Origin of the sequence: Streptomyces sp. NPDC048337, from assembly GCF_043201175.1 — a bacterium.
GTDB lineage: Bacteria > Actinomycetota > Actinomycetes > Streptomycetales > Streptomycetaceae > Streptomyces.
The window spans coordinates 356393-411922 of the sequence record NZ_JBICYR010000003.1 but is presented as its reverse complement, the minus strand read 5'-3'; the positions used below and the strand labels follow the sequence as shown (position 1 = coordinate 411922).

49 protein-coding genes and 2 pseudogenes (1 of these 51 running past the window's edge) are annotated in these 55530 nt (G+C 73.4%); 26 read left to right on the top strand and 25 right to left on the bottom strand.

The features are described 5' to 3' along the window. From ACGFYU_RS07555 to ACGFYU_RS07540, 4 genes are all read right to left on the bottom strand, one after another. Positions 1-315, bottom strand: partial view of a MerR family transcriptional regulator gene (locus ACGFYU_RS07555; protein WP_393826326.1) — the beginning only. 768 nt of this gene lie to the left of the window's left edge; the window shows 315 of its 1083 coding nt (coding positions 1-315); its start codon is at positions 313-315; its stop codon lies off the left edge, out of view. Positions 316-359: 44 nt separating this feature from the next. Continuing rightward, positions 360-824, bottom strand: a complete 465-nt coding sequence (locus ACGFYU_RS07550) for a hypothetical protein (RefSeq protein ID WP_393826325.1) — start codon at positions 822-824, stop codon at positions 360-362. A gap of 442 nt (positions 825-1266) precedes the next feature. Beyond that, positions 1267-1650: a VOC family protein gene (locus ACGFYU_RS07545; protein WP_393826324.1), complete on the bottom strand. Its 384-nt coding sequence runs from the start codon at positions 1648-1650 to the stop codon at positions 1267-1269. Between the two features lie 46 nt (positions 1651-1696). Further along, entirely contained in the window at positions 1697-3610 is a 1914-nt protein-coding gene (locus ACGFYU_RS07540) for an ABC transporter ATP-binding protein (protein WP_393826323.1), read from the bottom strand. A 140-nt stretch (positions 3611-3750) separates the two neighbouring features. Between ACGFYU_RS07540 and ACGFYU_RS07535 the strand changes: the two genes are divergently transcribed. Beyond that, positions 3751-5769, top strand: coding sequence for an AMP-binding protein (locus ACGFYU_RS07535; protein WP_393826322.1), 2019 nt, complete (start codon positions 3751-3753; stop codon positions 5767-5769). Here the strand turns inward: ACGFYU_RS07535 and ACGFYU_RS07530 are convergent. After that, positions 5766-7520 carry a GNAT family N-acetyltransferase gene (locus tag ACGFYU_RS07530; RefSeq protein WP_393826321.1) on the bottom strand — a complete coding sequence of 585 codons (1755 nt, stop codon included), beginning with the start codon at positions 7518-7520 and terminating at the stop codon, positions 5766-5768. The genes ACGFYU_RS07535 and ACGFYU_RS07530 overlap by 4 nt on opposite strands. 95 nt (positions 7521-7615) lie before the next feature. Here ACGFYU_RS07530 and ACGFYU_RS07525 point away from each other — a divergent pair, with 95 nt between their 5' ends. Further along, positions 7616-8038, top strand: a complete 423-nt coding sequence (locus ACGFYU_RS07525) for a DUF350 domain-containing protein (RefSeq protein WP_393826320.1) — start codon at positions 7616-7618, stop codon at positions 8036-8038. Between the two features lie 16 nt (positions 8039-8054). Here ACGFYU_RS07525 and ACGFYU_RS07520 read toward each other — a convergent pair whose 3' ends face one another. The 4 genes from ACGFYU_RS07520 to ACGFYU_RS07505 all read right to left on the bottom strand — a co-directional run bounded on the left by ACGFYU_RS07520 (position 8055) and on the right by ACGFYU_RS07505 (position 12479). Further along, entirely contained in the window at positions 8055-9266 is a 1212-nt protein-coding gene (locus ACGFYU_RS07520) for an acyltransferase (protein WP_393826319.1), read from the bottom strand. Beyond that, on the bottom strand, positions 9263-10306 hold the full coding sequence (locus tag ACGFYU_RS07515; protein WP_393826318.1) for an alpha/beta hydrolase: 1044 nt from the start codon (positions 10304-10306) through the stop codon (positions 9263-9265). Before ACGFYU_RS07515 ends, ACGFYU_RS07520 begins: the two co-directional genes overlap by 4 nt. Before the next feature lie 140 nt (positions 10307-10446). Then, positions 10447-11127 carry a response regulator gene (locus tag ACGFYU_RS07510; protein WP_393826317.1) on the bottom strand — a complete coding sequence of 227 codons (681 nt, stop codon included), beginning with the start codon at positions 11125-11127 and terminating at the stop codon, positions 10447-10449. Next, entirely contained in the window at positions 11124-12479 is a 1356-nt protein-coding gene (locus tag ACGFYU_RS07505) for a sensor histidine kinase (protein WP_393826316.1), read from the bottom strand. Before ACGFYU_RS07505 ends, ACGFYU_RS07510 begins: the two co-directional genes overlap by 4 nt. 83 nt (positions 12480-12562) lie before the next feature. Between ACGFYU_RS07505 and ACGFYU_RS07500 the strand changes: the two genes are divergently transcribed. Then, positions 12563-13510 carry an AEC family transporter gene (locus ACGFYU_RS07500; protein WP_393826315.1) on the top strand — a complete coding sequence of 316 codons (948 nt, stop codon included), beginning with the start codon at positions 12563-12565 and terminating at the stop codon, positions 13508-13510. 101 nt (positions 13511-13611) lie between these two features. Continuing rightward, on the top strand, positions 13612-14007 hold the full coding sequence (locus ACGFYU_RS07495) for a hypothetical protein (RefSeq protein ID WP_393826314.1): 396 nt from the start codon (positions 13612-13614) through the stop codon (positions 14005-14007). Here ACGFYU_RS07495 and ACGFYU_RS07490 read toward each other — a convergent pair. Together ACGFYU_RS07490 and ACGFYU_RS07485 are read right to left on the bottom strand one after the other, a co-directional pair. Beyond that, positions 13961-15298, bottom strand: coding sequence for a hypothetical protein (locus ACGFYU_RS07490; protein WP_393826313.1), 1338 nt, complete (start codon positions 15296-15298; stop codon positions 13961-13963). The genes ACGFYU_RS07495 and ACGFYU_RS07490 overlap by 47 nt on opposite strands. Positions 15299-15307: 9 nt before the next feature. Next, positions 15308-16822, bottom strand: coding sequence for an FAD-binding oxidoreductase (locus ACGFYU_RS07485; protein ID WP_393826312.1), 1515 nt, complete (start codon positions 16820-16822; stop codon positions 15308-15310). Between the two features lie 146 nt (positions 16823-16968). On the opposite strand from ACGFYU_RS07485, the gene ACGFYU_RS07480 reads away from it, so the two are divergent. After that, positions 16969-18153 carry a cytochrome P450 gene (locus tag ACGFYU_RS07480; protein WP_393826311.1) on the top strand — a complete coding sequence of 395 codons (1185 nt, stop codon included), beginning with the start codon at positions 16969-16971 and terminating at the stop codon, positions 18151-18153. A 7-nt stretch (positions 18154-18160) separates the two neighbouring features. Here the strand turns inward: ACGFYU_RS07480 and ACGFYU_RS07475 are convergent, their stop codons facing one another. Genes ACGFYU_RS07475 through ACGFYU_RS07465 form a run of 3 tightly spaced genes read right to left on the bottom strand, consistent with a single transcriptional unit; the run spans position 18161 to position 20931 of the window. Beyond that, entirely contained in the window at positions 18161-18637 is a 477-nt protein-coding gene (locus tag ACGFYU_RS07475) for a DUF6924 domain-containing protein (protein WP_393826310.1), read from the bottom strand. A gap of 38 nt (positions 18638-18675) precedes the next feature. After that, positions 18676-19380 (bottom strand): class I SAM-dependent methyltransferase, encoded by a 705-nt coding sequence (locus ACGFYU_RS07470; protein ID WP_393826309.1) that lies wholly within the window; start codon positions 19378-19380, stop codon positions 18676-18678. Positions 19381-19413: 33 nt separating this feature from the next. After that, positions 19414-20931, bottom strand: coding sequence for an IucA/IucC family protein (locus ACGFYU_RS07465; protein WP_393826308.1), 1518 nt, complete (start codon positions 20929-20931; stop codon positions 19414-19416). A gap of 116 nt (positions 20932-21047) precedes the next feature. On the opposite strand from ACGFYU_RS07465, the gene ACGFYU_RS07460 reads away from it, so the two are divergent. Then, on the top strand, positions 21048-22622 hold the full coding sequence (locus tag ACGFYU_RS07460) for an IucA/IucC family protein (RefSeq protein WP_393826307.1): 1575 nt from the start codon (positions 21048-21050) through the stop codon (positions 22620-22622). Between the two features lie 116 nt (positions 22623-22738). After that, the gene (locus ACGFYU_RS07455) at positions 22739-23545 is read left to right on the top strand and encodes a GntR family transcriptional regulator (RefSeq protein WP_393826306.1); all 807 of its coding nucleotides are present in this window, start codon (positions 22739-22741) and stop codon (positions 23543-23545) included. Between the two features lie 30 nt (positions 23546-23575). Here ACGFYU_RS07455 and ACGFYU_RS07450 read toward each other — a convergent pair whose 3' ends face one another. After that, positions 23576-23827 carry an AsnC family transcriptional regulator gene (locus ACGFYU_RS07450; RefSeq protein WP_393826305.1) on the bottom strand — a complete coding sequence of 84 codons (252 nt, stop codon included), beginning with the start codon at positions 23825-23827 and terminating at the stop codon, positions 23576-23578. Between the two features lie 230 nt (positions 23828-24057). On the opposite strand from ACGFYU_RS07450, the gene ACGFYU_RS07445 reads away from it, so the two are divergent. From ACGFYU_RS07445 to ACGFYU_RS07430, 4 genes are all read left to right on the top strand, one after another. Next, positions 24058-24999: a SigB/SigF/SigG family RNA polymerase sigma factor gene (locus tag ACGFYU_RS07445; protein WP_393826304.1), complete on the top strand. Its 942-nt coding sequence runs from the start codon at positions 24058-24060 to the stop codon at positions 24997-24999. 189 nt (positions 25000-25188) lie between these two features. Beyond that, positions 25189-26241, top strand: a complete 1053-nt coding sequence (locus ACGFYU_RS07440; RefSeq protein WP_393826303.1) for a glycine betaine/L-proline ABC transporter ATP-binding protein — start codon at positions 25189-25191, stop codon at positions 26239-26241. Further along, positions 26241-28043 carry an ABC transporter permease/substrate binding protein gene (locus tag ACGFYU_RS07435; protein WP_393826302.1) on the top strand — a complete coding sequence of 601 codons (1803 nt, stop codon included), beginning with the start codon at positions 26241-26243 and terminating at the stop codon, positions 28041-28043. The genes ACGFYU_RS07440 and ACGFYU_RS07435 overlap by 1 nt, the downstream gene beginning before the upstream one ends. A 185-nt stretch (positions 28044-28228) precedes the next feature. Then, positions 28229-28471 carry a hypothetical protein gene (locus ACGFYU_RS07430; RefSeq protein ID WP_393826301.1) on the top strand — a complete coding sequence of 81 codons (243 nt, stop codon included), beginning with the start codon at positions 28229-28231 and terminating at the stop codon, positions 28469-28471. On the opposite strand, the gene ligA is transcribed toward ACGFYU_RS07430, so the two are convergent. Next, entirely contained in the window at positions 28461-30521 is a 2061-nt protein-coding gene (gene ligA, locus ACGFYU_RS07425; protein WP_393826300.1) for an NAD-dependent DNA ligase LigA, read from the bottom strand. The genes ACGFYU_RS07430 and ligA overlap by 11 nt on opposite strands. A 237-nt stretch (positions 30522-30758) precedes the next feature. On the opposite strand from ligA, the gene ACGFYU_RS07420 reads away from it, so the two are divergent. The 4 genes and pseudogenes from ACGFYU_RS07420 to ACGFYU_RS07405 all read left to right on the top strand — a co-directional run bounded on the left by ACGFYU_RS07420 (position 30759) and on the right by ACGFYU_RS07405 (position 36630). Next, a complete protein-coding gene (locus tag ACGFYU_RS07420) occupies positions 30759-33995 on the top strand; it encodes a TIM-barrel domain-containing protein (RefSeq protein WP_393826299.1) in 3237 nt (1078 codons plus the stop codon). Between the two features lie 191 nt (positions 33996-34186). Further along, positions 34187-34381, top strand: a pseudogene (locus tag ACGFYU_RS07415) (LysR family transcriptional regulator); the annotation flags it as partial. 218 nt (positions 34382-34599) lie between these two features. Continuing rightward, complete coding sequence (locus ACGFYU_RS07410; RefSeq protein WP_393826298.1) at positions 34600-36354, top strand: enoyl-CoA hydratase-related protein; 1755 nt, start codon at positions 34600-34602, stop codon at positions 36352-36354. Positions 36355-36387: 33 nt separating this feature from the next. Then, positions 36388-36630: a DUF6158 family protein gene (locus tag ACGFYU_RS07405; protein WP_393826297.1), complete on the top strand. Its 243-nt coding sequence runs from the start codon at positions 36388-36390 to the stop codon at positions 36628-36630. Positions 36631-36651: 21 nt separating this feature from the next. Here ACGFYU_RS07405 and ACGFYU_RS07400 read toward each other — a convergent pair whose 3' ends face one another. Both ACGFYU_RS07400 and ACGFYU_RS07395 read right to left on the bottom strand, forming a co-directional pair. Then, positions 36652-37152, bottom strand: a complete 501-nt coding sequence (locus tag ACGFYU_RS07400; RefSeq protein ID WP_393826296.1) for a DUF6328 family protein — start codon at positions 37150-37152, stop codon at positions 36652-36654. Between the two features lie 85 nt (positions 37153-37237). After that, entirely contained in the window at positions 37238-37369 is a 132-nt protein-coding gene (locus ACGFYU_RS07395) for a DUF6126 family protein (protein ID WP_393826416.1), read from the bottom strand. 128 nt (positions 37370-37497) lie between these two features. Here ACGFYU_RS07395 and ACGFYU_RS07390 point away from each other — a divergent pair, with 128 nt between their 5' ends. Both ACGFYU_RS07390 and ACGFYU_RS07385 read left to right on the top strand, forming a co-directional pair. After that, complete coding sequence (locus ACGFYU_RS07390) at positions 37498-38079, top strand: TetR/AcrR family transcriptional regulator (protein WP_393826295.1); 582 nt, start codon at positions 37498-37500, stop codon at positions 38077-38079. A 38-nt stretch (positions 38080-38117) separates the two neighbouring features. Continuing rightward, the gene (locus ACGFYU_RS07385; protein ID WP_393826294.1) at positions 38118-39641 is read left to right on the top strand and encodes an MFS transporter; all 1524 of its coding nucleotides are present in this window, start codon (positions 38118-38120) and stop codon (positions 39639-39641) included. On the opposite strand, the gene ACGFYU_RS07380 is transcribed toward ACGFYU_RS07385, so the two are convergent. Beyond that, complete coding sequence (locus ACGFYU_RS07380; RefSeq protein WP_393826293.1) at positions 39604-40992, bottom strand: tetratricopeptide repeat protein; 1389 nt, start codon at positions 40990-40992, stop codon at positions 39604-39606. The genes ACGFYU_RS07385 and ACGFYU_RS07380 overlap by 38 nt on opposite strands. 140 nt (positions 40993-41132) lie before the next feature. On the opposite strand from ACGFYU_RS07380, the gene ACGFYU_RS07375 reads away from it, so the two are divergent. After that, on the top strand, positions 41133-42491 hold the full coding sequence (locus tag ACGFYU_RS07375; protein WP_393826292.1) for a M64 family metallopeptidase: 1359 nt from the start codon (positions 41133-41135) through the stop codon (positions 42489-42491). A 22-nt stretch (positions 42492-42513) separates the two neighbouring features. Here the strand turns inward: ACGFYU_RS07375 and ACGFYU_RS07370 are convergent, their stop codons facing one another. Further along, a complete protein-coding gene (locus ACGFYU_RS07370) occupies positions 42514-43140 on the bottom strand; it encodes a TetR/AcrR family transcriptional regulator (protein WP_393826291.1) in 627 nt (208 codons plus the stop codon). A gap of 165 nt (positions 43141-43305) precedes the next feature. Between ACGFYU_RS07370 and ACGFYU_RS07365 the strand changes: the two genes are divergently transcribed. Further along, a complete protein-coding gene (locus ACGFYU_RS07365; protein ID WP_393826290.1) occupies positions 43306-44883 on the top strand; it encodes an APC family permease in 1578 nt (525 codons plus the stop codon). Between the two features lie 124 nt (positions 44884-45007). Beyond that, positions 45008-46120 carry an agmatine deiminase family protein gene (locus tag ACGFYU_RS07360; protein ID WP_393826289.1) on the top strand — a complete coding sequence of 371 codons (1113 nt, stop codon included), beginning with the start codon at positions 45008-45010 and terminating at the stop codon, positions 46118-46120. Positions 46121-46222: 102 nt separating this feature from the next. Here ACGFYU_RS07360 and ACGFYU_RS07355 read toward each other — a convergent pair whose 3' ends face one another. Beyond that, the gene (locus tag ACGFYU_RS07355; RefSeq protein ID WP_393826288.1) at positions 46223-46411 is read right to left on the bottom strand and encodes a DUF6381 family protein; all 189 of its coding nucleotides are present in this window, start codon (positions 46409-46411) and stop codon (positions 46223-46225) included. Between the two features lie 167 nt (positions 46412-46578). Between ACGFYU_RS07355 and ACGFYU_RS07350 the strand changes: the two genes are divergently transcribed. Beyond that, positions 46579-47424 (top strand): class II glutamine amidotransferase, encoded by an 846-nt coding sequence (locus ACGFYU_RS07350; RefSeq protein ID WP_393826415.1) that lies wholly within the window; start codon positions 46579-46581, stop codon positions 47422-47424. A gap of 1 nt (position 47425) precedes the next feature. Here the strand turns inward: ACGFYU_RS07350 and ACGFYU_RS07345 are convergent, their stop codons facing one another. After that, entirely contained in the window at positions 47426-48172 is a 747-nt protein-coding gene (locus ACGFYU_RS07345) for a VOC family protein (RefSeq protein WP_393826287.1), read from the bottom strand. A gap of 192 nt (positions 48173-48364) precedes the next feature. On the opposite strand from ACGFYU_RS07345, the gene ACGFYU_RS07340 reads away from it, so the two are divergent. Next, on the top strand, positions 48365-49351 hold the full coding sequence (locus ACGFYU_RS07340) for an isopenicillin N synthase family dioxygenase (RefSeq protein ID WP_393826286.1): 987 nt from the start codon (positions 48365-48367) through the stop codon (positions 49349-49351). A gap of 82 nt (positions 49352-49433) precedes the next feature. Then, complete coding sequence (locus ACGFYU_RS07335; RefSeq protein ID WP_393826285.1) at positions 49434-50600, top strand: alpha/beta hydrolase family protein; 1167 nt, start codon at positions 49434-49436, stop codon at positions 50598-50600. Between the two features lie 8 nt (positions 50601-50608). On the opposite strand, the pseudogene ACGFYU_RS07330 reads toward ACGFYU_RS07335, so the two are convergent. Further along, a pseudogene (locus ACGFYU_RS07330) lies at positions 50609-51864 on the bottom strand (sulfite oxidase). Between the two features lie 151 nt (positions 51865-52015). Between ACGFYU_RS07330 and ACGFYU_RS07325 the strand changes: the two are divergent. The 3 genes from ACGFYU_RS07325 to ACGFYU_RS07315 all read left to right on the top strand — a co-directional run bounded on the left by ACGFYU_RS07325 (position 52016) and on the right by ACGFYU_RS07315 (position 54460). Further along, positions 52016-52549, top strand: coding sequence for a GNAT family N-acetyltransferase (locus ACGFYU_RS07325; RefSeq protein ID WP_393826284.1), 534 nt, complete (start codon positions 52016-52018; stop codon positions 52547-52549). Between the two features lie 166 nt (positions 52550-52715). Next, on the top strand, positions 52716-53342 hold the full coding sequence (locus ACGFYU_RS07320) for an ankyrin repeat domain-containing protein (protein ID WP_393826283.1): 627 nt from the start codon (positions 52716-52718) through the stop codon (positions 53340-53342). Then, positions 53339-54460 carry a hypothetical protein gene (locus ACGFYU_RS07315; RefSeq protein ID WP_393826282.1) on the top strand — a complete coding sequence of 374 codons (1122 nt, stop codon included), beginning with the start codon at positions 53339-53341 and terminating at the stop codon, positions 54458-54460. Before ACGFYU_RS07320 ends, ACGFYU_RS07315 begins: the two co-directional genes overlap by 4 nt. Before the next feature lie 7 nt (positions 54461-54467). Here the strand turns inward: ACGFYU_RS07315 and ACGFYU_RS07310 are convergent, their stop codons facing one another. Both ACGFYU_RS07310 and ACGFYU_RS07305 read right to left on the bottom strand, forming a co-directional pair. Next, positions 54468-54758, bottom strand: a complete 291-nt coding sequence (locus ACGFYU_RS07310; RefSeq protein ID WP_393826281.1) for a hypothetical protein — start codon at positions 54756-54758, stop codon at positions 54468-54470. Continuing rightward, positions 54755-55480, bottom strand: a complete 726-nt coding sequence (locus ACGFYU_RS07305) for an HNH endonuclease family protein (RefSeq protein WP_393826280.1) — start codon at positions 55478-55480, stop codon at positions 54755-54757. Before ACGFYU_RS07305 ends, ACGFYU_RS07310 begins: the two co-directional genes overlap by 4 nt. Between the last annotated feature and the right edge of the window lie 50 nt (positions 55481-55530).

Below are 55530 nucleotides of genomic sequence, written 5' to 3'. Positions count from 1 at the left end.
GGCGGCCCGGCCGCGCTCCCGGGCCGCCGCCCGGTGCCGCACCAGCACATCCCGGGCGCGCTCCGGCGGCCCGTCGAGCACGGCGACCACGTCCGCCAGGGCCAGGCCCGCCTCGCGCAGGCCGCGCAGGAGGGCGGCCCGGGCCTCCTGGGCGGGGGAGTAGAAGCGGTAGCCGGTGCTGCCGTCCACGTGCGCGGGCAGCAGTACGCGGCAGTCGTCGTAGAAGCGCAGGGCGCTCGGGGCGAGCCCGACTCGCCGGGCGAACGCGCTGATGCTCATCAGTTCCGGTTCTGGGATGCCGTTGATCTCTTCCATGCCGGTGATTGTCGACTTTCATGCCGCTTGAAGGTCAAACCGAGTCAGGCGGGCGTGACCGGTCGGCCGGAGAGGTCGCAGGGGAGGCGTACACCGGGATGGGCGGCACGCAGGTCGTGGAAGGTCTCCTGCTCGGTCTCCTGGATGGCGGTCGGGGCGATGTGGATGAACCCGGCGAAGGGGCGGTCGACGGTGTAGATCATCACGAGGGCACTGGTGAGGAGCGCGGTGATCACGGCGAGGGACGCCAGCTGCGCGCCGTTGTTCCGGTGGGGGATGGAGACGCCGAGGCCGACGACGGTGAGGGTCAGCGTGGTGAGCAGGAACCACATGATGGCCGGCGGGATGGTGGGGCTGGACTGGGCGAGGCGCTGTTGGCGCTGGGCGGAGCGGCTCTCGTCGGCCGAGACGAGCATGCCGAAGGCGGGATCGGTCCGCAGGTCCAGGACCGTCTGTCGGAAGTCGGCGCTCCAGACGCCGGGTTGAGCGGAGCTCCGGCCGCTCTCCATGGCGGGCCACTCCTTGGCCCGTACGGAGCGGGCGTAGCAGACGACACCGCTCTGCAGCCGCGTCCGCGGGCATCGGGCACGTACGCGGCCACTTCGGCGAGGTGGTCCAGGGCGTGCGCCTCGGCGCGGGCGGCGTCGTCGGCCTTGCTGTACGAGGCGGCCGAGGTCGCGAGGACGAACGCCAGGAGCAGGACGGTGAGCGTCTGCATGGGTCCGATCAGATCGCGGACGTTCATGCCCTCGTCGTCGGCGCTCACCATCTTGGGCCGCAGGAAGCGGTTGGCGGCCAACGAGGCGAGGAGCGCGACCGCGGCCACCACAATCAGGGTGCTCATCCGCCGGACCCTTCCAGGCCGGCCGCCCCGCAAGCCGCATGCGCTCCGGGTGCGGGCGGGCCGTTCGCCCGAACGTACGAGGGGACGGCCGCCCGGCGCCCGGAGGATCAGGCGGGATCCGCCGCCGTGCGCGGGGTGGTCTGCTGGACCGCCCAGCCGTTGCCGTCCGGGTCGGAGAAGTAGACGAAGGAGCCCCAGGGCATGTCCTGGATCTCGGTCACCTCGATGCCCCGGCCGCGCAGATCGGCGTACGCCTCCTCGATGTCGGCGACGACCACCTGCATGTTGTCCAGCGATCCGGGCGTCATCCGGGTGAGCCCCTTGCCCAGGGCGATCGAGCAGGCCGACCCCGGCGGGGTCAGCTGCACGAAGCGGATGTCCTCGCTGACGGTGACGTCGTGGTCCGCGGTGAAGCCGACCTTCTCGTAGAAGGCCTTGGCCCGGTCGACGTCGGTGACCGGGACGGCGACCAGCTCCAGCTTGATGTCCATCGCACGCTCCTGGGTTGCGTCTTCGATCCCTTACGCCATCACGCCATCATGCGCCGGACACCGGCGCCGCGCCCCCCGGTACGGAGTCCCCGGTCGTGTCGGCCGCCGCGAACTGCGTGCGGTACAGCTCCTCGTACCGCCCGCCCGCCGCGAGCAGCTCGGCGTGCGTACCGCGTTCCACGATCCGGCCGTCCTCGACCACCAGGATCAGGTCCGCAGCCTGTACGGTCGACAGCCGGTGCGCGATCACCACCGCGGTCCGGCCCGCCAGGGCCTCGCCCAGCGCCTCCTGCACCGCCGCCTCCGAGGTGGAGTCCAGGTGGGCGGTGGCCTCGTCGAGGATCACCACCCGCTGGCGGGCCAGCAGCAGCCGCGCGATGGTCAGCCGCTGCCGCTCCCCGCCCGACAGCCGGTAGCCGCGCTCGCCGACGACCGTGTCCAGCCCGTCCGGCAGCGAGGCGACGAGGCCGTCCAGGCGGGAGCGGCGCAGGGCCTCCCAGATCTCCTCCTCGCTCGCCTCGGGCCGGGCCAGCAGCAGGTTGGCCCGTACCGACTCGTGGAAGAGGTGCCCGTCCTGGGTGACCATGCCCAGCGTCTCGCGGATCGAGTCGGCCGTGAGGTCCCGTACGTCGACCCCGCCCAGGCGGACCGCCCCCGCGTCGGCGTCGTACAGCCGCGGCAGCAGCTGCGCGATGGTGGACTTGCCGGCGCCGGAGGAGCCGACCAGGGCGACCATCTGGCCCGGTTCGGCGCGGAAGGACACCTCGTGCAGGACCTGCGTCCCGCCCCGGGTGTCGAGGGTGGCGACGGACTCCAGGGAGGCGAGGGAGACCTTGTCGGCGGAGGGGTAGCCGAAGGAGACCCGGTCGAACTCCACGGCCACCGGCCCCTCGGGCACCCGGCGGGCATCCGGCTTCTGGGCGATGAGCGGCTTCAGGTCGAGGATCTCGAAGACCCGCTCGAAGCTCACCATCGCGCTCATCACCTCGACGCGGGCTCCGGCGAGCGCGGTCAGCGGTGCGTAGAGCCGGGTCAGGAGGAGGGCGAGGGCGACGACGGAGCCGGCGTCCAGGGTCCCGCGCAGGGCGTAGTACCCGCCGAGCCCGTAGACCAGGGCGAGGGCCAGGGCCGAGACCAGGGTGAGGGCGGTGATGAAGGCCGACTGGGCCATCGCCGTCCGGATCCCGATGTCGCGCACCCGCGCCGCCCGGGCCGCGAACTCGGCGGACTCGTCGGCGGGCCGACCGAACAGCTTGACCAGCGTCGCGCCGGGGGCGGAGAAACGCTCCGTCATCTGGGTCCCCATCGCCGCGTTCAGGGCGGAGGCCTCCCGCTGCATCGCGGCCATCCGCGCCCCCATCCGGCGGGCCGGCAGCACGAACACCGGCAGCAGCACCAGCGCCAGCAGGGTGATCTGCCAGGAGATGCTCAGCATCACGGCGAGGGTCAGCAGCAGGGTCACGGTGTTGGACACCACCCCGGACAGGGTGTTGCTGAACGCCCGCTGGGCGCCGATCACATCGTTGTTGAGCCGGCTGACCAGGGCCCCGGTCCTGGTCCGGGTGAAGAAGGCGACCGGCATCCGCTGCACGTGGTCGAAGACCGCCCTCCGCAGATCGAGGATCAGCCCCTCGCCGAGGGTGGCGGAAAGCCTGCGGGTCAGCAGCCCGAGCCCCGCCTCCGCGACCGCGATCAGCGCGATGAGGAGGGCGAGGCGGGTGACGGCGCCGCTGTCGCGGCCGGCCACGATGGCGTCGACGATCCGGCTGGCGAGCACCGGGGTGGCCACGGCCAGGAGCGCGGTGACCACGCTGAGCAGCAGGAAGAGGGTGAGCCCGCGGCGGTGCGGGCGGGCGAAGGCGGCGACCCGGCGCAGGCTCGCCCGGGAGAGCGGGCGCCGGTCCTGCTGTGCGTTGATCGCACTGTGCAGGGAGGTCCAAGCGGTGACTTCCATGTCCATGGCCGAAACGTTAAGACCTCAACCAAGCTTCAGGTCAAGGATTCGGCCGCGCACCCTTCTCCGGAGTCGCCAACTGCCGTCCGTACGAGCGAAATTCACATCCCACGTCCGTTGTCGGTGCCCGATGGCATCATCGGTCCATGACGCAGGGATCCGAGTCCGTACGCTTCGGCAAGGGCACCACCGACACCGTCCTGCACCGCTTCGAGCAGTGGGCCCGCGACACCCCAGACGGACGCGCCGTCATCGCCGGCTACGAGAGCTTCACCTACGCGCAGCTCGACACGCACGCCAACCGACTGGCGCACCACCTGCTCGCCTCCGGCCTGCCGCCCGGCGGCCTCGTCGCGATCGGCACCACCCGCCAGGCCGAACTGCTCATCGCCCTCCTCGCCGTCCTCAAGGCCGGCGGGGTCTACGCCGTCATCGACGTCGACACCCCGCGCACCGGCCGGCGGCAGCTCGCCGCCGTCGAGCCCTTCGCGCTGCTCACCCGCGCCGCCCAGGAGCCGGCTCTCGACAGCGGAAGCGGCCTGCGGGTGATCCGGCTGGAGGAGCAGGCCACCGCGATCGCGCAGCAGCCGGCCGGGCCGCCCGAGGCCCCGGCGCCCGCCGGGACCGCCGCGGTCCTGTTCACCGGGGCGGCGGAGCCGCGCGCCGTCCCCGTAGGCCACACCACATTGCTCACCGCGTACGAGGGATGGGCCGAAGTGGCCCGGCTGACCCCCGAGGACCGGCACCTGATCACGGCCGGAGCGGCTCTCACCGACTTCGCCGCGGGCTGGACCCGGGCCCTGTGCTCCGGCGGCACCCTCGTGCTCCCCGTCATCTCGCCCTGGAAGCCGGAGGACATCCAGAGGTCGGTGGAGACCGAGCGGGTCACCGTCCTGCACACCGACCCGGTGGCCGCCGACCGGCTCGTCGTGCGCGGGTCGAAGCCCGCGCCCGGGGTGCCGCGGAGCGGGCGCACGCTCCGGGCGGACGCCCGGTCGCTGCGCCTGCTCGCCCTCACCGGGGACCGGGTCTTCCTCGACGAGCTGGACGCCCTGCAGTCGCGGCTGCGGCCGGGGGTGCGGGTGCTGGCCGTCTACGGCCTCACCGAGGTGGCCGGAGTCGGCGCCCACTTCGAACTCCCGCAGCTGCGGGGCCCGATCGACGAACCGACCGGGCTCTCCCTGCTCGGCGTCCCCTTCCCCGGCTGCGGTGTCCACGTCCATGGCGGGGAGATACGGCTCACGCCGCCCGGCGGCGGCGACGCGATCCCCACCGGGGACCTCGGGCTGCTCCGCCCGGACGGCCTGCTGGAGTTCCGCGGCCGGATCCGGGACCGGATCGGCGTCCCGGGCGGCTCCCTCGACCCGTACTCCATCGAGGCCGCGATCCGCAGCCATCCCGGCGTCGGCAGGGCGATGGTGACAGCGGTCGCGGGCGACACCGGCGTCAACCGGCTCGTCGCGTACGTCGCCCCGCCGCCCGGTGACGTGATCGCCTGGGACGCCGCCGCCGCGCTGCCGGACGTCGGGGGGCTGCGTGACCACCTGGCGGGCGTGGTGCTCAAGGAGGAGACCCCGCGCAGCGTCATCAAGCTGCGCGCCCTGCCGCGCGGCCGGGCGGGCCAGGAGGACCGGACGGCCCTGCCGCTGCCCGCACGGCACGTCCCCGAAGCGGTGGCCACACCCAACAAGTTCAGCCGCGCCGCTCAGGCCGCCGCGGAACCGGGCGGCTGCGCCTTCGGCTGCGGGGCCGCGGTGCTGGGCTTCGTCGCCCTGCTGCTCACGAACGTGCTGTGGCCCGGCTCGACGGACCTCAGCGGGGTGCCGAACCCGTGGGCCTCCCTCTTCTTCCTCCTCTACGTGTGCGAGGTGCTCGCCTTCGGCGCCGGAGTGCTGTTCCTGATCAACGGGCACCGCAGGATGAAGCACCGCAACCTGGGCCGACGGCGCACCAGGGCCGCCCATCTCGCCGCGAGCTACCTGCTGCTGGCCTGGTGGCCGCAGGACAACCTCTACCGGCTGGCGGGCAAGCACGACTGGCCGCAACAGGCCCTGCTCGTCTACCTCTTCAACGTCCCGCTGATGATCGCGGGCCTGATCGTGGCCGTCTTCCTCGCCAGAAAGCCGGACGACCCCTTCCACTTCGACCCCCAGGAGGAGGCCTAAGAGGCGTCCGACGGGCCGAACATGGCGTCCACCGCCAGCACCTCGGCCCGCACCAGCGCTTCCGCCGCGTCCAGCACCTCCCTGCTGTGCGCGGCCACCAGCACACCCAGCCAGGGCACCGGGTCGAAGGCCGCGGTCGGGATCGCGGGGACGAACACCGCCCCCAGCTCGGCGCAGGCCCGCGCCAGATCGGTGCACAGCTCGTCCAACTGCGCCTCCGGCAGCCGAGCCCCCAACTCCACTCGGTCGACGATCCGTACGAGGTGACCCGCGCCCCGCAGCGCGTCGAGCCGGGCCGCCACCATGAAGGCGATGGACGGCCCGGTCAGCCGCAGATTGGTCTCGGTGGGCGCGAGCCGCCCCGCGTCATCCATCACAAAATCCACGTCGAACCAGCCCCGGTAGCCGGCGGCCGCCAGCTCCCGCCCCACGGCCGCCCCGAAGGCGGCAAGCGGCTTCTTCGCCCACGCGGGGACCACCCCGGGCCCGACGGTGGCCCCCGCGTAGCAGCCGTCCCGTACGTCCATCACGGCCCCGCCCGCCTCGTGCACGCGGCCGTCGTCGTCCACAAAGCCGTCGTAGGTGAGATCGCGCAGGCCGTGATCAGGGCCCTGGACGTACTCCTCCACCAGCAGCGGCCCGCGCGGCAGCCGCCGCAGCAGGGCGCGGGCCCCACCGGCCGCCCGGACCTGCCCGGGGGTTACCACCGTGGTACCCGAACCCCCGACACCATGCTCCGATTTCAGAACACTGCTCTCCCCGGCCTTGGCCCGGGCGGACAACAACCGCACCGCCGCCCACCTGGAGTGGGCCCGCCATTGCGCGGGCAGCACGATCCCCGGATGCCCACCCTCGGCCAGAATCCGGCCGAACAGCCCGTGCGCCGCCGACTTCGACTCGTACCGCAGCTCCCCGTCCCGAAACGGCCGCCCCGCCAGCCGCCCGAACGCCCGCGTCCGCCCCCACGGTACGAGGGGCCGCCCCGCACCCGTGATCCGCTCGACGAGCGCCGGCCGCTCCCTCACGGCATCGACCAGCCCCGCCCCCCGCTCCACCAGCCCGTCGTACACCTCCACCCCCGACCACCCCAACTGGCGGCACACCAGCTCGGCCCAGCCCCGCGGCACGGCCCTGGGCAGCACCAGCACGGCAGGCTGCGGACTGTAGAAGGCGGCCAGGCACGCGTAGTGATGGGCGGGCCACTGCTCCCGATCCAAGCTGATATCGGCGAACTGCGCATTGAACTCGGCGACGTTCCCCAGGTGCACGGCCGGCCCGCCCCCGGTCCACGCACGGGCCCACCCGACGAGCGGAACGGGAGCCACCTCGAACCGCACCAAGTCACCCGGGCCGCCCGGTACAGCGATCGCCCCCATCGCCCGATAGAACCCAACCGCGTGCGGATCGGAGTCGATCACCAGCCGCCGCACCCCCAACTCCACGGCCCGACGCAGCACATCCAGGTACAACAGCCGCCCCACACCGCACCCCATGACGGCGGGCTCGACGAACAACAGCCCGAGCACCGCCCGCGAGCCGCCCCCCTCCAGGGAAGCGACCCCCATCACCACCCCGTCCTCATCCTCGGCCACCACGATCCGGCGGTCCGCCACCTCCTCCCCCCGGATCTGCAGCTCCTCCTCACACCCGGCGAGAAACTCAGCTCCATACCCCCAATGAGCCTTGGACCGCATCACCAGCCCGGTCAGGCCCTCCGCCTCCTCCTCCCGGGCCCGCCTGACCTTTACCATTTCCTGACCTCCCCATGGTCCGCCACAGGCCGGTGCGATAGATTCGGCCAGCCCAAGGCACATCCTTTCCCACCCACCCGGAGACAGGCTTCTCAATGAGCGACATCATCAACGGACTTGGCCGCACCAGCGCCTACGGCGCCCTCGGCCTGGTCCTGCTGATCCTCGGCATCGTCCTCGTGGACGTGCTGACGCCCGGGAAGCTCCCGAAGCAGATCTGGGAAGAGCGCAACCGCAACGCCGCCATCATGCTCAGCTCGGCGCTCCTCGGCATCGGCGGCATCGTCTTCACCTCGATCTGGACCACCTACAACGACTTCGGCAAGGGCCTCCTGTCGACCGCGGCCTTCGGTGTCCTCGGCCTGATCCTGATGGCGGTGGCCTTCCTGGTGCTCGACCTGGTCACTCCGGGCAAGCTCGGCGCCATCGTGGTCGACCCCGAGCCCCACCCGGCGGTCTGGGTCACGGCCTCCTGCAACCTCGCCGTAGCCGCCATCGTCGCTGCGTCCATCGCCTGACGGCACCGCCCCCCGGCTACGCCAGCCCCAGCGCGAACACCGCGAACCCGGCGGCCAGCAGCCCCGCCACAGCGCCCCGCACCGCGGTCGCCTTGCGCCACGGCTGCTCGAACCGCCGCGCGTAACGCGCGATGACGACCAACAGGACCGCGAACACCGGCATCCAAGCGACCCGCGCCGCAATCCACCCCAGGTTGTCCGGCGCAGTGGTCAGCCCGGCCACCCCACCCACAAAAGACCCCGGCACGGCCGCCGCCAGCATCGCCGTCTGATGCCAGCACAAAATGGTCATGGCGCACAGGTTGATGATCACGACCGGCGCCCACAGAACAGGCCGGGTGAGAACCCGCGCAAGCCGCTCCCGCAACAGGATCGCCGCCCCCGACTGCGCCGCCGCCAGCGCCAGCACCAGTAGCGACGGCGGATGCGAATTGGTCCGCGCCTCACCCGGTACGCCCACCATCGACGCCGGGTAGTGGAACACCGCAAGCAGCGAAGCGAACAGCACGGCCCCACCCACCAGCAGCAGCCACCCCCCACGCCGCCCGATCCGCCCCTCGCCCCAGTCCACCCCGAGCTGGTACGCGAACAGCCAGCCCGGCAGAACATTGATCAGCGCCACCCAGGACGGCACGGAATCCGCGACCGGCCCGTACCGCAGAAAGTCCACCACCGCGACCACCCCGAGCAACGGCGCCGCCGCCCACCCCCCGAGCCTCCGGGCCGCCCGCACGCAGTACGGCGTCAGCGCGGTAACCACCACATACACCCCGACGAACCACAACGGCTGGATCACCAGCGTCGCCCCGGTCCGCAGCGTGGCCAGCGGCACCCCGGCCGCGTACAGCACCGGCGCCGCCAGCGCCCACACCGCCGTCACCCCGAGCACCGGCCGCCCCAGCCGGGCCATCCGCCCCTTCAGCCACGCCCCCGCAGATCCCTTACGGCGCCGGAAGGAGAGCGCCGAGGCGTACCCGCCGACCAGAAAGAAGATGCCGAGCATCTGAAGCACCCAGCTCGCCGGAGCCAGCCCCCCGAAGGCCGACAACGGACTGGCATTGTGCAGGCCGCCCTCCGCATCGAGCGTGAATCCGCCGAGCAGCCAGTGCCCGGTCGGCACGGCCAGCAGCGCCAGGGCCCGCAGCCCGTCGATCGCCCGGTCGCGGTGGGCGGGGGTCTGCCGCTCGATCCGGTCGGCGGTCCCCTTCAGCAGGGTCAAGAAGCTCATCGGACCTCCCCCTCCGCGATCGCGGCGAACGCCGCCAATGACTGGGTGCCGGGTGCGAAATAGCCGGTGTGCCCCCGCACGTCGGCGGCGGGCACCCGACGCGCCCCGAACGCCGCCGAGGTGGGATCGGCCCCGTGTCCCACCCCCGCGAACTCGACGTGCGGGATGTCGGCGATCCAGTCGGACGGTCCCCGAGCCGCCCACACCCGGGCACGGGTGCGCAAACCGGCCGCGCTGTCGGCGCGCATCCCCGGTGAGCCGAACGCCACGATGTCGGTGGCGTCCGTGTCCCGCGCGGCCAGCCCGCAGACCACCGAGCCGTAGCTGTGGCAGAACAGCACCGGGTCGGGGGCGCCCACCGCGTCCAGCCCCTGTGTGAACCGGGCCAGGCGTACCGCCCCCGCCTCGGCCAGCCGGCCGCCCGCCGCGTCCAGGCCCACCCCGACCGGGGTGGTGTAACCGACCCAGGCGATCACCGCGGTGGAGCCGCCGACCGCCGCCCGCAGTGCACGGGCCATCCCGGCCGGCCCGGTCGCGGGCTTGCGCACGGCGTCGTAGCCGGTGGCGTCGTTGTCGGAGCCCGGCACGATCACCGAGACGTGCTCGGCGTGCTCCAGGTCCCCGAACACCTCGGCGACCTGGCCCCGCCCGCGCGGGTCGAAGGCCAGGATGCGCCGGTCCGGCGCGGCGAGGGAGGCGTAGCGGGCCTCACCCGTCGCGGCGACGGCGATCCGGTTGGCCTCGTACCGCAGGGGGAGCGGCGCGCCGTCCAGGTTGCCCACCACCAGCGGGTGGGACCGTACGAGCTCCCGGCGCGCGCCCTCGTCCAGCCCGGCGAAGAACCGCGCCACCTCGCGCGGCGTCGCCCCCGCCGGATCGGGCAGCGCCCGACCGGAGACCGTGTCGGCCCGCCAGGCGGCGGCCCCCGGCGGCGGCCCGGTGACCGCCCGCTGGCTGTCGCCGGAGGCCCATCCCGCGGTCCCCGCGACGACGGCCACCGCCAGCGCGGCCGTGACCATCGTCCTTCCGAAGCGGCGCATGCCCCTTCTCCTCTCCTCGTGGCGAGCCGTGTGACGGGCCTCGTGACGAGGAGGAAGGTAGGAAGGAGGCATCGGCCCGTACGTCGGACCGTGGAGCCAAGTCGGATGTCATACCCCGGTAGGGGGTGGAGGAGAAGAGGTCAGCCGGAGTCGCCCGGCCGCACCAGCCCCGCCTCGTACGCGAAGATCACCGCCTGGGCGCGATCCCGCAGGTCGAGCTTGGCGAGCACCCGCCCGATGTGCGTCTTGACCGTCTGCTCGGCGACCACCAGCCGGCCGGCGATCTCCTGGTTCGAGAGCCCCCGCGCGATCAGCTCCAGTACCTCGGTCTCACGCGGGGTGAGCCCGTTCAGCCGCAGCGCCGGATCCTTGCGCGGCGCCGGCCGCTGCTGGACGAAGTCCGCGATCAGCCGCCGGGTCACCGAGGGCGCCAGCAGCGCCTCGCCCGACGCGACCACCCGTACCGCCGCGATCAGGTCCGCCGGCGGCGCGTCCTTCAGCAGGAACCCGGAGGCGCCGGCGCGCAGCGCCTCGTACACGTAGTCGTCGATGTCGAAGGTGGTCAGCATCAGCACCTTGGGCCGGTGCACCACCCCGGGCGGGGGATCGAGGAGCTCCCGGGCGGCCGACAGTCCGTCCATCTCGGGCATCCGTACGTCCATCAGCACCACGTCGGGGTGGGTGGAGCGGGAGACCTGCACACCCTGCCGCCCGTCGGGCGCCTCGCCCACCACGTCGATGTCGGCCTGCGCCGACAGCAGCGCGGCGAACCCCGCCCGCACCATGGCCTGGTCGTCGACGATGATCACGCGGATGGTCAACTTGCGTCCTCGCTCGGGGTGTTGACGGGCAGGCGGGCGGCGACGCGGAACCCTCCGTCGGGCAGCGGACCGGTGTCCAGGGTCCCGCCGGTCAACCGTACGCGCTCCCGCATCCCCACCAGACCGTGGCCCGTGCCCGAACTCTCCAGCGCCACCACGGCGTCCCGGGCCGGGCCGTTGACGACGAGCACGAGCACCTCGTCCTCGTCGACGGTCACCGAGACCCGGGTCCGCGCCCCGGGCGCGTGCCGCACCACATTGGCCAGGGCCTCCTGCACGATCCGGTACGCCGACAGGTCCACGGCGGGCGGCGCCGCCTCGGCCGCACCGGCGGCCAGGGACAACTCCACCGGCTGCCCCGCCCGTACGGTCGCCTCCACCAGCTGCTGGAGCCGGTCGATGCCCGGCTGCGGGGCCTTCTCGCTCTCGGCACGCTCCGTACCGTCCCCGCGCAGGACGGTCAGCAGCCGCCGCATCTCGCCCAGCGACTCGCGCGCACTGGCCGCGATCGCCGCGAACTCCTCCTGCACCGGCTCCGGCATGCCCGGCAGCCGGTACGGCGCCGAATCGGCCTGTACGGTGATCACCGACATGTGGTGGGCCACCACGTCGTGCAACTCCCGGGCGATCCTGGCCCGTTCCTCCAGCAGCGTCCGCCGGGCCCGCTCCGCCTCGCTGATGCTCTCCTGCTCGGCGATCCGCTGCTGCGCGTCGCCCAGCCCGCGCAGCGCCCCCGTCAGTGCCAGCATCACCCCGGAGAGCACGAACAGCAGGGCGGCCGTGTTCATGGAGCCCGTCGGCTGGGAGAAGCCCAGTACCGCCCCGACCGCGCCGGTCGCCAGCCACACCCCGACCAGGGTCCGGATGGACTCGCGCAGCCCCAGGCAGGCCATCAGCGCCAGATAGCCGACGATGGCCATCGGGGTCCACGGCCAGGCGTGCGCGGCCACCCGGTCGGCCCAGATCAGCAGCACCGCGCCGATGGTGTCCGACAGCAGGACCAGCGCCCAGGCGGCCATCGGCCGGGTCACGGCGAGCAGCAGCGGCACGGTCTGCGCCACCCCCAGCGCGCCGGACCAACCGCCGCCCAGCCCGTAGTCGTTCGTCAGCACCGCGATGGTCACCGGCAGCAGCGTCACCACGAAGACGCCGACGACCCCGAACGGCAGCCACCGCTGCCAGGCCTTGGGCGCTTGGGCGAAGAGCGGCTCGGCGGCCCGGGCGGGCGTCCTCATCACCACCGCGAGCTGCGCCAGCGCGCCCGGCACCCGGGCGGCGGGCGAGGCGTCACGGCTGCGTTCGCGGGTCCGGAGGCGCATGCGGGGACGGGTGCGGCGGGCTTTGTCGCTCATGATCGGACCAGCCTATGCTCCTCGGACGCCGATCCGCCGTACGGATAGGCTGCTCGCCGGTCGATCACGGGGAGCCGGTGTACATGGGCGGGGCAGCCGCGCTGGAAAAGCTGGTGCCGGTACTGCTGGCGTTCGGCGGCGGGGTGTTCCTGGCCCGACGCAAAATCGTTCCGGCCGAGGCCTCCAAGGCGTTCTCGGACTACGCGTTCCTCTTCGCCGTGCCCTGCTACCTCTTCGGCAACATCTACGCCGGCGACCTCGCGGCCCTCTTCGACTGGCAGGCGATCGGCGGCTACGCCGGGGCGGCCGCCCTCGCGGTGGCCGCGGTGGTCACCGCGGCGATCGCGAGCGGACTGCGGGAGCCCCGCGCCGTGGCGTTGCGCGTCATGGCGGGAGTCCAGGTGAACACCGCCTACTTCGCCGTCCCCGTCTTCATCACCGTGTTCGGGACGGCCGCCCCGATCTTCCCGATCCTGCTCTTCCAGGTGTGCGTCCTGTCGCTGGTCGTCATCGCCCTGATGGAACTCGGCCGTCCGGGGCCCGAGATCGCAGGCCCCGGGCGGCGCCTGGCCCGGGCGGTCGGCGCCTCGCTCGCCACACCGCTGGTCCTGGCCTGCAACGCGGGGATCCTGCTCAACCTGCTCTCGGTGCACGTCCCCTCGGTGGTCCTGGACGGGGCCGCCTTCGTCGGCGACAGCGCCTCGCCGGTGGCCCTGTTCGCCCTCGGCCTCCACCTGGGCGGCATCGGCCTGGACCTGCGGGGCACCACGCGCGAGGAGCTGGCACTCATAGGTTTCAAGTGCCTGGCCTTCCCGCTGCTCACCTGGGCGGTGTGCGGGGCGCTGTTCGGCGTGCGGGGGGAGTGGCTCGCGTATCTGGTCCTGATCGCGGCGATGCCGACCCCGCAGAACCTGTTCATCTTCGCTCAGCGCTACGACGTGGGCGTCGAGCTCTCCGCCTCCATAGTGATCAAGAGTTCGCTCGTGTCCCTCCTGTTGCTGCCGCTGTGGTTGCAGACCGTGGCCTCATGAGCGCATCGATATCCAGCCTCACCGGCGTTTGAGGACCGGGTCCGGGCAGCGCCGCGGCAGCGGCCTCGTACCCCCGGAGGGGACCGGCTCGTTGATGCGGCATGGAACTGCCGACCATCGCGGCGCCTGGTGTCCGGGAACGGGCCGACGCCGTGGCCGATGCCGCCTGCCACCTCTACGACACCGTCATGCCCTGGGGGACCGGGGCGGCGCCCGGCCGGTGGAGCCGGACCGCCGCCGAGGACGCCGCCGAGGCGATCGAGACCACCGCGCACGCCCTCGCCTCCATCGACCCGGGCGCCGAGCTCGTCCTCGCGCCCGTCCACGCCGCCCTCGCCGACCTGCGCCGCCGGCTCGGGCTGGCGCCCGCCGACCCGTTGACCGTCGACGGGCTCCCGGCGACCCCGCGCACGGTCGGCAACCCGCGCCGGACCCGCTGGGTCCGGGTGCTCACCCCGCCTTCGCCCCGGCAACCGCCTTCTCGTACAACTTCCTGATGTCCGTGCCGAAGTACGAGCTGTACGAGGTGTCGGCGGTGTCCCCGCCCGTCTTCCAGCCGCCGATGACCCCGACCACGTCACCGGTCCCGGTGCGCGCGTCGTAGCGGGCCAGGAAGGGGCCGCCGCTGGTCCCGCCCGGATAGCCGGTGCAGTCGATCCGCAGGAACGAGCCCGGGATCCGCGCGTCGGTGCTGGTGAACTTCGTCGTCCGGTTGACGCACAGGCGCGGGCGCGCGGCGGAGGCCGGATAGCCGATCAGCGAGATGCCCGGGTGGACGTAACCGGCCCCGGTGACCAGGCGGTTGCCGCCGACCACGTCCTCCACGGGGAAGCCGTGGGCGTCCGGCCCCACCTGGGCGAAGGCCACGTCGAGGGTGGCCGCGCGGTCGACGCCCTGGGACCGGTAGCGCGGGTCGATCCAGATCTTGGAGTGGCCGGTCGCGTCCCGCAGGACCGGGAACATCCCGTACGGCTGGGGCTTCGCGCGCGTGTACTGCGGTACGAAGGCGATCTGCCGGGTGTCGGAGCCGGTCAGGCAGTGTGCCGCGCTCAGCACCAGGTTGTGGCCGGGGGAGGCGACCACGCTCGCGGTGCAGAAGTACGCACCGCCGCCCTTGACGACGAACATCCGGCCGACGACCGGGATCCCGTCGAAGTCCTGCCCGATACCGGGGCCTGCGGCCGGCAGCCGGGCGGGGAGGGGGCGGGAGGCCGGGGTGGAGGACGGGGTCGGGCTTGGGTTCGGTGTGGTTGCCGGCGCCGGGGCCGGGGTCGACGCGGGGGCTGGAGACGGCGTCGGGGTCGCGGCAGGCTCCGGCACGGGGGTGGGGACGGGAGCCGGAACGGGCGCGGGGTTGGCGCCCGGGTCCGATACGGGCACGGGGACCGGATCCGGAACGGGCGCAGGGTGGGGGGCCTGGACCGGAACGGGTGCCGGGGCGGCGACTGGGTCAGGACGGGGCGCGGGGCTGGAGACCGGATCCGGAACGGGCGCCGGGGCGGCCACAAGGTCCGGAACCGGCGCGGGCTTGGCGACCGGGCCCGGAACGGGCGTCGGGGCGGCCACCGGGTCCGGAGCGGGCGCGGGGTTGGAGACCGGGTCCGGGCCGGGGGGCAGTGGGACGGCCGCCGCCATCCGCTCGGCGGTCCAGAACGACTCCGCATCGCGGGCGGTCCAGTGCCCCGCCGCCACCGGGGCGACGGCGCTCCCGGCCTCGGCGACGGGCAGCGGCCCTCCGGGCACCAGCAGGGCGGCGGCAGCCACGGCCATGGTCAACGTACGTCGCACGAATAGCTCCTAGAGGGCTTGGGGGAAGCGGAAGAGCCGGTCGGGGTCGTAGGTGCGCCGGACCTCCGTGAGCCGGGTGAGGTTCGGGCCGTAGTAGGCCTCGCGCCAGCCGGTCAGTTTCGGGTCCGTGTAGTTCTGGTAGGCCCGCCCGCTCGCCCAGGGGCGCAGGTCCTGCCAGAGCCCGTCGAGCCAGCCCTGGTGCCGGGCCACTTCGGCGGCGGTCGCGGAGCCGGGCCAGTAGGCGAGGTATTGGGCGAGGAAGGCGCTGTCCCGGTGGACGAAGGCGGTGTCGGTGGCCGCGACCCGGTTCACGGCGCCACCGCAGACGCCGTCGAACTGGACCACGCCGAGCCCGCCCGGCGGCGCGGCCCGCCCGTACCGTCCGACGGCGGACAGCACGGCGCGGATCGCCGCGTCCGGAAGCCCGGCGCCCGCCCAGAAGTCGGAGCGCGCGGCGTACGAGTCCCTGCCGAGCAGGCCCTGGGGGTCGCGGCCGGGCAGGGTGCCCGGCAGTCGGCACTGCTCCGGACTCCGCTCCGCGCAGCCCGACATGGCCCGTACCGTGTCCCCGTAGCCCCGTACGGTGAGCCGGCTGTCCCACACCGGCCGGCCGACCAGGTCGGACAGGCGGGTCAACTGCCGTTCCAGCGCCGGGCGTCCGTCGAGGCACACCACGCGCACCGCCGGGGGCGCGGTGGGGGAGCCGGCCTCGATCGTGAACTCGACCTGGCTCCAGAACGGGTCCGGCAGCGCGGCCAGCCAGTGCTGCCAGCCGGCCAGCACCGCCGCCGAGTCGGCGGCGGGCCAGTGGAGTTCGGCCAAGGCGCAGTCGCCCACCGGGTGCGTGCGGAAGCGGAATTCGGTGACCACCCCGAAGTTGCCGCCCCCGCCGCCGCGCAGAGCCCAGTACAGCTCCGGTTCGCTGTCGGCGGCGACCTCGCGGACGGCCCCGTCGGGGGTGACCACCCGGGCGCCGGTGAGCCGGTCGGCGGTGGTCCCGTACGCCCGCGAGGCCAGTCCCAGGCCGCCGCCCAGGGTGAGTCCGGCGATGCCGACGGAGGGGCACAGGCCGGTCGGGACGACGCGCCCCCGTTCGGCGAGAGCGGCGTTCACGTCCCCGAGCCGGGCCCCGGACCCGATCCGTACGCCGTCCCCCTCGACCGCGACGTCGGCCATGGCTCCGGCGTCGACGACCAGACCGCCGGCGCGGGTGGACCACCCGGCGTAGCTGTGCCCGCCGCCCCGCGGGACCACGGGCACGGCGGAGCGGCGGGCGAAGTCCAGGCAGACGGCCACGTCACCGGCGTGCGCCGGGTAGGCCACCGCGGCCGGCGCGACGGAGTCGTAGCGGGGCTGGAACAGCTGCCGGGCCTCGGGGTAGTCCCCGTCGCCCGGGAGCACCACCCGCCCGTCGATCGCGCGGGCGAGCGCGCCGTAGTCCGGGTCCCGGGCCGCCGTCGCCCCGAGGCAGGAGACGAGGGCCGCGGCCGCGGTTCCCAGGACCTTGCGGCGATGGAGGGTCATCCCCCCTTCCTGCCACCGCGGGAGCCGATCTCCGCGAAGGCGGGCCCACGGACACCGGCTTCACCCCCGAACGGCGCACAGGGGGAACGATTCGGCTGGTCATATTTACGGTTCGGCCGGTGGGGTGGGGGTCGTACCCTTCCCCCATGCCTCTCGTGGATCTCGGCGCGTACGCCGAAGAGTTCAACGCCGACCCGTACCCCTTCTACGCCGCGCTGCGCTCCGCCGGGCCCGTGCACCGGGTGGTGCTGGGCGGCGAGCGCTCGTGGCTGGTCGTCGGCCACGAGGAGGCCCGCCAGGCCCTGAACCACCCGGCCCTGTCCAAGGACTGGCTCGGGACGGAGCTGTTCGGGAACACCCCGGCGAGCGCCGCCGCCAGCAACATGCTGGAGGCTGACCCGCCCCACCACACCCGGCTGCGCCGCCTGGTGGCCCGGGAGTTCACCCCCCGCCGTGTCGAGGCCCTGCGGCCGCGGGTCCAGGAGGTCACCGACGAACTGCTGGACGCCCTGGCGGCCGCTCCGGACCGCCGGGCCGACCTGATCGCGGCCCTGGCCGCCCCGCTGCCGATGACCGTCATCTGCGAACTCCTGGGCGTCCCCGACCTGGACCGGGCGCGCTTCCGCTTCTGGTCGGGCGAGATCGTGGCCCCCGTGGACCCGGCGGGCACGGACGGCCGGGTCCTGGAACAGATGACCGCGTACCTCTACGAACTCGTCGAGGCCAAGGCCAAGACCCCCGGGGACGACCTGCTGAGCGCCCTGATCCGGACCCGCGACGAGGACGGCGACCAGCTCTCCCCGGAGGAGCTGATCGGGATGGCCTTCCTGCTGCTGGTCGCCGGCCACGAGACCACGGTCAATCTGATCGGCAACGGCGTACGGGCCCTGCTCGCCCACCCCGACCAGCTGGCGGCCCTGCGCGCCGACCCGGACGGCCTGATCGAGGGAGCGGTGGAGGAGATGCTCCGCTACGACGGCCCGGTGCAGCACGCCACGTACCGCTTCGCCCGCACGGACCTGGAGATCGGCGGCATCCGCATCGAGACGGGCTCCTCGGTGGTGGTCGCCCTCGCCGCGGCCGACCGCGACCCGTCCCGCTTCGCGGAGCCGGACGTCTTCGACATCCGCCGCCCCGCCCAGGGCCACGTCGCCTTCGGCCACGGCATCCACTTCTGCCTGGGCGCCCCGCTGGCCCGCATGGAGGGCCGCGTCGCGATCCGCACCCTGCTGGACCGCTTCCCCACCCTCTCCCCGACCCCGGACACCCCACCCGACTGGCTCCCGGGCACCCTCATGCGCGGCGTGACCCGCCTGCCCGTGCGCTGGTAGCGGGCCGTCAGAAGGACCGGTAGACCCCGTCGGCCTCGGCGGAGGCCGCCTCCGCGTACTCCTCGAAGCCCATGTTGGCGAGCGACAGGTTCGCGTGCACGCAGTGGACCCCCGCCGGGACCGTCCGGAACTCGCGGGGAAGGTCGAGGAGTTCGCGGTAGAACTCCGGGTCGAGTATCTCCTCCTCGACCGGATCCAGGGCCAGCAGCGGACGGAGGGCGGACCTCATCGTGACCCCGTCGGCGAGGAAGACGACACAGGTCTCCTCGTCCCGCCGCACCGCCTCGCGGACCTGGTCGGGAGTGGCGCCCGCCCAGACGCGGTCGTCGACGAGATGCACGGCGGCATCGAACTCGCCGTCGTCCCCCCAGGGTCGTTCCAGCTCCGCCACGACCGCCCGCCAGGCGGCCTCGTCCTCGTAGTCGGTCCTGATGACCAGGGCCGCGAACTCGTCACGCCCCACGATCTCCGGCAACCCGCTCATGTTCCCCTCCCGCACTTCCGATGCCGGTTCCGACGATCTCACGCGCCACTGACATCGCCCTCGGGGGCCTTGCGGGCCAGGAGGAAGCCCTGCGGGGAGCCTTCGTGGGCGACGGGTTCGCGGATGAGGCGGGCGACCTCCGTCAGGCCCGCGTCCGTCAGGAGGGCGGCCATGTCGTCCGGGGGCGTCCGGTACACGTCGAGCTCGACCGGGTGGCCGTACGCGCGCTCCAGCCGGATCTTCCCCCAGACTCCGTCGGGGGGGACCCCCACGTCCCCCGCCTTGAAGGCGATCAGTGCGTGGCCGCCCGGCGCCAGGACCCGGGCGAACTCCGCGAACACCGGCGGGAGTTCCGGGGGCGGGGTGTGCACCGTCGAGTGCCAGGCCAGGACCCCGCCCAGGACCCCGTCCGCGATGTCCAGCGCGGCCATCGAACCCACCTCGAACCGCAGCCCCGGATAGGTCCGCCGGGCCACCGCCACCATCGCCGGGGAGAGGTCGACGCCGAAGGCCCGTACGCCGAGCCCGTCCAGGTGGGCCGTCACCCGCCCCGGACCGCAGCCGAGGTCCGCCACCGCCCGGCCCCCGCCGCCCTCCTCGGCCCGCACGCACTCCGCGAACGCGGCCAGCATGGCCCGGTCCAGCGGCTTGTGGGCCAGTTCCGTGCCGAGCAGCCGCGCGTAGTCGACGGCGACGGTGTCGTAGGAGGACCGTACGGAATTCAAGTACGAGCTCGCTGTCATGCCTCCGGACAGTAGCCCGACCGGCGCCGACTCTCACCCCCCGGCCGCCGGATTCGGCAGCTCCGCCCACTGGTCGCCCGGGACGCCCGGGCTCAGCCGCATCAGCGTCAGCGCCTTGGTGGGCAGCGGACCCCTCAGCAGCGCCTCGGTGTCGGCGGTCGGCGGCAGCCCGGCGGCCTCGGACAGGGCCTCGGCGAAGGCGGCCGAAGAACCGGACGTGGCGCCGAGGGCCCCCGTCAGCAGGGATCCGAACAATTTGCGCCGCAGCACCGACACGTCATCGGTGATCAGCCGCCCGGACAGCGGCGGCACCGGCACGCCGTGCCGGACCAGCCGTGCCGGGCTGATCCGGATGTCGGCGAGATCGCGGTAGACCAGCCGGACCGGCGCGTCGGTGGGGGAGAGGACGACGAGGAGGTTCTGGCCGTGGGCCTCCAGCGCCACCCCGAGCTCCAGCACCCGCAGGCACACTGCCAGCGCCAGCCGGGCGAACTCGGCCCGCCAGGCCGCCGAACGGGCCGGCGGGAACGAGCCCAGCGCCGCCACCGGGAGCACCCGCTCACCGGCGGCCGCGTCCGCGAACACCTCCGGCGGCTCGCGCAGCACCGCCGCCAGGTCCGGGCTGTGCGCGCTCGCCGCGCCCAGCGTGCGCGTGATGTGCAGCCGGCCGTCGAGCCGCTCGGACAGGGTCTGGGCGAAGGCCGAGACGGCCGCCGCCGTCTCGATCGAGTAGCCGGAGATGTCCCGGACGGAGGAGGTCAGCCGGGTGCTCAGCGCCGTCTTGACGTGCGCCCCGCCCGCCGCCACCGGTGCGAGCGTGCGCAGCGCCATCAGCGGATGCGCCGCGAAGCCCCCGCGCACCCGCTCGTGCTTCAGCGCGTGCGCCGCCTGCCACGGATGCACCGGCACCAGGATCCGTCCGCCGTCCCGGAACTCCGCCGGCCAGTCGCCGGTGACCAGGCACTCCTCGTCCCGTACGGCCACCAGCCCGAGCTCCACCACCGGCCGGTGCTCGGGCGCGTAGGCCAGCTGTTCGGCCACCGAGAACCCGGGCCGGGAACGGCAGTTGGGGTGGTACGGATGCCCGTCCACCACCCGCTGCTCCCACTCCCAGGTGCTCCGCGCGGCGGCGTCCCGCCCGGCGGGCGGCTGCCCGGCCCGGGACAGGGCCAGGGAGGCCGTGCTGCCGTCCAGCTCGGCGGCGAACTCCTCCCCGTGCGGCACCCCCAGCGCCGCCACCAGCCGCGCGGCCTGCCGGTGGGCCCGGCCGTCGAGCAGCAGCTCGTCCACGTACGGCCCGGTCGCGTACGGATCCGGCGGCGGGCCCTCCAGCCGGCCGCCCCCGGCCAGCCGCAGCACCAGCCCGCCCGGCCCCCGCTCCCGCCCCACCACCCACGGCAGCGGTTCGAAGGCGAGCGCCCGCCACAGCCGGGTCAGCACGGCGGCGCGGGCGCCGGGCAGCGCGGCCTCGTACGAGGACCCGAGCGCGGGGCGCACCCCGGCCAGCTCGGCGGCGACGGCCTCCTCGGCCGGGGAGGCGGGAAGATGCATGCTGTGGCTCCGCACATCGGGATATCGGATATTGCTTTGCAGGATGGTCACGTCATCATCGCGGATACTGAAGATCACGGCCGGTGGTCGCGTCCCGCGATCCTCCGGCGCACCGGATGGACCGAATGGAACCAGTGGATCTCAACGCCGCCGACGCGTACGCCGCCACCCCGCTCCTGAACTGCCTGCTCCGCGAGGCCGCGGAGCCCGTCGAGGACGCCCCGGCCGCCGTCCACCGGCTGCGCGGCAGCGGGCGGCTGCTCCGGGTGCGCGGCGGCCGCAGACCCGTACGCCCAGAACTGCGCACGGCGGACGGCTGGCATCCGCTCAGCCACGCCGAACTGGTCAAACTGACCGCCGACGAGCTGCTCCAGTACACGGGCGTCCCCAACGAGGAACTCCCGGTGGAGATCCACGACAGCCGGGACGCCATCGCCGCGCTGCTGGCCGCCCGCGCCGTCGCGGAGCCCCCGGCCGACCCGTACCTGCTCTCAGAGCAGTCCCTGGTCATGGGCCACCCGCACCACCCGGCCCCCAAGGCCCGCGGCGGGGCCCCGGCCGCGAGCTGGCTGCCGTACGCGCCCGAGGCCCACGCCCGCTTCCCGCTGGTCTTCCTGGCACTGCGCGAGGACCAGGCGGCCGAGGAGGGCGGCCCGGCCGCCGCGGACGCCCTGGACTCCCTCGCCGACGCCCTCGACGGACCGCGCCCGCCCGCCGGTTACCGGCTGCTGCCCGCCCACCCCTGGCAGCTCGACCTCGTCGGCTCCCGGTCGTCCGTGCGCGAGGCCTTCGCCGACGGGCGGCTGCTGCGGCTCGGCGAGAGCCGGCTGCCGGCCTGGCCGACCGCCTCGATCCGGACGCTGTACGTACCGCGGCCGGGCGCCGACCTGTTCGTGAAGTTCAGCCTCGACGTCCGGATAACCAACGACGTGCGCCGGCTGTGGCGGCACGACCTGCTGAAGCTGCGCCGGACCGACGCGGCCGTCGAGGCGGGCTTCGGCGCGCTGCGCAGCGCTGACTTGGACATCGCGGACACCGCGGACACCGCGGGCGCCGCCTGGCTGGCCGACCGTGGCTATCGCACCGCCGCGTTCGCCTTCGAGGAGCTCGCCGTCCTGGTCCGCGACGGCCTGCACGCCCACGCCGCGCCCGGGTCCACCCCGCTGCTGGCCGCCGCGCTCGCCGAGGGCTACCGCGGGAGCCCGCTGGCCGGCGCCGCCGACCCGGCCGCCTGGTGGCGGGCGTATCTGCGCCGTGTGGTGCCACCGGTGCTGGAGTTGTTCGCCCGGCACGGGATCGTTCTGGAGTCCCACCTCCAGAACACCCTGGTCGCCGTGGACGCGGCGGGCCTGCCGGTGCAGGCGCTCTTCCGTGACGCGGAGGGGGTCAAGCTCCTGCCGGACCTGGACCGCGCGGCCGCCTGGCAGCGACTGGTCTACTGCCTGGTCGTCAACCATCTGGCGGAGATCGCCGGGGCGTTGACCGAGCGGCATCCGGACATTGCGCCGCTCGTGTGGCCGGCCGTCCGGGAGGAGCTCCTGCGCTTCGACGCCGACCACGGGCTCCCCGAGATCGCGGAGCTGCTGACCGCCCCCGCCCTGCCGGCCAAGACCAACCTGCTGCTGCGCTGGACCCGGGCGGACGGCGCGGACGCCCGCTACCTGCCGCTGCCGAACCCGCTGCGGGGGTAGCGAAATCGGCCAAGGTGGTCGCCGTTCCCCGAACCCCCCTCACGGAAAGGTATAGACCAATGCTACGTTGGTCGGGCAGACCGCGCAGTCCTTGACCACCCGTCAGAGGAGAAGCCATGCCCTCCCCTTCGCGGGGCGGCGGCCCGGCCGCCATGCCCAAGTACCAGCGGATCGCCGCAGCGCTGCGGCACGAACTCGAGCGCGCCGCGCACACCCCCGGCGGCAGACTGCCCTCCGAACGCAGTCTGGCGGCCCGTTACGAGGTCAACCGGCAGACCATCAGGGCCGCGCTCCAGGAGCTGCGCGCGGACGGCCTCATCGTGACGGGCCCCCGCGGTACGCGCCCCGTCCCGGGCGTCACGGGAGACGAGGTCGACGCGGTGACGGTCGCCGTACAGGCCGTCCCCCAGGCCGCCGCGCCCATGGCCGCCCCCGCCCTCGTCCCGGCCCCCGCCCAGAGCTGGCTCACGCGCGTCACCGTGCCGCCCTCGCTCGCCGCGGTGCTCGGCATGGGCGGCGGCGACCGCACCCTGGTCCATCACCGCCGGGAGCGCGGGCCGTCGGGCGAAACCCTCACGCACGCCGTCACGTACCTGAGCCCGGGTGCGGTGGCGCGGAGCCCCGAACTGGCCCGCTATCGCGACCGCCCCGCGGCGGTCCGCGACGAGGACCTGGGTCCCCTGCACCGCTGGTTCGACCGCGCCGCGGTGGAGGGGCGGGTCACCGAGACGCTCACCATGACCCGCACCACCCATCCGCCGGCCTCCGCGTCCCCGGCCGGCGGCCTCACCGTGCGCCGCACCCTGCACGACGAGCAGGGCAGGCTGCTGACGGTCACCGATCTGTCTTTCCCCACCTGGGACCGGCTGACCTTCCACCGCGACCGCCGCGACCACGCGGCCGCCGGCTTCCGCATCACATAAAGGAAAGAAGGAGAGAGGGGGCCGACGGGCCTAGTCCGCCGCGAGATCCGGGACCGGGGCGTCCGGGGCCGCGGCGGCGCCGGTCAGGAGGGCCAGCAGTCCGGCCACTTGCACGCCCGCCTCGGCCGGGTGGCGGAAGACGGCGCCCGGGGAGATCTCGTAGCGGTTGCGCCGCCCGTCGCGGACGCGCCGGAGGTATCCGTCCGTCTCCAGGTCGGTGACGATCGTCTGCACGGTGCGTTCGGTCAGTCCGCAGACCGTGGCCACATCCCTGAGTCGCACGGCCGGGTCCCGGGCGATGGTCACCAGAACACGGGCGTGATTAGTCAGGAATGTCCAGTTTTGTCGCTGTGACATGCTCCCCATGCGGTCATGATGCGATGCGCAATTCACGTGACGCAAGACGTGAAATGGATTTCCGGCAATTCTTGACGTGCGAGAAGAAGGGGTCCACCATCTACGGCAGTCAAGGTCCCGCGCCGCAAGCCGACCAGCCCAAGGAGCAAACCCCCATGCCGGTCCCTGCCCCGTCCTCCCATACCGCCGCCACCCATGTCCCGGTTCCCCGCCCCCGCCAGGGTTCCGAGGTCGCCCGTATCGCCGGTCTGCCCCGGATCGACGAGCCCCGGGAGGTGGCCCCCGCGGACGCGAGGGAGCTGTCGAAGGTCTTCTTCCGGCGGCTGCACGAGCTCACCGAGGGCACTCCGGAGTACCAGTACGTCCGCAACACCCTGATTGAGATGAATGCCTCACTCGTCCAGTACGCCGTGCGCCGCTTCCGCAACCGCGGCGACGGCGGTGACATCGAGGACATCGTCCAGGTCGGCACCATCGGCCTCATCAAGGCCATCGACCGATTCGACCCGGCCCGCGAGAACGAGTTCTCCACGCTCGCCATGCCGTACATCACAGGTGAGATCAAGCGGCACTTCCGCGACACCACCTGGGCCGTCCGCGTCCCGCGCCGGCTCCAGGAGCTGCGCATCGACATAGCGAAGGCCAAGGAAGAGCTGACCGTCACACTCGACCGCTCGCCCACCGTCGCGGACCTCGCCGACCACCTCGGCCTCTCGGAGGAGGAGGTCATAGAGGGTCTCGTCGCCGCGAACGGCCACACCAGCGGCTCCCTGGACGCCCCGCCCACCGCGCACGCCGAGTACGGCGGCGGCTCCACCGAGACCCACAGCCTCGCCGACGTCATGGGTGAGGAGGAGCCGGCCATGGAGCTGGTCGAGGACATCCAGACGCTGGCGCCGCTCCTGGAGCAGCTCTCCGGCCGCGAGCGCCGCATGCTCCAGATGCGGTTCGGCGAGGAGCTGACACAGGCACAGATCGGGGACGCCCTCGGCATCTCGCAGATGCAGGTCTCCCGGCTGCTCAACCGGCTCCTCGGCCATCTGCGCGCCTCGATGCTGGCGGACGAATCCGGTCCCGGTTGCGGACCCGGCGCGTGAGGTAGATCACCTTTGCGTTTGCTGTGGTGAATGTCGGGAAGGTGCGCGGCTGGAGCGGAACCATGTCCTCCGGCGAAACGGGCCGGAGGCGCGGCGCACGCGGGCAGATCCCGTCCCGCTCCACGGCCCGCCGACTCGGTTCCCCGAAGCGCGGTGCGCGCCGTACCCGGTACGAACCGCGAGGTGTATGTGTCCACGCTCCAGGCCGAGCACGTCTACAAGGTCTTCGGCGGAAGCCCAGGTGACGCGGTCCGCGCGCTGCAAGGCGGCGCCGGCCGCGACGAGCTGCGCGCGGACGGGACGACGGCCGCCGTGATCGACGCCTCGTTCCGCGTCGAGCCCGGCCAGATCTTCGTCGTCATGGGCCTGTCGGGATCCGGCAAGTCCACCCTGCTGCGCATGCTCAACGGGCTGCTGGAGCCCACCGCGGGACGCATCCTCTTCGACGGTGAGGACCTCACCACGCTCGGCGCCCGCGAGCTGCGCCGCGTACGCTCCACCAAAATCAGCATGGTCTTCCAGCACTTCGCGCTGTTCCCGCACCGCGACGTCCTGGAGAACGCCGCCTACGGACTGGAGGTCCAGGGCGTCCCCCGGGCCGAGCGCGAACGCCGGGCCGCCGAGGCCCTGGCGCTGTGCGGGCTCGGCGGCTGGGAGAAGTCCTGGCCCGACGAGCTCTCCGGCGGCATGCAGCAGCGCGTCGGGCTGGCCCGCGCCCTGGCCACCGACGCCGACCTGCTGCTGATGGACGAGTCCTTCAGCGCCCTCGACCCGCTGATCCGCCGCGACATGCAGGACCAGCTCCTCGAACTCCAGCGGCGCCTGAAGAAGACCATCGTCTTCATCACCCACGACCTGGGCGAGGCTATGCGCCTCGGCGACGGCATCGCCGTCATGCGCGACGGCCGCATCGTCCAGCAGGGCACCCCCGAGGACATCCTCATCCGCCCCGCCGACGAGTACGTCGCCTCCTTCATCCAGGACGTGGACCGTTCGCGAGTGCTTACGGCCGATGCCGTCATGGACGAGCTCCCCCTCGACGTGGACCCCTGCGACTGCCCCACCGTCCAGGCCGACACCCCGCTCGCCGTCCTGTGCGCGGTCAGCGCCCGCGTCCCGCACCCGGTCGCCGTCACCGACGCGGACGGCGCCGTCATCGGCTCCGTACCGCAGGACCGGCTCATCGCGTTCATCGGCGACGAACAACGGCCCCCCATGGCCTGCGTGGAGGTGGCGGCCTGATGCCCCGCTTGCACCTCGGCGCCTGGGTCGACAGCGGTGTCGACTTCCTCCAGCGCCACCTGTCCTGGCTGTTCGACGCCGTCAGCGCGCTCGTCACCGGCCTCTACGACGGCATCGACGCGTTCCTGTCCGCCCCCGCCCCGCTGCTCTTCGCGGGCATCCTCGCCGTCGCCGCCTGGTGGCTGCGCGGCCTCCTCGCGGGCGTGCTCGCCTTCGCCGGCTTCGCACTCGTCGACTCCGTCGACCTGTGGGCCGACGCCATGTCCACGCTGTCGCTGGTCCTGGTCGCGACCCTGGTCACCTTGGTCTTCGCGATCCCGCTCGGGATCTGGGCCTCGCGCTCCGACCGGGTCAGCGCCGTCCTGCGGCCCGTCCTGGACTTCATGCAGACCATGCCGGCCATGGTCTACCTCATCCCCGGCATCATCTTCTTCGGCGTGGGCGTCGTGCCCGGCATCATCGCGACCATCATCTTCTCGCTGCCGCCGGGCGTACGGATGACCGAGCTCGGCATCCGGCAGGTCGACGCGGAACTGGTCGAGGCCGCCGACGCCTTCGGCACCACCCCCCGCGACACCCTCGTCCGCGTCCAGCTCCCGCTGGCCCTGCCCACCATCATGGCGGGCGTCAACCAGGTCATCATGCTGGGCCTGTCCATGGTCGTCATCGCCGGCATGGTGGGCGGCGGCGGCCTCGGCGGCGCCGTCTACCGGGCCATCGGCAACGTCGACATCGGCCTCGGCTTCGAGGCGGGCGTCTCCATCGTCATCCTGGCCATGTACCTCGACCGGATGACCGGCGCGCTGGGCCGCCAGGTCTCCCCGCTCGGCCGGCGCGCCCTCGCCAGGGCGCGGTCCGCCGCCACCGGCGCGGCCCGGCTGTGGAACCACCGCCCCCAGCCCGCGTACGCCGTCACCACGGCCGTCGTACTGGCCCTCGTCGCGGGCGGCCTCAGTACCTTCGGCGGCTCCGGCGGCTCCGGCGGCCAGGACGGACCGGCCGGGGCCGCGAACACCGGCAAGGGCCGCACGGTCTCCATCGGCTACATCCCGTGGGACGAGGGCATCGCCTCCACCTTCCTGTGGAAGGAGCTCCTGGAACGGCGCGGCTTCAAGGTCGACGCCCGGCAGCTGGAGGCCGGAGCGCTCTACACCGGCCTGGCCGGCGGCCGGCTCGACTTCCAGACCGACGCCTGGCTGCCCGTGACGCACGCCCAGTACTGGGAGAAGTACGGGAACAAGCTGGAGGACCTCGGCTCCTGGTATGGCTCCACCTCGCTGGAGCTGTCCGTCCCCTCCTACGTGAAGGACGTGCGTTCGCTCGCCGACCTCAAGGGCAAGTCCGCGCAGTTCAAGGGCCGGATCATCGGTATCGAACCGAGCGCCGGGGCCATGTCCATCCTGAAGGACAAGGTGCTCAAGGAATACGGCCTGGAGCGCGAGTACCAGGTCGTCGACGGCTCCACGCCCGGCATGCTCGCCGAGCTCAAGCGGGCCTACGACAAGAAGGAGCCGGTGGTGACCGTCCTCTGGTCGCCGCACTGGGCCTACTCGACGTACGAGCTGACCAAGCTGGAGGACCCGAAGGGCGTCTGGGGCAAGGGCGACGGCATCCACACCCTGGCCCGCAAGGGCTTCGCCGCCGACGAGCCCGAGGTCGCCGCCTGGCTGCGCTCCTTCAAGCTCACCGAGGAGCAGCTCACCAGCCTGGAGGCGAAGATCCAGGACACCGGCAAGGGCAAGGAGCAACAGGCGGTCCGCGCCTGGCTGAAGGACCACCCGGAGATCGACAAGCTGTCCTGACCCGAAAGGCGCCGGTGGTGCGGCCGGCGGCGGGCGCGGTTGATCACCAAGTGCCCGCAGAGGACCGGAATACTCCTGGTGACCACACCTCTGACCAGCCAAAACACTGGATGATTCGCCCGTGCGGACAAGGGCCGGTCCATGACACAGTGCCATCAGCCCAACCGCACGACCAGGGAGCCTCCATGCGCGATCCGCACGCCACGCCCCACGCGGCCGCACCCGGGTGCCTGCCGGAGCCCGGCCCGCTGCCCTGCTGTCCGGTGTGCGACGGCGCGCCGGAACGCATCTCCTGGCGCCAGTGGCCGGGACAGCCGGTGGTGCTGGTCTTCGACCCCTGCGGGCACCGGTGGTCCACCCCGGCGCCGCCCGTCCTGGCCGTCACGCCGGTGGGGGGACCCCCGCCGGCCCAGCGCGTCAGTGGGTGAGGAAGCCGGCGATCCGCTCGGCGAACGCCTCCTCGCCGAGGATCTCGATCCCGGCCTCCTCGGCCTTTGCGACCTTGCCGCCCGCCTTCTCGCCCGCGACCAGGAGGGTGGTCCGCCCGGATATGCCGCTCGCCGACTTGCCGCCGGCCCGCTCGATCAGCTCGCGCACCTTGTCGCGGGTGTCGTACGCCGCCAGCGCGCCCGCCATCCGGCCCGTGACCACCACGGTCTGACCGGCCAGCGGCCCCCCGCCGTCCGCGTCCCCGTCTCCGCGTGCGGCGGTCGCGGCCGTCGGCTCGGTGAGGTTGACCCCGGCGGCCGCGAGCTTGTCGATGACCGGCCCCAGCTCGGCCACCTGGGCGACGATCCCGGCCGCCTTGGCGTCTCCGACCAGCTCCACCGCCGTCATCGCCGCCGCGCCGGCGGCCCGGATGGCCTCCATGCTCCCGAAGTGCCGGGCGATGCGCCGGGACATGCCCCGCCCGGTCCCGAGGACGCCGAGCGCGCAGAACACCCGGGAGAGCGGCAGGCCCTTGGCGGCCTCGATCCGCTCCACCAGCTTCGCCGCCCGCTTCTCGCTCCCCGCGGCCTGCGCGAGCCGCGCGTGGTCCAGCGTGAACAGGTCCGCCACGTCCCGGACCTGACCGGCCTCCACGAGCGCCCGTACGTACCGCTCAACCAGACCGTCGATGTCGAGCTGGTCCCGCCCGGCGGCGTACAGGACCGCCGCGATCCGCCCGCAGTCGGCCGGCTGCGCGCAGCGCCACCGCTCCTGCGAGCGGTCTATCTCCCCCGCGCACCCCGGGCACACCGCCGGCGGCTCGACGGGGCGCTCCGCACCGGTGCGCAGCTCCACCACCGGCGCCTCGACGCGCGGGATGACGTCCCCCGCCTTGTAGACGGTCACGGTGTCGCCGAGCCGCAGGTCCCGGCGCTCGATGTCGGCCGGGTTGTGGAGCGTGGCGTGCCGCACCACCGAGCCGTCGATCTCCACCGGTTCGAGCACGGCGGTGGGCGCGAGCACCCCCGTACGCCCCACCGACCAGGTCACCTCCAGCAGCCGTGTCCGCCGCTCCACGGCGGGCAGCTTGTACGCGGTCGCCCAGTGCGGGTGACGTGAGCCGGTGCCGGCCGCGGTCTGTTCGGCCAGGGAGTTCACCTTGACCACCACCCCGTCGATCCCGAAGGGCAGCCGGGCGCGGAGCGCGGCGATCCGGTCGACCTGCGCCTGCACCTCGGCGAGGGTGTCGACCACCGTCAGCCCGGCGGGGGTGTCGGCCGCGGTCCGGACACCCGCCGCGGCGACCCGCTCCATGACCTCCGCGTGTCCGGCGCCGACGAGCGCGGTGCCGCCGTCGAGCTCGACGGCGCCGAAGGCCCAGAAGCTCATCTCCACCGTGTACGGGCGTCCCTTCGCCCGCAGCGTGCCGGCCGCGCCGTTGCGGGGGTTGGAGAACGGTCCGGCGCCGTGCTCGGCCCGTATCGCGTTCGCCCGCTCGAACTGCTCCGCCGTCAGCAGGACCTCGCCCCGCACTTCGAAGGAGGCGTCCGTGGCCAGCTCGACGGGGAGACCGACGATCGTGCCGATCGCGTGCGACACGTCCTCGCCGCCCGTGCCGTTGCCCCGGGTCACCAACTGCACCAGCCGACCGCCACGGTAGCGGGCCGCGAGCGAGGCCCCGTCCAGCTTCGGTTCGACCGCGTACCCGCCCGTAACCGCTGCTCCGAGCCGGCGGACCAGCGAGGCCTCCCAGTCCAGCAGGTCCTGCGGGCCGAACACGTTGCCCAGCGAGAGCATGGCCGCCGTGTGCGGGACGTCCCCGGCCGGGACGGCGCCGCCGGCCACCTTCCCCGTCGGCGAGGCAGGATCGGTGTGGTCCGGATACCGCTCCTCGTACGCCTTGATCAGACCCAGGAGGAGATCGAACGAGGCATCGTCCATGGCGGATTCGCCGGAGCCGTAATAGGCGGCGGACGCCCTGAGGGCGGCGCCGATCGCATCGGCGTACTCGTCACGGGTGGCCAGGGCGGGAGTGGTGGTCGTCGTCATGCCAAGATCCTCCCGCAGGGGTCTGACAACGGCTCGTATGCGCAGGTCAGAGGGGTATCGCGGGCGTTCGGTGGCTGCCGCGCGAGGTCAAGGGCGCCAAACCTGAGGCATGTTCAAAGATGCTCGATGACAAGCCACTTCGAGCATCTTCCTTCACCCCGCCCTCGCGGAGCGCTATCTTGCCAGGCGCATGCCAAAGCGGTGTGTCCGCGATCCGGACCGCACGAGGAGTGCCCCATGAGACTGCCAAGCATCCGCAGGAGCCCGGGCCGGCACGGCAGCCCGCACGGCAGAGGACGCCGGTCGCCGCTGCGGCGGCGCCCCCCGGTCGCCGCCCTGCTCGCGGCGGCCCTCGCCGTCGCGGGCCTGGCCGCCGCCGGGCCCATCGCCCCACCCGCCGCCGCGGCCCCCGCCGCTCCCACCGCCACGGCGGGCAACGTCACCGGATTCACCCAGACCGGGAACACCTTCACCGTCACGGCCTCCAGCGGCGCCAAGGCCCGCGTGGTCGTCGCCCGCGCGGACATCTTCCGGCTCTGGCTCTCGCCCGACGGCGCCTTCACCAACGACCCGGCCGGCACCGACCTCGCCCCCACCACCGACTTCGGCCCGGTCACCACCGGCTACTCCGATGCCGGCAGCTACTACCGGATCACCACCGGAGCCCTCTCCATCCGCGTCAACAAATCGCCCCTGCAGTTCTCCGTCTACCGCGCCGACAACACCACCCCCGTCTGGCAGGAGACCCAGCCCACCAGCTGGACCGGCAGCCAGACCACCCAGTACCTCGCCCGCGGTGCGGACGAGCAGTTCTACGGGACCGGCCTGCGCCTGGGCGAATGGGCCCTGCGCGGCAAGACCGTCCCCGTGACCGTCGACAACAAGTGGCGCGAGAACAACAACGCCAGCCCCGCCCCCTTCTACATGTCCACCAACGGCTACGGCGTCATGCGCAACACCTGGGCCCCCGGCTCCTACGGTTTCAACGCCCCCACCACCCTCACCCACGACGAGAAGCGCTTCGACGCCTGGTACTTCACCGGCGACTCCCTCAAGGGCGTACTCGACGCCTACACCGACGTCAGCGGCAAGCCGTTCATGGCCCCGATGTGGGGCTTCGAACTGGGCAACGCCGACTGCTTCAACGCCTCCAACCCCGACTACCAGGGCGACCACAACCGCCTGCGCCACCAGACCACCCCCGACGTCGTCGGCTACGCGACCGACGCCCGCGCCGCCGACATGCCCTCGGGCTGGTTCCTGCCCAACGACGGCTACGGCTGCGGCTACACCGCACCCCTCAAGTCCACGGTGGACGCGCTGAAGGCCAAGGGCTTCCAGACCGGCCTGTGGACCTCCACCGGACTCGGCTCCATCGCCGACGAGGTGGGTACGGCCGGCAGCCGCGGCGTGAAGACCGACGTGGCGTGGATCGGCAGCGGCTACAAGTACGCCTTCAACGGCGTCCAGCAGGCCGTCGACGGCATCGAGAAGAACTCCGACGCCCGCCGCTACGTCTGGACCGTCGACGGCTGGGCCGGCACCCAGCGCAACGCCGTCGTCTGGACCGGCGACACCAACGGCACCTGGGACGACATGCGCTGGCACGTCCCCGCCATCACCGGCGCCGGCCTCTCCGCCCTCAACTACGCATCCGGCGACGTCGACGGCATCTTCGGCGGCAGCCCCAAGACCTACACCCGCGACCTCCAGTGGAAGGCCTTCACCCCTGCCTTCATGACCATGTCCGGCTGGGGCGCGACCAACCCCTCGGCCGGATACCAGGACAAGCAGCCCTGGCGCTTCGCGGAGCCCTACCTGTCCATCAACCGCAAATACCTGCAGCTCAAGATGCGGCTGATGCCGTACCTGTACACGATGAGCCGCGTCGCGCACGAGACCGGCGTGCCCAGCACCCGCGCGATGGTCCTGGAGTACCCCGCCGACCCGGTGGCCCGGGGCAACCTCACCAGCGGCCAGTTCATGGCGGGCGACTCCCTCCTCGTCGCGCCCGTCGTCTCCGACACCACCGTGCGCGACGGCATCTACCTGCCCGCCGGGACCTGGACGGACTACTGGACGGGCAAGACGTACGCCGGTCCGGGCTGGCTGAACGGCTACCAGGCCCCCCTCGACACCCTGCCCCTCTTCGCCAAGGGCGGCGGCATCGTCCCGATGTGGCCGCAGATGAACCACGCCGGCGAGAAGCCCGTCTCCACCCTCACCTACGACATCCACCCGCGCGGCGCCACCTCCTTCAGCCTCTACGAGGACGACGGCCTCACCCGCGCCCACCAGTCCGGGGCCTACGCCCGCCAGCAGGTGGACGTCACCGCCCCGACGAGCGGCTCCGGCACGGTCAACGTGTCCGTATCGGCCCCCACCGGCAGCTACACCGGCAAACCGGCCTCGCGCGGCTACGAGTTCACCCTCCACGTCGCCTCCGCGCCCTCCGCGCTCACGGTGGACGGAGCCGCCCTGGCGCGCCTGACCTCCAAGGCCGCCTATGACGCGGCCGCCACCGGGTGGTTCTTCGACCCGTCCGACCGCTCCGGCATCCTCTGGATCAAGACCGGCTCGAAGTCGGGCGCGTTCAGCGTCTCGGCCGCCGGCACCGCCCTCCCGCCGGCCCAGCCCCTGCCCACCTCGTCACCCATCGCGCAGTCGGGCTGGTCGCTGGTCTCCGCCGACAGCCAGGAGACCAGCGCCGAGAACGGCGCCGCGTCGAATGCCTTCGACGGGGACCCGGCCACGATGTGGCACACCGCCTGGTCCTCCGGGAAGCCCGCCGCGCTCCCGCACGAGATCCAGATCGACCTCGGCGCCCGCTATTCGGTGGACGGCCTCGGCTACCTGCCCCGCCAGGACGGCGGCGTCAACGGCCGCATCGGCGGCTACGAGGTCTACCTCTCGGACACCACCGCCGACTGGGGCACCCCGGTGGCGAGCGGCACCTTCGCCGACACGGCGGCGGCCAAGAACGTCCCGATGGCAGCCAGAACGGGCCGCTACCTCCGCCTCAAGGCGCTGACCGAGGCGGGCGGGCGAGGCCCCTGGACCAGCGCCGCCGAGATCACCCTCACCGGCCGCCCCGCCCCGCTCCCCGCCGACGCCACCCTCGTCAACGCCGCCTCCGCCACCTGCGTCGACCTCCCGCACAGCGCCACCACCCCGGGCACCGAACCCACCCTCTACACCTGCCACGGAGGCCCCAACCAACGCTGGACCCTCCAGTCCGACGGCCGCCTCACCGGCCTGGCCGGGGTCTGCCTCGACGCCGCGAACGCCTCACGCGTGAGCGTCCAGCCCTGCAACGGCAGCGCCGGCCAGACCTGGCAGGCCGGCCCCCAGAGCACCCTGCGCAACGCCGGCCAGTGCCTCACCCCGGCCGGCTCCGCCACCGCCAACGGCACCCTCCTCACCCGCACCGCATGCGACAACACCCCGGCCCAGCGCTGGACCTTCACCCCCTGACCGCGGTCAGCCGCCTCCTTCGGGGGCGGTGACGGGTCGACACCCGTCCCCGCCTCCGCCGGGGGGTCCGGACCCCTGTGGCGGAGGCCGGAACGGGTTGCCGCCCGAGCCCTGTACCGATCTTGATCCAGCCCAAACCCCAAGTCAATCCACCGATTTCCTCCCTTCATCCAAGGGATATCTTGGGGGTCATGACCCTCGACGACCTCCGCGTGTTCGTGGCCGTGTGCCGCGCCGGAAGCCTCAGCGCCGTCGCCCGCGACCTCGGCCGCACCCAGTCGGCCGTCAGCCAGCACGTCCGCCGACTGGAGAAGGAGACGGGCGCGAGCCTGCTGGAACGCCACGCCCGCGGGGTCGTGCCCACCGAAGCCGGCCGCATCCTGCAACGCCGAGGTCGCCCGCAACTGCCGGGCGCGCGCCGCCGGGCAGCGGTGACGCCGGCGGCAGCCCCGTCCACCACCGCCGACGTGCGGCCAAGTGGCCCCCCGGCCGCCACGCGTTCGGGTGACGGCCCCGCCCGGCGCCGCGCGCGACGGCCCCCGCGTGCCCGACCATCGCAGGCGGCCGGTCACGTTCCGGCCCCGGGCCGCCGCTGGGAGATCACGTGCACGTCCTGCTCCTCGCGAGCGCCTTCAACAGCCTCGCGCAGCGAGTCCACGCCGAGCTCCGCGACCACGGCCACAGCGTGGCGGTCGAACTTGAGCTGCCCGAGGTCTCCTTGACGGACGCGGTCCGCCGCCACCGGCCCGACCTGGTCCTCGCCCCGATGCTCCGGACCCCCGTCCCCGCCGAGGTCCGGGCCGCCCACACGTGCCTGGTCGTCCACCCCGGACCGGTCGGCGACCGCGGCCCCGCCTCGCTCGACCGGGCCATCCAGGAGCAGGCGACCCGCTGGGGCGTCACCGTCCTCCAAGCCGCGGAGGAGATGGACGCCGGACCCGTCTGGGCCCATGTCGACTGCCCGGTACCGCCCGTGGCCAAGAGCGACCTCTACCGCGGCGAGATCGGCGACGCCGCCCTGGCCGCCGTCCTCCTCGCCGTCCACCGCTTCGCCTCCGGCAGCCACACCCCGCAGCCACCGTCCGCCGGCCACGCCCGCCCCGCCCTGCGCCAGGAGAACCGCCGGATCGACTGGGAGGCGGACTCCACCGAGCGCGTCCTGCGGGCACTGCGCGCCGCCGACGCGCAGCCCGGCGTACGGGACGAACTGCTCGGCGCCGAGTGGTTCCTGCACGGCGGCCACCTCGAGGACCGCCTGCGCGGCCGCCCCGGCGAGCTGCTGGCCACGCGCGCGGGCGCGATCTGCCGGGCCACCGTCGACGGCGCCGTCTGGATCCCGGAACTGCGGGCCCCGCGCGCACCAGGACTGCCGGCCGCCCCCAAACTGCCCGCCACCGTGGCCCTCGCCGACCGGCTGCCGCCGCTGCGGGAGCACCCCGCTCCGCTCCACACCGACCCGCGCCGCCGCACCTGGTCCGACATCGGCTACCGCGAGGAAGGCCAGACCGGCTTCCTCTCCTTCTCCTTCCCCGGCGGCGCGATGAGCACCGCGCACTGCCGGCGCCTGCTGAACGCCTACCGGATCGCCTGCACCCGCCCCACCGCCGTCCTCGTCCTCGGCGGCGGCCGCGACCTCTTCTCCCACGGCATGCACCTGGGCGTCATCGAGGCCGCCGCCGATCCGGCCGAGGAGTCCCTGGCCAACGCGAACGCCCTGTACGACCTGGTCGAGGCCGTCCTGACCACTACCGACCGCCTGGTCGTCTCCGCCCTCGGCGGGAACGCCGCCGCCGGCGGGGCCATGCTCGCCCTCGCCGCCGACGAGGTCTGGTGCCGCTCGGGGGCCGTGCTGAACCCGCACCACCGCCTGATGGGCCTCGACGGCTCCGCGTACGGGACGCACACCCTGCCGCGCCGCGTCGGCACCGGCGTGGCGGAGCGCCTCACCTCCGAGGCCCTGCCACTGAGCGCCGAGGCCGCACACCGGCTCGGGCTGGTCGACCGTACGATCCCCTGCGCATCCCAGGCCTTCGCCGCCGAGACGGCGCGGCTCGCGGCCGGGCTGGCCGCCCTGCCCGCCACCTCCGCCCGGATCGCCGAGAAGAAGGAGCGCCGCGACCGCGACGAGGCCGAGCGGCCGCTGGCCGCCTACCGGGAGGCCGAACTGGCCCGGTTGACGCAGACCTTCCGCGATCCGCACGCCCCGTACCACGCGCTGCGCCGGGCCTTCGTGCGCAAGGAGACCCCGACCGCCACCCCGCCCCACCTGGCCCGCACGGTCCCGGGCCGGCACACGGCGCCGCTGCCCTACCGGCGGAAGGACGGGGTGGAGGGGATGATGGAAGCGGACACCCGCTAGGGCCCGGTCGAGCGTGGAGGAGGTGCACGGGTCATGACGGAGCACGACGGCGGTCCGTCGGCGCGGAATCTGGAGGAGGGCCGGCTGCTCAAGGAGCTGGAGGCCATCCACCGCACGCGCCACGAGACGCTGCTGCACGGGTCGGACGACGCGCTGGTCACCCATACGCAGCGGATGAACGAGCTGGAGCACGAGTACGTACGCCGTCACCCGCAGCGGGCGAAGACCGCCGGCCGGACCCGTTCGGGCGCCCGCGCCCGCACCTCCGGGGAGTAGGGCGGCGGGGCCGGGCCGGCGTCAGCCCTTCCTGGTGTAGCGGGCCCGCGCCCACAGCGGCAGGGCGAACCAGCACAGCAGGTACCACGTCAGCACGCCGGCCACCAGCCACGGCGCGGCGGCACTGCGGGTGGCCACGCGCAGCACCAGGAAGAGCGCGGCGGTGAGGGTGGCCAGCAGCAGGACGATGCCCGCGAAGGTGAGCCGTGAGGCCCAGACGACGGCCTGCGGTTTGATGCGGCGGCCCTTGACGATGCGGTGGAAGGCGACGGGGCCGATGAGCGCGCCGGTGGCCAGGGAGGCGAGGACCACGGTGACGACGTAGATCGTCTTGTCCACCTGGGGCAGCCCGTGGAACTGCGGGGTGAAGACGACGGTCAGCAGGAAGCCGAAGAGGATCTGCACGCCCGTCTGGGCGACACGGATCTCCTGCACCAGCTCCTGCCACTGGCGGTCGGCCCGCTCCTCGGGGCTCTCGTCCCGGCCGTTGACCCTGCCGTCGCCCCTGCCGTCGTCCCGCATGGCGCCTCCGCGCTGGGTGTGCCCGCCGGGCGTCCACCCGGGCGGTACACCCTCATGCTGCACCTGCCGCCGACGGCCTGCCCGGCTACTTCTGGGCGTGTTGGCCCAGGTAGAAGAGCAGCCATACGAAGCCGGCGAAGACGTGGGTGCCGAAGATGTAGAAGAAGGCGCGCAGTGCGACGCCGTTCTCCTTCCACTTCTCGTGCTTCGCCGCCACCTCTGTCGCGGCCGCGCTCTCATTCTTGTCCGTCACGGTGCCCACCGTAGCGAACGGCCACAGATGGATCACATTTGCTTCGGGTGAGACAATTTTGTATCGTTCGAGGCGAAGGAGGCTCACTCGTCATGGTGCACGAAGAAGAACTGCTCGACGCCGCCGCGCGTGTCCTCGCCGGTGACCACAGCGCCTCGATGGTGCAGATCGCCGCCGGAATCGGCACCAGCCGCGCCACCCTCAGCCGCCGCTACGCCACCCGCGAGGCCCTGCTGAAGGCCGTGGCCGTGCGCGCGATCCACGTGGTCGACGAGTGCCTGACCCCCGTCGACCTGCCGGAGACCGCCGACGGGGCGGCCTTCGACGCCGCGCTGGAGGAGCTCGTCGTCGCCCTGCTGCCCGCCGCGCACCTGTACGGGTTCACCTCGCGTGACGCCACCGTGCTCGCGGACCCGGAGTTCCGCGCCGGCGTGGACCGGCAGGACCAGCGGGCGCTGGCCTTCCTCGCCCTCGGCCAGCGGCTCGGGCGCCTGCGCACCGACCTGCCCCCGTACTGGATCTGGTACTCGCTCTGGGGTCTGCTCGACGCGGCCGCCGAGGGCGTACGCGACGGGCACCTCGCCCCGCGCCAGATCGGCCACCTGGTGCTGACCTCCTTCCTCAGCGGAACGCGGACCAGCGCGGTGCCCCCACCCCCGGCGCCCGCACCCTGACCCGCTCCGCACCGTGCTCCACCCCTGAACGGAACCTCATGCACACCCCCGCGTCGGACCCCCGCCGGTGGATCGTCCTGGCGATCCTCTCCGGCAGCCTCCTGCTCATCTCCATGGACACCACGATCCTCAACGTGGCCTTCCCCTCCCTCGTCGGCGACCTCCAGCCGAGCGCCGTACAGCAGCTGTGGATCATCGACGTCTACGCGCTCGCCCTGTCCGGCCTGCTCGTCACCGCCGGTGCGCTCGGCGACCGCTGGGGGCGCAAGCGGCTGCTCATGGCGGGCTTCGGCATCTTCTCGCTGGCCTCGCTCATAGCCGTCTTCTCCACCGAGGCCTGGCACGTCATCGCGGCCCGCGCCCTGCTCGGCATCGGCGGCGCGGCCATCATGCCCTCCACCCTCTCGATCCTGCGCAGCGTCTTCACCGACGCCAAGGAGCGCGCCTTCGCCCTCGCCGTCTGGGCGGCCGTCTTCGGCGGCGGCATGGCCTTCGGCCCGGTCGTCGGCGGACTGCTGGTCCAGGACTACGGCTGGCACTCGGCCTTCCTCCTCAACCTCCCCGTCGCCGCGCTCATCATCGCCACCGGCGCGCGCTACCTGCCCGAATCCCGCTCCCCGCGCGGTACCGGCCGCTGGGACTGGTGGGGCGTCGGCCAGTCCATCGTCGGCATGCTCGCCCTCGCCGGCGGCATCAAGCAGCTCGGCAAGAGCGGCGTCTCCGACCCGCTGCCCTGGGCCCTGCTCGCCCTCGCCGTCGTGGCGCTGACCGTCTTCGTCCGCCGCCAGCTGCGCGTGGACAACCCGCTGCTGCAGGTGCGGCTCTTCACCAAGCCCGCCTTCAGCGTCGCGGCCACCGCGATCTTCCTGCCGATGATGGGCATGGGCGCGATCCTCTTCCTCGTCACGCAGTGGTTCCAGTACGGCCAGGGCTACACCCCGCTCGAGGCCGGCCTGCGCCTGCTGCCCGCGCCGCTCGCGCTGATCTGCGCCTCGATGGTGGCCCCCACCCTCATGCAGCGCTTCGCGATCCGGCACGTACTCGGCGCCGGACTGGTCGTGCTGGCCGCCGGCATGGCCCTGCCCTGGGGCTTCCAGCAGTTCACCGAGCTCGGCTACCCGGCCTTCGCCGCCGCCCTGACGATCATGGGCCTGGGTGCCGGACTCGCGACCACCGTGGCCTCGGTGACGCTGATCTCCGCCGCGCCCGCGGACGAGGTCTCCAGCGCCGCCGCCATCGAGGAGACCTGCTACGAGCTGGGCTCGGCCATGGGCGTCGCCATCCTCGGTTCCACCGCGGCCGCCCTCTACCGGGGCAACCTGCCCGTCCTCGACCTGGACGGGCCGAGCGCAGCGGCCGTACGGGACTCCGTCGGAGAGGCCGCCCACACCGCCGAGCGGCTGGGCGGTGCGGTCGGCCAGGCCCTGATCGACACCGCCTCGCACGCCTACACCCTCGCCATCACCCCGGCGTTCCTCATGGCCGGAGCCCTGGCGGTCGCCGCGGCGGCCACCACCTGGGCGCTCATTCCGCGCGATCTCCAGCCCACCGAGAACCACTGAGCCGCTCGGATCGGAACGGGGGCGCGGCCGGCGCCGGGCCCAGGGTGGTGGTGCCCGGCGCCGCCCTGTGGCCCAGGCCCGTGCGGTACGCGTCCAGGGCCGCCTCGATCCGCCCGGTACGCCGCAGCAGGTCGCCCAGGAGCCGGCACAGATCGGCGAGATCGCCCGTGGCACCGCTGCGCTCCAGCAGGGCGAGGGCCTGCACGTAGTGCTCCTCGGCGGTCTCGGGCTCGCCGCGCTCCTCGGCCATCAGGCCGAGGAGCCGGTGCGCGCCGCCCGCGTGCACGGCGCCGTGGCTGTCGCCAAGGTCCCCCGGGTCCAGCAGCACCGACAGCAACTCGGCGGCTTCCGCGTACCGGCCGAGCCGGCGCAGTACGTCGGCCAGCTCGACCTCCACCTGGGCCGTGTACAGGGCCGCGCGGCGGGCCGACAGCATCTGGCGGGCCGTACGCAACTCCCGCTCGGCCGCGTGCAGTTCGCCGTTCTGCGCCTGGACGTAGCCGCGCATCCAGTGGCAGTGCGCCAGGTCGGTCCGCAGCCGCAACTGCCCGTAGATCGCCTGGGCCTTGGCCAGGGAGGCGTCGGCGTCGGCCACCCGCCCCTCGGCGAGGAAGGTCCGCGCCACCTGCCGGTGCATGCCCGCGACCAGCGCCGGGTCGCTGACCTGCGGGGCCAGTGCGAGGGCGAGCTCGGCGGCGTGGGCCGCGCGGGCGTGCGCGCCCATGTCGATGTACGGCCCGATCACCGCCGCGTACAGCAGCACCAGCGCCTCGGGGTCGGCCAGCCCGCTGGTGCTCAGCTCGTCGATGGTGGATTCGAGGAGGTAGCAGGCGTAGCGCAGCTCGCCGGCGAGCAGGTGCGCGATGGCGCGGCCGCGGATCGGGCGGGCGCGGTGGGGGAGGGGCTCATCGGCCAGTAGCCGTTCCGCCGCCTCGAAGTGGTCTATGGCGTCCGGGAGTTCGCCGGATTCCAGGGCGCAGTCGCCGAGCCCGAGCCGTGCCTCCGCCTGCTCGGCGACGAGCCCGAGGTGCTCGGCCTCGGCGAGCAGCCGCCGGTAGCGGTCGGCGGCCTCGTCCGCGGCGCCGGTGGCGAGCGTCTGCTGGGCGTCGGCGAGGGCGAGCCGCAGCTCGGTGGCCAGGTGGGCGGGGCGGCCGGTGGCGAGTTCCTCGTACGAGGTGTTCAGTCGCCCGGCGAGGAAGCGCAGCGCCGTCTCGGAGGGGCGGACCTTGCCCGACTCCAGTGTCGAGATGTAGGCGGGCGTATAGCTGGGCTCCGCCAACTGTCTTTGCGTCATGCCCAGTTCGGTGCGCATGCGCTGAACTCTGCGCCCGATGCGGGCCGGTTCGTCCACGAAGTCCCCCTGGTTGCTCGAACTCCCCCAGTATTCAGGGGGATCGGGCCATTGCGCACGCCCCCTGCGGCACCTAATTTAAGCAGCCGATTCAGCATGCTTATCCCGCTGCTTAACCACCTTTCCCGGGGGAGGACTTGATGAGTCCAGCCATACGCCGTCCCGCCGTGCGCGCCGTGCTGCGCGGGGCCTTCGCGGCGGCCTGCGCGACCGCGATGCTGCTCGCCGCCGGTCCGGCGGGGGCGGCGGACGCGCCGCCGAAGCCGCTGGTGGAGGTGGAGGTGCCGGGGCCGGAGCACGGCGGCGAGGCCGGCTCCGGGCATGCCCTCGTACCGGCCGCGGGCACCCGGTCGAAGAGCACAGGACGGCTCTCCGAGGCCCAGCGGGCGACCGACGGCGACGTCTCCAAGATGATCGACAACGGACCCACCGCCGACCGCCTGGACGTGGTCTTCGTCGGTGACGGCTACACCGCCGCCGAGCTGGACCGCTTCCACGCCGACGCCCGGCAGAAGTGGGCCGAGGTCACCGCCGTCGAGCCCTACACCACCTATCGCAACCTCTTCAACGTCTGGACGGTCGACGCGGTCTCCCGTGAGTCGGGGGTCTCCGGGGACCCCGACCGGGCCGCGGTCCGCGACACGGCCCTCGGTTCGTACTTCTGGTGCGAGGAGATCGAGCGGCTGCTCTGCATCGACCAGCCCAAGGTCGACGCGTACGTGGCGAAGGCTCCGGCGGCGGACCTCGTCATCGTGCTGGCCAACAGCGCGAAGTACGGCGGCGCGGGCTACAACGAGCGCAGCGCCACCCTCGGTTACGAGGGGATATCCACGGCCTCGGCAGGCCACGCGAAGTCCGGGCACGTCGCCGTCCACGAGACCGGACACTCGCTGGGCAAGCTCGCCGACGAGTACTTCTACGCGGGGGTCCCGGACTACGAGAAGTACACCGGCCCCGAGCCCGCCGAGTCCAACAGCTCCACCCTGACCGCGGACCGGATGGCCGGGGAGCGGGCCAAGTGGTACCGCTGGCTCGGCGAACAGTCCCCGGACGGCGGTACCGTCGGCGCGTACGAGGGCGGCGGCTACTTCGTCACCGGGCTCTACCGGCCCACCGACAACTCGATCATGCGGGTGCTGGGCAAGCCCTTCAACCTGCCCGGTGTCGAGGCGATGATCGCCGGGTTCCACCGGCACGCCAGGACGGTCACCCCGCTGACCCCGACCGACCGCACCCTGCGGGTGCGCCACACGGCGAAGGCGGCCGTGCCGAAGCTGGCGGGCGCCGACGGGAGGCAGCTGGTGGTCCGGTGGTACCTGGACGGGCGGGAGCTGAAGCGGTTCGAGGGCCGGACCGAGGTGCGGGTGGCGGAGCTGTGGCTGTTCGACCTGCGCTCGCACCGGCTGTCCGTCACGGCCGAGGACCGCACGCCCTCGGTGCGCGACCCGCAGATCGCCCGCACCCTGCGCTCCACGACCGAGTGGACGGTCCGCCTCTGAGGTCCCGCCGGGCCCGTTGGCTCTACAGGGACGCGGCGAGGCCGTCGAGGACCAGGCCGAGGCCGAGTTCGAAGCCGCGGTCGTCGAGCTCGGCCAGGCCGGCACCGGTGGCCGCGGCGTCGGTGAGGGAGTCGGCCAGGGCCGGGTAGTCGGGCCGGTACTCCCCGGCGGGGCGGGTGAATCCCGCGGTGAAGGTCTCCAGGGCCGAGCCGAGGACCAGGTAGTCGATGGCGGCGGCGGCCTCGGCGGCGCGGGCCGGGGTGCAGCCCGCCCGGATCAGGGCGGCGAGCAGCGCGTCGTAGCCGCGCAGGGCGGGGGCCGCCTCGACCGCGCGCCGGGCCGCCGGGGCGATCGCGTTCGGGTGGCGCAGGTAGACCCGGCGGTAGCCGCGCGCGTAGGCCGCGATCCCCTCCCGCCAGTCGGGCCCGTCGAGCGGGCTCAGATCGATCTCCTCGTTGATCAGCTCCGAGACCGCGTCGAGGACGTCGTCCTTGGACGCGACGTGGTGGTACAGGGAGGCGCCCCTGACCCCGAGCCGGTCGGCGAGCGTACGCATCTTCAGCGCCTGGGGGCCCTCCTCGTCGAGGAGTTCGAGGGCCGCGCGCGCGATGCTCCCGCGGCTGAGCAGCGGCTGGTTCGGTCGGCCCACGTGTGATCCCCCTCGTCGTCGGCCGCCAGATTACCCGTCCGGAGGGGCTTCCCAAGGAGTTCAGGTCGGGTTAAGGTCCCCGCATTCCCGCAACCTAACAACGTTAGATTTAGCTTCCGGGGCACGTCGGCCGATCGGCGCGTCCCGCTTTGCGAGAGGTGCGCCATGCCCGACCTTGCCCCCGCACGCCCTGAACCGGGCGGCGCAGGCGCCGACACCGACGCCGCCCGCCTGGCCGATCTCGGCTACACCCAGGAGCTCAGCCGCAGCCTCGGCATCCTGGGCAACATCGCCATGGGCTTCGCCGTGGTCTCGCCCGTCGTCGCCCTCTACGCCGTCTCGATGGTCGGCACGATGATCGCCGGACCCGCCTGGGTCTGGGCGCTGCCGATCGTGCTCCTCGGCCAGTGCCTGGTGGTCAACGTCTACTCCGAGCTGGCCTCCCAGTGGCCGCTCGCCGGCGGCCCGTACCAGTGGGGCCGGCGGCTGCTCGGCCCGTCCTTCGGGTGGATGAGCGGCTGGGTGTGGCAGTTCGCGGTGATGTTCGGCAACACCACCGTCGCGTACCTGGCGGCCCCCTGGGCCTTCGCCCTCGTCGGCGCCACGCCCACCCCGGGCTCCCTGGTCGCGGTGGCCGCCGGGATCCTGCTGGCCTGCATGCTGGTCAACGCGTACGGGATCAGGATCCTGAGCTGGTTCGTCTCGCTCGGAATCGCCGCCGAGGCCATCGCCTCCGTACTGGTCGGCTTCGCGCTCCTGCTGTTCTTCCGCGAGCACGGGTTCTCGCTGTTCACCGAGACCCTCGGCGCCGAGGAGCTCTCCGGCGGGTCGACCGTCGTGGCCTTCCTCGCCGTCCTGGCCGTCGCCGGCTGGGGCTTCATCGGATTCGACGCCTGCGTCTCCACCGCCGAGGAGACCAAGGACGCCGGCCGGCAGGTGCCCCGCGCCATGTGGTGGGCGCTGCTCAGCGTCGGCCTCGTGGTCATCCTCAACGCGATGGCCGTCGCCCTCGCCCACCCCGCGCCGCAGGCCGTCGTCGCGGGTGAGGACCTCGACCCGGTGACCACCGCCGTCACCACCGCCTTCGGGTCCTGGTCCGACAAGCCCTTCGTGGCCGTCGTCCTCGTCGGATTCCTCGCCTGCGCCATGGCCTCCCAGGGCGGCGCCGCCCGCGGCGTCTACTCGCTGGCCCGTGACGGCGTGTTCCCCTTCTCCCGCCAGGTGCGCAAGGTCAACCGCCGCCAGGCCCCCATCGGCGGACTCGTCGCCTCGACGCTCGTCAGCTGTACGGGCCTGCTGCTGGGCCTGAACGCCACCGCGATCGGCAGCCTGATCGCCTTCGGCACCGCCGCCACCTTCCTGCCGTTCTTCCTGGTCAGCCTGGCCGCCCTGATCGCCCGCCTGCGCGGCACCTGGGTCCCCTCCGGCCACATCCGGCTGGGGCGCAAGGGCACCTTCCTGAACGTGCTGGCCGTGCTCTGGACCGCCTTCGAGGTCGCCAACGTGTGCTGGCCGCGCGCCGTCCTCGCCCCGCCGGGAGCCCCCTGGTACCAGATCTGGGCGGGCCTGCTGGGCACCGGCGTGGTGATCACCGTCGGACTGGTCTACCTGGTCGCGAAGAAGCCGCAGAAGGCCCTGCTGGCCGCGCAGGCCCGTGAGGAGAGCGGCCGGAGCGAGGAGAACGAGCAGGGCGAGCAGAGCGAGGGCGGGCAGGCGGGCGTACTCGCCGCCGAGCGCCCCTGATCACCCCGCTCTCCGTCCCCCCTCTCCACCCCCGGATCTCCATCCCGTCCCCATCCCTCCATCCCTGATCCACAGGGTCGTCCGGCCCTGTCCGGAACGGAATCCCCACCGAAGGAGTAGTGTCATGGACCTGCCACGAATGACGCGTCGCGGCTTCGGCGCCGCAGCCCTCGCGGCCGCCGCCGTCCCCCTGCTCGGCCGCACCGCCTTCGCCTCGCCGAGCGAGGACCCGCACCACGCACCGGCCGAATGGGAGGCGCACGCCGCCTGTGTGATGGCCTGGCCGTGGGACCGACAGGTCGGGTGGGGCGGACTGCTCCCCGACGTCCAGGCCGAGATCGCCGGCATCGCCCGGGCCGTCGCCCGCTTCGAGCCGGTGATCATGGTCGCCGAACCGGGCCAGGCCGCGGAGGCGCGCGCCCAGTGCGGCAGCACGGTCACGGTCATCGAGTACCCGATCAACGACTGTTGGACCCGGGACACCGGCCCGATCTTCGCGGTCAACCCCGGGAAGACCCACCGGATCGGCCTCGACTTCGGGTTCAACGGCTGGGGCAACAAGTACCCCTTCGACAAGGACGACTTCCTGCCCGTCGGCGTGTGCGCCCACCTGGGCGACACCCGCAAGCCCGTCGACATGGTCCTGGAGGGCGGCGCCGTCCTCACCGACGGGCAGGGCACCCTCATCACCACCGAGGAATGCCTGCTCAACCCCAACCGCAACCCCGGCATGACCCGCGCGCAGATCGAGGCCAAGCTGCTCGCCGCGTACGGAGCGAGCAAGCTCATATGGCTCCCGTACGGGCTCCACCACGACGAGATCACCAACGGGCACGTCGACCTCGTCGCCGCCTACCTGGGCCCCGCCAAGCTCCTGCTCCACACCCAGCCCGACCCGACCAACCCCAACCACGCCCGGATGGCCGCCAACAAGGCGGTCCTCGACGCCGCGACCGACGCGTGCGGCCGGCCCTTCCAGGTGGTGGAGATGCACCACCAGCCGCACTTCCGCCAGAACGGACTGACCGTCGAGACCTTCAGCTACACGAACTACTACCTGACCAGCGGCAGCGTCGTCGTACCCACCTCCGGGGAGTCGACCGACGCCCTCGCCCTCGCACAGTTCGCCACCCTCTTCCCCGGCCGCGAGGTCGTCGGCGCCCGGGCGCGCGTCCTGGCCTGGGGCGGCGGCGGCGTCCACTGCGTGACCCAGCACGTCCCGGCGGTCACGGCCTGAGGCCGTCACCACCTCAACAACGCACCGGCCGGTGTCCGCGGCGACGGGGGATCGCGGCGGCCACCGGCCGGTGTCCACGGGGGCGGGGCGGGACGGGACGGGCTACATGGGGTCCATTCCCCTGTCGTCCATCGTGCCCTCGCGCTCGCTCTGCTCCTGCAGGCGGCGGGCCTTCTCCTTCAGCCGCTTGCGCTCTTCGGGGTCGGTCGACCGGTCGGCCGCCTCGATCAGTTCCTGGGCCTTGGCGCGCATCTGCTGGGACCGGCCGCGGGACTCGCCTGAAACGCTCATGATCACTCCTTGGATCAGTGGGGGAGAGCGGGCGGATTCAGCGAACCAGCAGCGCCCGGCGCCCGCATCTCGAACGGTCACCGAGCGTGACCCGTCCGGCCGTCCGGGCGCGCCCGGCCCCGCCGCCTGGCTTAGGCTCGGACCAGGCGGAGAAGGGGATGGTGCTCATGTGTCGCTGGCTCGCCTACTCCGGTTCGCCCCTGCTCCTCGACGCCGTGCTCTACCGGCCGGAGCACTCCCTGATCAACCAGAGCCTGCACGCGCGGATGGGCGTGGAGTCCACCAACGGCGACGGCTTCGGCATCGGCTGGTACAGCGCGGACGGCAGCGGCGACGGGACCCCCGCCGTCTTCAAGGACATCGCCCCCGCGTGGAACAACCGCAACCTGCGCGAACTGGCCGGCCACGTCCGCTCGCCGCTGTTCTTCGCGCACGTACGGGCCTCCACCGGGTCCGCGATCCAGCAGACCAACTGCCACCCCTTCCGGCACGGCCGCTGGCTGTGGATGCACAACGGGGCGATCGCCGACTTCAGCCGGCTCCAGCGGGACCTGTGCATGGCCGTCGACCCGGCCCTCTTCTCCTCCATCGAGGGCTCCACCGACTCCGAGGTGATGTTCTACCTCGCGGTGACCTACGGCCTCGACCAGGACGTGCCCGGCGCCGTCGCGCGGATGGCGGGCCTGGTGGAGCGGCTCGGCAAGGAGCACGGGGTGGCGGACCCGCTCCAGATGACGGTGGCGGTGAGTGACGGGGAGCGCCTCTGGGCCTTTCGGTACTCCTCCCAGGGCAGGTCCAGGTCGCTGTTCTACAGCAGCAAGGCCGAGACCGTACGCCACCTCCACCCCGAGCTGGACTTCCTCGCCGAGGTCTCCGACGCGACGCGGCTCGTGGTCTCCGAGCCCCTGGGCGACCTGCCCGGACTGTGGAACGAGCTGCCCGAGGCGAGCTACGCGGTGATCCCCGCGGCCTCGGAGGCGGACTACCTGCCCTTCGTACCGGAACTGCCCTGAGCTACCCGGCGTCCGCGGCCAGGGACGTGGTGAGGGTGAAGAGCGCTCCGTCCGGGTCGCGCAGCGCCACCCAGCGTTCCGAGGCGTTCGACGTGACGTCCGAGACGGGACGCCCGCCCATGGACACGGCGGCCTCGACGGCGGGCTTCAGCCGGGGCACGCGGAAGTGGACGTGCCAGCGGGGCCGGGTGTGCGGGGAGTAGGAGGCGAGCTCGACCGGGCCGCTGTTGAGGCGGGCCACGGGCTCTCCGCCCTGCCGCAGGACCACCTGGTCCTCCTCGTACGACACCTCGCAGCACCCGGTCCGGCCGGAGGCCCACTCCAGCACCGCCCCGTAGAAGATCGCCGCGTCGAAGGCGTTCCTGGTGCGCAGCTCCAGCCAGGCGGGCGCCCGGCCCCGGCCCACCCGCCAGTGGGGCGACACGGCGCCCTCCCAGATCCCGAAGACCGCCCCGTCCGGGTCGGCGACCAGCGCCGCGCGGCCGCCGGTGGCGAAGGAGACCGGCCCCACCGCTATCGTGCCCGTGCGCTCCCGGATGCGGTCCACGGCCACGTCGGCGTCGTCCACGGCGAAGTACGGGGTCCAGGCCACGGCGACCCCCAGGTCGGCCGCCAGCGCCCCGATGCCCGCCACCGGAACCCCGTCCATCTCGGCGACCGAGAAGGCCTCGCCCAGCCGGGCCGGCCGGAAGGCCCAACCCGCGACCGCGCGGTAGAAGCGCTGCGCGGTCGTGAGGTCGCGGGCCATGAGACTGACCCAGCACGGAGCTCCGAAGACCTCCCTCGTAGAAATCTCCACCACGCGCTCCGTCCCTCGGACCCCACCGTCTCATTCTGGTCCTTTTCGGGATGGTCTTCGAGCGAAGCACGCCCCCGCGCGGCGGCTCACCCCTAATCTCGGAACCGGACGCTCCGAGCACGCCCGGAAGGCAGGTCTCCCATGGCCGGATCCAAGGTTCCCGTGATCGACCTCGGACCGTGGCGGTCCGGCGACCCCGAGGCCCGGGCCCGTACGGCGGCCCGCGTCGACGAGGCCCTGCGGGAGGCCGGATTCCTCCTGGTCACCGGACACGGCATCGATCCCGCGCTGCCCGCCCGGATCCGGCAGGCGGGGCGCGCGTTCTTCCGGCTGCCGGCCGCCGCGAAGGAGCCGTACGCGGTCACGGTCGGCGGCCGCGGCTGGCTCGGCCCCGGGGCCGAGGCCAACAGCTACGCCGAGGGGACGGCCTCGCCGCCCGACATGAAGGAATCGTGGTCCTGGGCCGCGGACGACCCCACGGGTGACGCGGCCGTGGACGCCGAGTGGTTCCGGCCCAACGCGTGGCCGGCGGAGGCGCCCGCGCTGCGGGCGCTGGTGACGGAGTACCTGGGCCTGATGCGGGCCCTCTCCGACGAGCTGCTGGAACTGCTCGCCACCGCCCTCGGCCTGGCCGAGGACCACTTCACCCGGCACACGTCCCACCCCACCTGGGGGTTCAACCTCAACTGGTACCCGGGCGCCGAGGTCGTCGGCCCGCCGCTGCCCGGCCAGTTCCGCATCGGTGCGCACACCGACTTCGGCACGGTCACGGTCCTCGACCGCCAGCCGGGCTCGGGCGGGCTCCAGATCCACACCGACGCCGACGGCTGGGAGGACGCCCCCTACGATCCGGCCGCCCTCACCGTGAACATCGGCGACCTGATGGCCCGTTGGACCGGGGACCGGTGGCGGGCCGGCCGCCACCGGGTGCTGCCGCCGCCCGCCGACGCGCCCGCCGAGGAACTGATCTCCCTGGTCTACTTCTACGAGTGCGACGCGCACACCCGCGTGGAATCCCTGCCCGCCCCCGTGGGCCGCGTGGTGCACGGCCCGGTGGACTCCCACGCGTACCTGCGGGACAAGCTCCGCGCGATCAGCGTGCCCGACGGGACTACGACTTCAGGGTGAGCCGGAGCCCGACCCAGGTGGGACGGGCTCCTCCTCCTGTGAGTTGACGATCCGGCAGCTCGCGCTCAGTAGGTTCGGACGCATGAACCGACGCCGTACGGCCTCCGCCGCAGCCTTACTCGCCCTCCTCCTGCCGCTCCCGCTCGCCGCCGCGGGCACATCGGCGGCCGCCGACTCCCCGGCCGTGGCCGAGAGCCGCCACACCGCGGTGGAACTCCCCGGCCCCACCGGCCGTTTCTCCGTCGGGCAGGAGACGCTCCACCTCGTGGACCGCAGCCGGACCGACCCCTGGGCAGAGCGGTCCGGGCCGCGCGAGCTGATGGTGACCATGCGCTATCCGGCGCACCGGGGCGGCGGCCCCGTGCGCTACCTCACCCGTGAGGAGGCCCGGTTGATGCTGATCGACCGGGGGCTGGACAAGGTGATCCCGGTCGAGCCCCTGGCCGGAACGGCGACCCACGCCCGGGCCGGGGCACGCCCCGTCGCGGGCCGGTATCCGCTGATCGTCCTCTCGCCGGGCTTCACCGTCTCGCGCGCCACCCTCACCGCGCTCGCCGAGGACCTGGCCTCGCGCGGCTACGTCGTCGCCGCGGTCGACCACGCGTACGAGAGCGCGGGGACCGCCTTCCCCGGCGGGCGCGTGCTGCAGTGCCTGGCCTGCGAGAAGGTCGAGGCGGGTGGCGCGACCATGCAGACGGTCAGCGACACCCGGGCCCGCGACGTGTCCTTCCTCCTCGACCGGCTCACCGGACCGGACCCGGCCTGGCGCCACGCCGGTATCATCGACCGGAGCCGCATCGCGATGGCGGGCCACTCCATCGGCGGCGCCTCGGCGGCCGCCGCGATGGCGACCGACCCCCGGGTCCTGGCCGGGGTCAACCTGGACGGCGGACTCGCGACCCCGGTGCCCGAGACCGGGCTCGGCGGGCGCCCGTTCATGCTGATCGGCGCGCAGAACCGGGGCCCGGGCGGCAGCCCGACCTGGAGCCGCGACTGGCCGAAGCTCGACGGCTGGAAGCGCTGGATCACCTTCGCCGACTCCGGCCACTTCACCTTCAGCGACTTCCCGGCGATCGCCGACCAGCTCGGCCTCCGGGACCCCGAGGCCCCGCTGCCCGGCGACCGCTCCGTGGAGCTGACCCGGCGCTACGTGGCCGCCTTCTTCGACCAGCACCTGAAGGGCAAGCCCCAGCCCGTGCTGGACGGCCCGTCCCCCGACGCGCCGGAGGTCCGCTTCCACACGCCCTGAACCGCCCCTCAGACCACCGTCACCGGGTGGCGCACGACCGCGTCGAAGAGGTAGCCCTGCGTGTTGTGGGCCGTAGTCGCGGGCTGCGTCCGCCCGGTGGCGTCGGTCGCCCGCGCCAGCAGCGCCGTCGCCCCCGTCGCCCGCGGGGTCCACGGCACCGACCAGCGCACCCAGCTGCCCCGGCGGGGGCGTCGTGCAGCCGGGTCCGCTGCCAGCGGACCCCGCCGTCGGTGCTGACCTCGACCCGGCGCACGGGAGCCGCGCCCGACCAGGACCGGCCGGTCAGCAGCCGCGTCCGGTGCACGGGGAGGGACGCCCCCAGCTCCAGCTCGAAGGCGCTCTTGAGGGTCTGCCGGGTCAGCGGGGCGCTGCCCTCCGCCGGCTGCCCGGGGCCGAACAGCCGGTACATGTCGGTGTTCCACGGCGAGTACAGCGGTGCGGCGCTCACCTCGATGTCCCCGACCCATTTGATCGAGGAGATCCCGACCCACTCCGGGACGACGAGGCGCACCGGGCCGCCGTGGTCCGGCGGCAGCGGATCCCCGTTCATCTCGTACGCGAGCAGTACGTCGTCCAGCGCCTTCGAGACCGGCAGCGGACGCCGCACCCGCCCCAGGTTCACCCCGTTCGCGACCACGTCGTCGTCCAGCCCGCGCGGCAGCACGTCGACGGCGCCGCGCGTCACGCCCGCCTGCCGCAGTACGTCCGACAGCCGGGCCCCGCGCCAGTGCGCGACCCCGATGGCGCCCAGCGTCCACGCGGTGCCGGTGACCTGCCGGCCCTGCTGGGTGGAGTAGAAGCTCCGGCCGTTGCCCGCGCACTCGATGAACAGCGTCCGCTCGACCGCCGGCAGGGCGCGCAGCCGGTCGTACGAGAACGTGACGGGGCCGCCCGCCAGCCCGTCGCCCCACACCTCGAGCCGCCAGTCGCCGGCCTCGATCCGCGGGGTGCGGGTGTGGTTCCGTACGAAGAACCGGTCGATGGGGGTGAGCGGCCCGGTGCCGCGCAGGGCGGCGAAGTTCGTCTCCGCGTTGGTGCCCCGGATGGTGAACAGCTCGGCCGGCAGCGGCTTGACGACGCCCGGCGGCTCGGCGGCCGCGGCCGGGCCCGCCGCGCCCAGGCCCAGCGATCCGGCGGCGGCGCCCGCCGCGAAGAGCTTGAGCAGGTCCCGGCGGTCCACCCCGGCGGAACGGGCGCGTCCGCGGGCCCACTGCCGCAGGCGCGTGCGGTCGTAGCGACTCTCGTCGGACAGGTCGAAGGGCATGGCGGGGTCACTCCTTGATCGCGGTTCCCGACGGACCGTAGGGGCCCGGGGCAGGCCGCGGGAACCTTCCCACCGTGATGGCCACGAACCTGCAACACCGCCGCAACGGCCGATTACCGCTGGTCCGGCGAATTTCGGCAGGATGTGGCCCATGACCGAGATCCGTACCCCCCGACTCCTCCTCCGCCGCTGGACCGACGACGACCTCGTCCCCCTGTCGGAGATCAACGCCGACCCGGAGGTGATGCGCTGGATCGGCGACGGCTCCGTCCTCGACCTGGACCGGACCGCCGAGGACATCGAGCGCTGGGAGGAGGAGTGGGACGAGGAGGGCTTCGGGCTCTTCGCCGTCGAACTCCTGGGCTCGGGCGAGCTGATCGGAGCCGTCGGCCTCTCGGTCCCGGAGTACCTGCCCGAGGTGGCGCACGAGGTCGAGATCAGCTGGCGGCTCGGACGCCAGTACTGGGGCCAGGGCTACGCCTCCGAGGCCGCCCAGGCCACCCTGGAGTTCGCCCTCCAGGACCGGGGCCTGGACCGGGTCGTCGCCGTCAACCGGGCGGGCAACGAGGTCTCCGAGAACGTGATCCGCAAGCTGGGCATGGTGCCGGAGCGCGACACCACGGACCCCCGGTACGGACACCTCCTGCAGATCCACGCCATCGACCTCACGGAGTACGAGGCCTGATCGGGCCGACCGCATCGGCCGATCGGTTGACCCGGAGGTCCTCCGGAGCGCTCGCGGGCTCCGGCCGCCGGGCGGACCGGGGAGCGGCCCCGGCACGGCGACCATGGACCGGGGGAGCGGGAGGGCGGACACGGGCCCTCCCCGCCCCGGAGCCGAGAGGGACACCATGAACGCGCACGACCGACTCCTCCTCGACGCCGCCCGGCGCGGCGACGCGGCCGCGGCGGCCGAGGCCCTCGCCGCCGGCGCCGCGGTCGAGGCCCGCGACGAGGAGCTCCGCACCCCGCTGCTGCTCGCCGCGCTCGGCGACCACCTCGACGCGGCCGCGCTGCTGCTCGCCGCCGGAGCCGACCCGAACGCCCCGGACTCGCGCGAGGACAGCCCCTGGCTGGTCACCGGGGTCACCGGCAGTGTCCGGATGATGCGCCTGCTGCTGCCCGCCGGACCCGACCTGAAACAGCGCAACCGCTTCGGCGGGATCTCCCTCATCCCGGCCGCCGAGCGGGGGCACACCGCGTACGTGCGCGCCGTGCTGGACGAGACGGACATCGACGTGGACCACGTCAACCGGCTCGGCTGGACCGCCCTGCTGGAGGCGGTGATCCTCGGCGACGGCGGCCCCCGGCACGAGGAGATCGTCGCCCTGCTGCTCGCGGCGGGCGCCGACCCGGTGCTGGCCGACCACGACGGCGTCACCCCGTACGAGCACGCCGCACGCCGCGGCTTCGACGGCATGGCGCGCATCCTGCGCGCGGCCGAGGAGGCCCGGGACGAGCGGGGGACGGGCCGGTGAACCGCCGCGCGCGGGGCGCCCGTACCGTCCTCGCGGGACTCGCCGCCGCCCTGCTGCTCGGCGCCTGCACCGGGACCGGGCGGCCCGCGGAGGCCCCGGCCCCGGCGCCGTCCGCCGCCTCCCCGCTGGCGGCCACCGCGCCGACCCCGCAAGGGCTGCTGCTGACCGCCGACTTCGGGGCCGACACCGTCACCTTCGTGGACCCGGAGCGCGGAGCGCTCGCCTCCGTCCCCGTCGGACGGGCCCCGTACGGGCTGGCCGTCGGCGCGGACGGCCGCGCCTGGGTGGCCACCGCCGAGGGCCTCGCCGTGGTCGACACCCGCACCCGTACGCGGCTGGCCCGCATCCCGTACCGCACCGGCACCGGCCCGGTCACCGACGGCGAGTACCGGGGCGGCGGCATGGGCGTCGCCCTGTCGCCCGACGGCGCGCGCGCCTACGTCGGCGTCAACGTGCCCGGTACGACGGGCGTGCTGGAGGTCGTGGACACCGCGACCCGCGAGGTCACCGCCGTCGTGCCGGTCGGCCGGCGCCCCTTCGACGTGGACGTGTCACGCGACGGCTCCGAGGTCTACGTCACCGGCCACGACTCCTTCGACCTCACCGTCGTGGCGGCCGGACCGCTCAGCCCACGCCGGATCGAAGTGGCCCCGTACGGCACCGAGGGCGGGCTCGGCTCCTGGCTGAAGCCGCACTACGCGGTCGTCCGCCCGTCCGACGGGATGCTGCTGCTCCCCTTCGAGGGCGAGCGGCTGGCCGTGGTCGACCCGCGGACCGGGCGCACCACGATCGAGCCGATGACCGCCGACACCCACCAGCACGGGACCGCCCTGACCGCGGACGGCAGGCTGCTGGTGGTCGGCACGGGCCCGGTGGAGCCAGGGGAGGGCAAGGGCCCGTCGCTGACGGTCCGTTCCCCGGACGGTGCCGAGCGCGTGTACCCGCTGGCCGGACCGCACGAGGACGTGGCCGTCTCCCGCGACGGCCGGACCGCGTACGTCACGGGCGGCTACACCCGCGACGGCTACTGGAACGGCATCACCGTCGTCGAACTCGACACGGGCGCCACCCGCCGCCTCCCGGCGGGCGCGCGGCCGCTGGGGATCACCGTCCTCTGAGGCCCCCTCAGGAGGACGCGGTGCCCGGGGCCTGGGCCGCGCCGCCGGCGCGGATCGCCGCGAGGGCGGCGGTGTGCAGGGCGGCCGGGTCCCCGTGGTGGGGGAGCGGGCTGCCGGTGAGCGTGTACCACTCGTCGGCGTCCTTGTACTGGACGTCGAACCGGACCAGGCCCCCGGCCACCGCCGTGGTGCGCAGGGTGAGCGGGCCGGTGATCACGCCGACCTCGTCGGTCATCGCGCCGCCCGGCCCGGCGAGGACCTCGTCCCGCCACGGCCCCGCTTCGGTCGTTCCGGTCATGAGGCGCAGGTGTCCAGCATGGTGGTGAGCATCTTCTTCTCCGGTTCGGTGACGGTCAGGCCGTAGGTGGATTTGACGGTGGTCCAGGCCCGTCCGTACTGGCACCAGCTCGCACGGTCCGGCGGCTGCCACAGGTCGGGGCTCTGGTCGCCCTTGGAGCGGTTCGAGGCGGCGGTCACGGCCAGCAGCTGGGGGTGCGTCAGATCGTTCGCGAACGCCTTGCGTTTGGCGGCGTCCCAGCCGGCCGCGCCGGACCGCCAGCCCTCGGCCAGCGGCACCATGTGGTCGATGTCCATCTTGGCCGCGTCGGTGACGGTCACCCCGTCGTACAGGCTCTTCCACGTACCGGACACCGCCCGGCACTCGGCGTCCTGCGCGACATCGGTGCCGTCGCGCTTGAGGACGACCTCGCGGGTGTCGCACTTGTTGCCCTGCTGCGCCCAGTGCGTGAACTTGTCGCGGCTGTACCCGGCCATCGTGCCCACCGGCGCGACCTTCAACGCCGCCAGCTGGGTGCGGGCCACGGCCGTGCCGACCATGCCCGGCAGCACGTCCCCGCCGGTGGGCTTGGCGTCACCGGCGGGTGGGGAGGACCGGGAGGCCGACGGCCTCGCGTCGCCGTCCTTGCCCCCGCCGGACTCCTTCGGACCGGAACAGCCGACCACCGCCAGCAGCAGCGCCGCCGCCAGGACCGCACCGGGCACCCGTATCTGACGCACCATGACCCCACCCCAACCGATTCCGCGTCGCCAATGTCCCCTGAACACTACCC

What these genes read in the sequence shown, in the direction of transcription:
- ACGFYU_RS07545 (WP_393826324.1), bottom strand. Translation starts at nt 1,650, where the DNA reads ATGGACATCAAGCTGGAGCTGGTCGCCGTCCCGGTCACCGACGTCGAC.
- ACGFYU_RS07360 (WP_393826289.1), top strand. Translation starts at nt 45,008, where the DNA reads ATGGACCTGCCACGAATGACGCGTCGCGGCTTCGGCGCCGCAGCCCTC.
- ACGFYU_RS07485 (WP_393826312.1), bottom strand. Translation starts at nt 16,822, where the DNA reads ATGACCCTCCATCGCCGCAAGGTCCTGGGAACCGCGGCCGCGGCCCTC.
- ACGFYU_RS07455 (WP_393826306.1), top strand. Translation starts at nt 22,739, where the DNA reads ATGCCCTCCCCTTCGCGGGGCGGCGGCCCGGCCGCCATGCCCAAGTAC.
- ACGFYU_RS07525 (WP_393826320.1), top strand. Translation starts at nt 7,616, where the DNA reads ATGAGCGACATCATCAACGGACTTGGCCGCACCAGCGCCTACGGCGCC.
- ACGFYU_RS07390 (WP_393826295.1), top strand. Translation starts at nt 37,498, where the DNA reads ATGGTGCACGAAGAAGAACTGCTCGACGCCGCCGCGCGTGTCCTCGCC.
- ACGFYU_RS07495 (WP_393826314.1), top strand. Translation starts at nt 13,612, where the DNA reads ATGGAACTGCCGACCATCGCGGCGCCTGGTGTCCGGGAACGGGCCGAC.
- ACGFYU_RS07350 (WP_393826415.1), top strand. Translation starts at nt 46,579, where the DNA reads ATGTGTCGCTGGCTCGCCTACTCCGGTTCGCCCCTGCTCCTCGACGCC.
- ACGFYU_RS07480 (WP_393826311.1), top strand. Translation starts at nt 16,969, where the DNA reads ATGCCTCTCGTGGATCTCGGCGCGTACGCCGAAGAGTTCAACGCCGAC.
- ACGFYU_RS07465 (WP_393826308.1), bottom strand. Translation starts at nt 20,931, where the DNA reads ATGCATCTTCCCGCCTCCCCGGCCGAGGAGGCCGTCGCCGCCGAGCTG.
- ACGFYU_RS07435 (WP_393826302.1), top strand. Translation starts at nt 26,241, where the DNA reads ATGCCCCGCTTGCACCTCGGCGCCTGGGTCGACAGCGGTGTCGACTTC.
- ACGFYU_RS07305 (WP_393826280.1), bottom strand. Translation starts at nt 55,480, where the DNA reads ATGGTGCGTCAGATACGGGTGCCCGGTGCGGTCCTGGCGGCGGCGCTG.
- ligA (WP_393826300.1), bottom strand. Translation starts at nt 30,521, where the DNA reads ATGACGACGACCACCACTCCCGCCCTGGCCACCCGTGACGAGTACGCC.
- ACGFYU_RS07335 (WP_393826285.1), top strand. Translation starts at nt 49,434, where the DNA reads ATGAACCGACGCCGTACGGCCTCCGCCGCAGCCTTACTCGCCCTCCTC.
- ACGFYU_RS07320 (WP_393826283.1), top strand. Translation starts at nt 52,716, where the DNA reads ATGAACGCGCACGACCGACTCCTCCTCGACGCCGCCCGGCGCGGCGAC.
- ACGFYU_RS07325 (WP_393826284.1), top strand. Translation starts at nt 52,016, where the DNA reads ATGACCGAGATCCGTACCCCCCGACTCCTCCTCCGCCGCTGGACCGAC.
- ACGFYU_RS07550 (WP_393826325.1), bottom strand. Translation starts at nt 824, where the DNA reads ATGGAGAGCGGCCGGAGCTCCGCTCAACCCGGCGTCTGGAGCGCCGAC.
- ACGFYU_RS07530 (WP_393826321.1), bottom strand. Translation starts at nt 7,520, where the DNA reads ATGGTAAAGGTCAGGCGGGCCCGGGAGGAGGAGGCGGAGGGCCTGACC.
- ACGFYU_RS07500 (WP_393826315.1), top strand. Translation starts at nt 12,563, where the DNA reads ATGGGCGGGGCAGCCGCGCTGGAAAAGCTGGTGCCGGTACTGCTGGCG.
- ACGFYU_RS07520 (WP_393826319.1), bottom strand. Translation starts at nt 9,266, where the DNA reads ATGAGCTTCTTGACCCTGCTGAAGGGGACCGCCGACCGGATCGAGCGG.
- ACGFYU_RS07540 (WP_393826323.1), bottom strand. Translation starts at nt 3,610, where the DNA reads ATGGACATGGAAGTCACCGCTTGGACCTCCCTGCACAGTGCGATCAAC.
- ACGFYU_RS07515 (WP_393826318.1), bottom strand. Translation starts at nt 10,306, where the DNA reads ATGCGCCGCTTCGGAAGGACGATGGTCACGGCCGCGCTGGCGGTGGCC.
- ACGFYU_RS07310 (WP_393826281.1), bottom strand. Translation starts at nt 54,758, where the DNA reads ATGACCGGAACGACCGAAGCGGGGCCGTGGCGGGACGAGGTCCTCGCC.
- ACGFYU_RS07535 (WP_393826322.1), top strand. Translation starts at nt 3,751, where the DNA reads ATGACGCAGGGATCCGAGTCCGTACGCTTCGGCAAGGGCACCACCGAC.
- ACGFYU_RS07385 (WP_393826294.1), top strand. Translation starts at nt 38,118, where the DNA reads ATGCACACCCCCGCGTCGGACCCCCGCCGGTGGATCGTCCTGGCGATC.
- ACGFYU_RS07400 (WP_393826296.1), bottom strand. Translation starts at nt 37,152, where the DNA reads ATGCGGGACGACGGCAGGGGCGACGGCAGGGTCAACGGCCGGGACGAG.
- ACGFYU_RS07405 (WP_393826297.1), top strand. Translation starts at nt 36,388, where the DNA reads ATGACGGAGCACGACGGCGGTCCGTCGGCGCGGAATCTGGAGGAGGGC.
- ACGFYU_RS07475 (WP_393826310.1), bottom strand. Translation starts at nt 18,637, where the DNA reads ATGAGCGGGTTGCCGGAGATCGTGGGGCGTGACGAGTTCGCGGCCCTG.
- ACGFYU_RS07505 (WP_393826316.1), bottom strand. Translation starts at nt 12,479, where the DNA reads ATGAGCGACAAAGCCCGCCGCACCCGTCCCCGCATGCGCCTCCGGACC.
- ACGFYU_RS07445 (WP_393826304.1), top strand. Translation starts at nt 24,058, where the DNA reads ATGCCGGTCCCTGCCCCGTCCTCCCATACCGCCGCCACCCATGTCCCG.
- ACGFYU_RS07340 (WP_393826286.1), top strand. Translation starts at nt 48,365, where the DNA reads ATGGCCGGATCCAAGGTTCCCGTGATCGACCTCGGACCGTGGCGGTCC.
- ACGFYU_RS07420 (WP_393826299.1), top strand. Translation starts at nt 30,759, where the DNA reads ATGAGACTGCCAAGCATCCGCAGGAGCCCGGGCCGGCACGGCAGCCCG.
- ACGFYU_RS07375 (WP_393826292.1), top strand. Translation starts at nt 41,133, where the DNA reads ATGAGTCCAGCCATACGCCGTCCCGCCGTGCGCGCCGTGCTGCGCGGG.
- ACGFYU_RS07365 (WP_393826290.1), top strand. Translation starts at nt 43,306, where the DNA reads ATGCCCGACCTTGCCCCCGCACGCCCTGAACCGGGCGGCGCAGGCGCC.
- ACGFYU_RS07345 (WP_393826287.1), bottom strand. Translation starts at nt 48,172, where the DNA reads ATGGCCCGCGACCTCACGACCGCGCAGCGCTTCTACCGCGCGGTCGCG.
- ACGFYU_RS07470 (WP_393826309.1), bottom strand. Translation starts at nt 19,380, where the DNA reads ATGACAGCGAGCTCGTACTTGAATTCCGTACGGTCCTCCTACGACACC.
- ACGFYU_RS07355 (WP_393826288.1), bottom strand. Translation starts at nt 46,411, where the DNA reads ATGAGCGTTTCAGGCGAGTCCCGCGGCCGGTCCCAGCAGATGCGCGCC.
- ACGFYU_RS07430 (WP_393826301.1), top strand. Translation starts at nt 28,229, where the DNA reads ATGCGCGATCCGCACGCCACGCCCCACGCGGCCGCACCCGGGTGCCTG.
- ACGFYU_RS07460 (WP_393826307.1), top strand. Translation starts at nt 21,048, where the DNA reads ATGGACCGAATGGAACCAGTGGATCTCAACGCCGCCGACGCGTACGCC.